At 56.6% G+C, this 57,671-nt stretch carries 52 protein-coding genes and 1 pseudogene (2 of these 53 cut by a window edge); 31 read left to right on the top strand and 22 right to left on the bottom strand.

Annotated features, from left to right (window positions below; genetic code table 11):
• The 3 genes in view from tssA to ABLU78_RS02765 are tightly spaced (at most 20 nt apart) and all read left to right on the top strand, a layout consistent with a single transcriptional unit that may run on beyond the window.
• On the top strand, window positions 1–1,161 hold the 3' portion of the coding sequence (gene tssA, locus ABLU78_RS02775) for a type VI secretion system protein TssA (protein WP_048228818.1). 426 nt of this gene lie to the left of the window's left edge; the window shows 1,161 of its 1,587 coding nt (coding positions 427–1,587); its start codon lies off the left edge, out of view; the stop codon is at window positions 1,159–1,161.
• A gap of 14 nt (window positions 1,162–1,175) precedes the next feature.
• Window positions 1,176–1,619 carry a type VI secretion system baseplate subunit TssE gene (gene tssE, locus ABLU78_RS02770; protein ID WP_020078623.1) on the top strand — a complete coding sequence of 148 codons (444 nt, stop codon included), beginning with the start codon at window positions 1,176–1,178 and terminating at the stop codon, window positions 1,617–1,619.
• 20 nt (window positions 1,620–1,639) lie between these two features.
• Window positions 1,640–2,980: a VasL domain-containing protein gene (locus tag ABLU78_RS02765; RefSeq protein ID WP_048228817.1), complete on the top strand. Its 1,341-nt coding sequence runs from the start codon at window positions 1,640–1,642 to the stop codon at window positions 2,978–2,980.
• A gap of 65 nt (window positions 2,981–3,045) precedes the next feature.
• Here the strand turns inward: ABLU78_RS02765 and ABLU78_RS02760 are convergent, their stop codons facing one another.
• From ABLU78_RS02760 to ABLU78_RS02730, 7 genes are all read right to left on the bottom strand, one after another.
• Entirely contained in the window at window positions 3,046–3,612 is a 567-nt protein-coding gene (locus ABLU78_RS02760; RefSeq protein ID WP_015366302.1) for a DJ-1/PfpI family protein, read from the bottom strand.
• 171 nt (window positions 3,613–3,783) lie between these two features.
• On the bottom strand, window positions 3,784–3,978 hold the full coding sequence (locus tag ABLU78_RS02755; protein WP_015366303.1) for a hypothetical protein: 195 nt from the start codon (window positions 3,976–3,978) through the stop codon (window positions 3,784–3,786).
• Between the two features lie 203 nt (window positions 3,979–4,181).
• Window positions 4,182–5,264 carry an oxidoreductase gene (locus ABLU78_RS02750; protein WP_048228816.1) on the bottom strand — a complete coding sequence of 361 codons (1,083 nt, stop codon included), beginning with the start codon at window positions 5,262–5,264 and terminating at the stop codon, window positions 4,182–4,184.
• 13 nt (window positions 5,265–5,277) lie between these two features.
• Window positions 5,278–6,024, bottom strand: a complete 747-nt coding sequence (locus ABLU78_RS02745; protein ID WP_045414189.1) for a DeoR/GlpR family DNA-binding transcription regulator — start codon at window positions 6,022–6,024, stop codon at window positions 5,278–5,280.
• A 186-nt stretch (window positions 6,025–6,210) separates the two neighbouring features.
• Complete coding sequence (locus ABLU78_RS02740; RefSeq protein WP_048228815.1) at window positions 6,211–8,028, bottom strand: ABC transporter ATP-binding protein; 1,818 nt, start codon at window positions 8,026–8,028, stop codon at window positions 6,211–6,213.
• Between the two features lie 3 nt (window positions 8,029–8,031).
• Window positions 8,032–9,483 (bottom strand): M81 family metallopeptidase, encoded by a 1,452-nt coding sequence (locus tag ABLU78_RS02735; RefSeq protein WP_042894564.1) that lies wholly within the window; start codon window positions 9,481–9,483, stop codon window positions 8,032–8,034.
• A gap of 13 nt (window positions 9,484–9,496) precedes the next feature.
• Entirely contained in the window at window positions 9,497–10,630 is a 1,134-nt protein-coding gene (locus tag ABLU78_RS02730) for an ROK family transcriptional regulator (protein ID WP_048228814.1), read from the bottom strand.
• A gap of 232 nt (window positions 10,631–10,862) precedes the next feature.
• Between ABLU78_RS02730 and ABLU78_RS02725 the strand changes: the two genes are divergently transcribed.
• From ABLU78_RS02725 to ABLU78_RS02710, 4 genes are read left to right on the top strand one after another with little or no spacing between them, the layout of a single operon-like run.
• Window positions 10,863–12,395: an ABC transporter substrate-binding protein gene (locus ABLU78_RS02725; RefSeq protein ID WP_015366309.1), complete on the top strand. Its 1,533-nt coding sequence runs from the start codon at window positions 10,863–10,865 to the stop codon at window positions 12,393–12,395.
• Between the two features lie 24 nt (window positions 12,396–12,419).
• Entirely contained in the window at window positions 12,420–13,340 is a 921-nt protein-coding gene (locus ABLU78_RS02720; protein WP_015366310.1) for an ABC transporter permease, read from the top strand.
• A 1-nt stretch (window position 13,341) separates the two neighbouring features.
• Window positions 13,342–14,202, top strand: a complete 861-nt coding sequence (locus ABLU78_RS02715; protein WP_015366311.1) for an ABC transporter permease — start codon at window positions 13,342–13,344, stop codon at window positions 14,200–14,202.
• Window positions 14,199–15,116 carry an ROK family protein gene (locus tag ABLU78_RS02710; protein WP_048228812.1) on the top strand — a complete coding sequence of 306 codons (918 nt, stop codon included), beginning with the start codon at window positions 14,199–14,201 and terminating at the stop codon, window positions 15,114–15,116. The genes ABLU78_RS02715 and ABLU78_RS02710 overlap by 4 nt, the downstream gene beginning before the upstream one ends.
• Window positions 15,117–15,519: 403 nt before the next feature.
• Here ABLU78_RS02710 and ABLU78_RS02705 read toward each other — a convergent pair whose 3' ends face one another.
• A complete protein-coding gene (locus ABLU78_RS02705; RefSeq protein ID WP_015705626.1) occupies window positions 15,520–15,963 on the bottom strand; it encodes a GNAT family N-acetyltransferase in 444 nt (147 codons plus the stop codon).
• Window positions 15,964–16,143: 180 nt separating this feature from the next.
• Here ABLU78_RS02705 and zntB point away from each other — a divergent pair, with 180 nt between their 5' ends.
• The 3 genes from zntB to dbpA all read left to right on the top strand — a co-directional run bounded on the left by zntB (window position 16,144) and on the right by dbpA (window position 18,985).
• Window positions 16,144–17,127: a zinc transporter ZntB gene (zntB, locus tag ABLU78_RS02700; protein ID WP_015366313.1), complete on the top strand. Its 984-nt coding sequence runs from the start codon at window positions 16,144–16,146 to the stop codon at window positions 17,125–17,127.
• A 287-nt stretch (window positions 17,128–17,414) separates the two neighbouring features.
• Window positions 17,415–17,597 (top strand): hypothetical protein, encoded by a 183-nt coding sequence (locus ABLU78_RS02695; protein ID WP_071596126.1) that lies wholly within the window; start codon window positions 17,415–17,417, stop codon window positions 17,595–17,597.
• Window positions 17,598–17,611: 14 nt separating this feature from the next.
• On the top strand, window positions 17,612–18,985 hold the full coding sequence (gene dbpA, locus ABLU78_RS02690; protein WP_048229293.1) for an ATP-dependent RNA helicase DbpA: 1,374 nt from the start codon (window positions 17,612–17,614) through the stop codon (window positions 18,983–18,985).
• A 47-nt stretch (window positions 18,986–19,032) separates the two neighbouring features.
• Here the strand turns inward: dbpA and ttcA are convergent, their stop codons facing one another.
• From ttcA to nifJ, 7 genes and pseudogenes are all read right to left on the bottom strand, one after another.
• Window positions 19,033–19,968 carry a tRNA 2-thiocytidine(32) synthetase TtcA gene (gene ttcA, locus ABLU78_RS02685; RefSeq protein WP_032711785.1) on the bottom strand — a complete coding sequence of 312 codons (936 nt, stop codon included), beginning with the start codon at window positions 19,966–19,968 and terminating at the stop codon, window positions 19,033–19,035.
• Window positions 19,969–20,015: 47 nt separating this feature from the next.
• Window positions 20,016–20,285, bottom strand: a pseudogene (locus tag ABLU78_RS02680) (tyrosine-type recombinase/integrase); the annotation flags it as partial.
• A gap of 34 nt (window positions 20,286–20,319) precedes the next feature.
• Window positions 20,320–20,655, bottom strand: a complete 336-nt coding sequence (locus ABLU78_RS02675; protein WP_032711784.1) for a HigA family addiction module antitoxin — start codon at window positions 20,653–20,655, stop codon at window positions 20,320–20,322.
• Between the two features lie 57 nt (window positions 20,656–20,712).
• Entirely contained in the window at window positions 20,713–21,009 is a 297-nt protein-coding gene (locus ABLU78_RS02670; protein ID WP_032711783.1) for a type II toxin-antitoxin system RelE/ParE family toxin, read from the bottom strand.
• Between the two features lie 236 nt (window positions 21,010–21,245).
• The gene (gene uspF, locus ABLU78_RS02665) at window positions 21,246–21,680 is read right to left on the bottom strand and encodes a universal stress protein UspF (RefSeq protein WP_015366316.1); all 435 of its coding nucleotides are present in this window, start codon (window positions 21,678–21,680) and stop codon (window positions 21,246–21,248) included.
• Between the two features lie 144 nt (window positions 21,681–21,824).
• Entirely contained in the window at window positions 21,825–22,967 is a 1,143-nt protein-coding gene (gene ompC, locus ABLU78_RS02660) for a porin OmpC (RefSeq protein ID WP_048228811.1), read from the bottom strand.
• Window positions 22,968–23,328: 361 nt separating this feature from the next.
• Entirely contained in the window at window positions 23,329–26,856 is a 3,528-nt protein-coding gene (gene nifJ / locus ABLU78_RS02655; RefSeq protein ID WP_047042482.1) for a pyruvate:ferredoxin (flavodoxin) oxidoreductase, read from the bottom strand.
• Window positions 26,857–27,510: 654 nt separating this feature from the next.
• Here nifJ and ABLU78_RS02650 point away from each other — a divergent pair.
• On the top strand, window positions 27,511–27,777 hold the full coding sequence (locus ABLU78_RS02650; protein ID WP_015705621.1) for a DUF333 domain-containing protein: 267 nt from the start codon (window positions 27,511–27,513) through the stop codon (window positions 27,775–27,777).
• Between the two features lie 16 nt (window positions 27,778–27,793).
• On the opposite strand, the gene hslJ is transcribed toward ABLU78_RS02650, so the two are convergent.
• The 3 genes from hslJ to ABLU78_RS02635 all read right to left on the bottom strand — a co-directional run bounded on the left by hslJ (window position 27,794) and on the right by ABLU78_RS02635 (window position 29,978).
• Window positions 27,794–28,216 carry a heat shock protein HslJ gene (gene hslJ, locus ABLU78_RS02645; RefSeq protein ID WP_015366322.1) on the bottom strand — a complete coding sequence of 141 codons (423 nt, stop codon included), beginning with the start codon at window positions 28,214–28,216 and terminating at the stop codon, window positions 27,794–27,796.
• A gap of 125 nt (window positions 28,217–28,341) precedes the next feature.
• Complete coding sequence (locus ABLU78_RS02640; protein WP_015366323.1) at window positions 28,342–29,331, bottom strand: 2-hydroxyacid dehydrogenase; 990 nt, start codon at window positions 29,329–29,331, stop codon at window positions 28,342–28,344.
• A gap of 146 nt (window positions 29,332–29,477) precedes the next feature.
• The gene (locus tag ABLU78_RS02635; RefSeq protein WP_032708230.1) at window positions 29,478–29,978 is read right to left on the bottom strand and encodes a DedA family protein; all 501 of its coding nucleotides are present in this window, start codon (window positions 29,976–29,978) and stop codon (window positions 29,478–29,480) included.
• A 186-nt stretch (window positions 29,979–30,164) separates the two neighbouring features.
• On the opposite strand from ABLU78_RS02635, the gene ABLU78_RS02630 reads away from it, so the two are divergent.
• Genes ABLU78_RS02630 through ABLU78_RS02620 form a run of 3 tightly spaced genes read left to right on the top strand, consistent with a single transcriptional unit; the run spans window position 30,165 to window position 33,311 of the window.
• A complete protein-coding gene (locus tag ABLU78_RS02630; protein ID WP_048228810.1) occupies window positions 30,165–32,798 on the top strand; it encodes a YdbH family protein in 2,634 nt (877 codons plus the stop codon).
• Window positions 32,795–32,980, top strand: a complete 186-nt coding sequence (locus ABLU78_RS02625; RefSeq protein ID WP_032714641.1) for a YnbE family lipoprotein — start codon at window positions 32,795–32,797, stop codon at window positions 32,978–32,980. The genes ABLU78_RS02630 and ABLU78_RS02625 overlap by 4 nt, the downstream gene beginning before the upstream one ends.
• Window positions 32,981–32,987: 7 nt before the next feature.
• A complete protein-coding gene (locus ABLU78_RS02620; protein WP_015366327.1) occupies window positions 32,988–33,311 on the top strand; it encodes a YdbL family protein in 324 nt (107 codons plus the stop codon).
• On the opposite strand, the gene feaR is transcribed toward ABLU78_RS02620, so the two are convergent.
• The gene (gene feaR / locus ABLU78_RS02615; RefSeq protein WP_015366328.1) at window positions 33,312–34,220 is read right to left on the bottom strand and encodes a transcriptional regulator FeaR; all 909 of its coding nucleotides are present in this window, start codon (window positions 34,218–34,220) and stop codon (window positions 33,312–33,314) included.
• 235 nt (window positions 34,221–34,455) lie between these two features.
• On the opposite strand from feaR, the gene ABLU78_RS02610 reads away from it, so the two are divergent.
• Both ABLU78_RS02610 and ABLU78_RS02605 read left to right on the top strand, forming a co-directional pair.
• The gene (locus tag ABLU78_RS02610) at window positions 34,456–35,955 is read left to right on the top strand and encodes an aldehyde dehydrogenase family protein (protein WP_015366329.1); all 1,500 of its coding nucleotides are present in this window, start codon (window positions 34,456–34,458) and stop codon (window positions 35,953–35,955) included.
• Between the two features lie 517 nt (window positions 35,956–36,472).
• Window positions 36,473–37,423: a zinc-dependent alcohol dehydrogenase family protein gene (locus ABLU78_RS02605; protein ID WP_048228809.1), complete on the top strand. Its 951-nt coding sequence runs from the start codon at window positions 36,473–36,475 to the stop codon at window positions 37,421–37,423.
• 2 nt (window positions 37,424–37,425) lie between these two features.
• Here ABLU78_RS02605 and tynA read toward each other — a convergent pair whose 3' ends face one another.
• Window positions 37,426–39,693 carry a primary-amine oxidase gene (gene tynA, locus ABLU78_RS02600; protein WP_048228808.1) on the bottom strand — a complete coding sequence of 756 codons (2,268 nt, stop codon included), beginning with the start codon at window positions 39,691–39,693 and terminating at the stop codon, window positions 37,426–37,428.
• A gap of 183 nt (window positions 39,694–39,876) precedes the next feature.
• Entirely contained in the window at window positions 39,877–41,922 is a 2,046-nt protein-coding gene (paaZ, locus tag ABLU78_RS02595; protein WP_048228807.1) for a phenylacetic acid degradation bifunctional protein PaaZ, read from the bottom strand.
• A gap of 286 nt (window positions 41,923–42,208) precedes the next feature.
• Here paaZ and paaA point away from each other — a divergent pair, with 286 nt between their 5' ends.
• The 14 genes from paaA to ABLU78_RS02525 all read left to right on the top strand — a co-directional run bounded on the left by paaA (window position 42,209) and on the right by ABLU78_RS02525 (window position 53,779).
• Window positions 42,209–43,138, top strand: a complete 930-nt coding sequence (gene paaA, locus ABLU78_RS02590; protein WP_015366333.1) for a 1,2-phenylacetyl-CoA epoxidase subunit PaaA — start codon at window positions 42,209–42,211, stop codon at window positions 43,136–43,138.
• Window positions 43,139–43,149: 11 nt separating this feature from the next.
• Window positions 43,150–43,437, top strand: a complete 288-nt coding sequence (gene paaB / locus ABLU78_RS02585; RefSeq protein WP_002902768.1) for a 1,2-phenylacetyl-CoA epoxidase subunit PaaB — start codon at window positions 43,150–43,152, stop codon at window positions 43,435–43,437.
• A 7-nt stretch (window positions 43,438–43,444) separates the two neighbouring features.
• The gene (gene paaC, locus ABLU78_RS02580; protein WP_015705612.1) at window positions 43,445–44,200 is read left to right on the top strand and encodes a 1,2-phenylacetyl-CoA epoxidase subunit PaaC; all 756 of its coding nucleotides are present in this window, start codon (window positions 43,445–43,447) and stop codon (window positions 44,198–44,200) included.
• Window positions 44,201–44,211: 11 nt separating this feature from the next.
• Window positions 44,212–44,709, top strand: coding sequence for a 1,2-phenylacetyl-CoA epoxidase subunit PaaD (gene paaD / locus ABLU78_RS02575; protein ID WP_004224495.1), 498 nt, complete (start codon window positions 44,212–44,214; stop codon window positions 44,707–44,709).
• A gap of 7 nt (window positions 44,710–44,716) precedes the next feature.
• Window positions 44,717–45,787, top strand: coding sequence for a 1,2-phenylacetyl-CoA epoxidase subunit PaaE (paaE, locus tag ABLU78_RS02570; RefSeq protein ID WP_015705611.1), 1,071 nt, complete (start codon window positions 44,717–44,719; stop codon window positions 45,785–45,787).
• Window positions 45,784–46,551 (top strand): 2,3-dehydroadipyl-CoA hydratase PaaF, encoded by a 768-nt coding sequence (gene paaF, locus ABLU78_RS02565; protein ID WP_045388199.1) that lies wholly within the window; start codon window positions 45,784–45,786, stop codon window positions 46,549–46,551. Before paaE ends, paaF begins: the two co-directional genes overlap by 4 nt.
• Before the next feature lie 2 nt (window positions 46,552–46,553).
• Window positions 46,554–47,342, top strand: a complete 789-nt coding sequence (gene paaG, locus ABLU78_RS02560; protein ID WP_038422446.1) for a 2-(1,2-epoxy-1,2-dihydrophenyl)acetyl-CoA isomerase PaaG — start codon at window positions 46,554–46,556, stop codon at window positions 47,340–47,342.
• A gap of 3 nt (window positions 47,343–47,345) precedes the next feature.
• Entirely contained in the window at window positions 47,346–48,767 is a 1,422-nt protein-coding gene (paaH, locus tag ABLU78_RS02555) for a 3-hydroxyacyl-CoA dehydrogenase PaaH (protein WP_047054837.1), read from the top strand.
• Window positions 48,757–49,179 carry a hydroxyphenylacetyl-CoA thioesterase PaaI gene (gene paaI / locus ABLU78_RS02550; RefSeq protein WP_015366341.1) on the top strand — a complete coding sequence of 141 codons (423 nt, stop codon included), beginning with the start codon at window positions 48,757–48,759 and terminating at the stop codon, window positions 49,177–49,179. The genes paaH and paaI overlap by 11 nt, the downstream gene beginning before the upstream one ends.
• Window positions 49,179–50,384, top strand: a complete 1,206-nt coding sequence (gene pcaF, locus ABLU78_RS02545) for a 3-oxoadipyl-CoA thiolase (RefSeq protein ID WP_048228806.1) — start codon at window positions 49,179–49,181, stop codon at window positions 50,382–50,384. The genes paaI and pcaF overlap by 1 nt, the downstream gene beginning before the upstream one ends.
• 26 nt (window positions 50,385–50,410) lie before the next feature.
• Entirely contained in the window at window positions 50,411–51,727 is a 1,317-nt protein-coding gene (gene paaK, locus ABLU78_RS02540) for a phenylacetate--CoA ligase PaaK (RefSeq protein ID WP_004224503.1), read from the top strand.
• A 99-nt stretch (window positions 51,728–51,826) separates the two neighbouring features.
• Window positions 51,827–52,753 (top strand): phenylacetic acid degradation operon negative regulatory protein PaaX, encoded by a 927-nt coding sequence (gene paaX / locus ABLU78_RS02535; RefSeq protein WP_348820056.1) that lies wholly within the window; start codon window positions 51,827–51,829, stop codon window positions 52,751–52,753.
• 9 nt (window positions 52,754–52,762) lie between these two features.
• Window positions 52,763–53,353: a phenylacetic acid degradation protein PaaY gene (paaY, locus tag ABLU78_RS02530; protein WP_020078643.1), complete on the top strand. Its 591-nt coding sequence runs from the start codon at window positions 52,763–52,765 to the stop codon at window positions 53,351–53,353.
• Between the two features lie 15 nt (window positions 53,354–53,368).
• On the top strand, window positions 53,369–53,779 hold the full coding sequence (locus ABLU78_RS02525) for a GFA family protein (protein ID WP_026612288.1): 411 nt from the start codon (window positions 53,369–53,371) through the stop codon (window positions 53,777–53,779).
• Between the two features lie 36 nt (window positions 53,780–53,815).
• On the opposite strand, the gene azoR is transcribed toward ABLU78_RS02525, so the two are convergent.
• A complete protein-coding gene (azoR, locus tag ABLU78_RS02520) occupies window positions 53,816–54,421 on the bottom strand; it encodes an FMN-dependent NADH-azoreductase (protein WP_015366346.1) in 606 nt (201 codons plus the stop codon).
• Window positions 54,422–54,622: 201 nt separating this feature from the next.
• Between azoR and hrpA the strand changes: the two genes are divergently transcribed.
• Window positions 54,623–57,671, top strand: partial view of an ATP-dependent RNA helicase HrpA gene (gene hrpA / locus ABLU78_RS02515; protein WP_048229291.1) — the 5' portion only. 854 nt of this gene lie beyond the right edge of the window; 3,049 of the gene's 3,903 nt are visible here — the first part of the coding sequence; it begins with the start codon at window positions 54,623–54,625; its stop codon lies off the right edge, out of view.

Here is a 57,671-nt window from a genome sequence, read left to right as displayed (position 1 = left end):
CTGGACAGCCTGTCACTCTATCCGGAAGTGACAAAAGAGGGGACTGGCCGTATTGCCGCGGCGTTATGGGGGATAGAAAAGCGCCTGGCAGACAGTGAAAGTAAAGAACGGGCCCAGCTTAATAGTCTCTATGCCGCACTGGAGTCGCGGGTTTTGAAATCTGGCGGTATGGATGCCCTGGTGCCACAGAGCATCGGTGAATCCTCAGGCCAAACGTCGGTATCGGGGGATGTACCCACACTGAAAGGTATTGCCTCGGGCCAGGAGCTTCTCGCTCAGGCACGCACCCTGGCGCAGTACCTGAGAAACCAATCAGATGGTTGGCTCGCCGCTCACCGAATGATAAAAAATCTTCGTCACGACACCCTGCACCAGCTACCGTTGTTGACGGTCGAGGGTAAGACCCGCATTGAACCACCTAAACCAGAACAGCGGGCGCAGCTAAAGCGGCTCTATCTGCAGCAGAGCTGGCGGGAGCTGCTGGAGGAGGCGGACAGCCTGTTGGCGCGCGGGTCAAATCATCTGTGGCTGGACGTGCAATGGTATCTGTATCAGGCGTTGATGAAATCCGGGCAGGAAGCCGAGGCGGCCATTATTCAGGACGATCTGAAAGGGCTGCTTTCACGGCTAAGAGGGTTGGAAACACTGGCCTTTAACGATGGTACGCCATTCGCTGATGAAGTGACGCTTAACTGGATACAACTGCAGGTCATGGATGAACCGGGCAACTGGCAGGACGAGCCTGCCACCACGGCGTCCGGTGAGAACGATATCCTGCAACTGGAGCCGGAGGCGCTCGCCCTGGCCGACCGTGAGGGGACCGAAGCAGCGCTTATGTGGCTGCAAAATCGTCCTGATGCTAACACTCCCCGCCATTGTTGGCTGCTGCGCTTGCTGATGGCGCGTATTGCAGAACAAAACGGTAAAAATGAGCTTGCGCTGCACCTGCTGGGGGAGCTGGACAGGAACGCTGCCTGCGTTACGCTCTCGCAATGGGAGCCGGATTTGCTGTTCGAGGTTAAAGCGCGGCGATTAAAACTATTACGCATGAAGGCCGGACGTAGTGAAGCAGAAAAAAAACGCCTGCAAGCGGAAATGGAACAACTGCTCGCGGGGCTTATTGCCATTGAGCCTGCGCGAGCGGTGGTGCTGTGCGATTAGTCAGGAGAAAAACAATGCCACGCCCCTCACTTTACGACACCCTGTTTGGTAATTTCTCCGGCGGTCTCGATCTGCATCAGATCGGTGAAGAAAATCAGGTCATTTTATCGGTGCTTGATAATATGCAGCGTATCCTCAACTGCCGGGCTGGCACGCTGGCGCATCTTCCGGATTACGGTCTGCCGGATATGACAAAAATTCTCCAGGGGATGCCGGGTAGCGCGCACCAGTTAATGACCACGCTGTCCGCGGTACTGCTCAAATACGAACCGCGGCTGAAGAGCCTCCGTGTGGAGATGCTCGAACAGACACAGCCGGGCGAACTGCGTTATGCCATCGACGCGGAACTGAAGGAAATTGGTCTGGTACGCTATGGCACGGAATTTATGCCTGAAGGCAGGGTTCTCCTTCGCCATCTGAAACAGCAACAGTATCTGAATGCCCGCACCGCTATTTAGCCCTCACTCTGGTTACTCCTATGACAACTTATCCTAAGCGTCACCTGACTACCGGCGGCGATCCGCGCACGCTGGCAGACTACGCAAAGCTGCGTGAAGAAATGCATAAACTCAGCCACCCGGCGCGCCCCGACGTTGACTGGCTGTACGCAGAACGGCTTTGTCTGTCGCTGTTTGACCGTAACGGCGTAGAGCTGCAGACTGCGGCCTGGTATACGCTTGCCCGTACGCAGTTAACCGGTTTATCCGGGCTGAATGAAGGCCTGGCTATCCTGGAAACGCTGATTACCCGTCAGTGGGGGAGCCTTTGGCCACAGCCGGTACACGCGCGCATGGAAATCCTCAGCGGTTTGGGTAAACGGCTACAGCAAGCGCTGCGTACGCTGACGCTGACCTATGCCGATCTTAGTTTGATTTATGAGGCGGAAGCGCATCTGAAAGCGCTGGATGCTGCGCTGCAGCGTCTGGAATTAAAGCATGCCAGTCAGTTTGATGCGTTGCTCAATTTGATGCATAACGCGGCGGTACGGCTGGAGAACAGCGATGGCGTAACTAGCGCTGATACCCTACCGCACGTAGTCGCGATGGAGAATGCTTCCACCCATTTGGATGAGCGGGTTGAGCGAACGAAGTGGATTTATATTGCGCCGCCGGAAACGCTGCCACACGTGCAAGCCGGCAATGAGCGTCAGAATTCTGAAAAACGATGGCGACCTTTTGTGGCCGGTATGCTGACGATGCTGGCGCTGGCCGCAGCGGCGGGATGGGGGTGGCAGGCGATGGCTAAACCAGAGCCGGAACAGCGGCAATTCGCTCTCAGTCTGGCGCCATTGCCGACGGTACTTTCGCCAGATCAGTTACGCTCCTTTTCTCAGCACGCACCGCCAGCAGACGATGGGATAAAGCAGACCCGGCAGCAGCTGTCAGATCTGACCCAACTCAAGCCGAATTGGGCCATCGACTATAGCGAGCAACTGGTACAACAGGCACAAGTGCTATGGCCGGAGCAGGCGAAAGCATTGTCCTCGCAGTGGCGGCAGCAGATCATAGCCGCCGCGCTGCCGGCGGAAAACCTCACCGGCTGGTATCAGGGAATGCTGCAACTGCAGCAATTAACTCAGCGTCTGGATGCCCTGGATGAACAGAAGGGGAAATACATGACGGTTAGTGAACTCAAATCTGCGGTGTTCGCCATTACTCAGTCTTTTAATCGAACCGTCCCGGCTGAAGAACAGTTACGTCAACTATCAGCGATGACAGAAGGACAAATCAGCCGCGCTGCGCAGCAACAACAGGCGGAACAACACCTGCAGCAGCTGATAGTCTCTTATGCGCTACTGAAAAGTAAAATGGCGGAATAGCTTCGCGCAAGGCGTAAGGGCTGGGGCATATCGTAGCGTAGCGACTCCAGCCCTGGAAAAGGCGTTTACCGCTGCAGCACCTCGGCAAATTTAGCAAGCCATTGCGGATGGGCGGGCCAGGCGGGGGCGGTGACCAGATTGCCGTCAACGTGCGCCTGGTCGATGCCAATATCCGCATAATGCCCGCCGCTGAGTCGCACTTCGGGAGCGCAAGCCGGGTAAGCGCTACAGGTACGGCCTTTAAGAATACCCGCGGCGGCCAGAAGCTGCGGGCCATGGCAAACGGCAGCAATCGGTTTATGCGCGGCGTCGAAAGCCTGGACCAGTTTAATCACCTGCTCATTCAGGCGCAGATATTCTGGCGCGCGGCCGCCGGGGATCAGCAGGGCGTCGTAGTCCTGTTCTCTGGCGCTGGCAAAATCGGCGTTCAGTACGAAGCGGTGACCGGGTTTTTCGCTGTAGGTCTGAGCACCGTCAAAATCATGAATCGCCGTCATAATATAGTCGCCTTTGCTCTTATCCGGACAGACGGCATCAACCTGATGGCCGATCATCTGTAATGCCTGAAACGGTACCATGGTCTCGTAATCTTCAGCGTAATCACCCACCAGCATTAAAATTTTCTTGCCCATATTCTTGTTCCTCCCACGATAAAGATGAATAAGATATAGACTGCCACAAGAGAGAAAGCGAACCGTGAGGGCGCTCAAAAATGGTTATTAATGACATTTGGCTGCCGGGATTTAACCCGAGGGGAATGCGTTGCCGCAGCTAACGGCCACGGCAACAAAAAGCGGTCAGAGTTAATCCACGTTAGTGAAGTAGTCGCGAGCAACCGCTTCTACACGCTTCGCTTCCAGGCCGGTCTTTTCGCTGATCCCGGCGATAAACGGCTTGAATTGCTCGGTCATCACGTGGCCGCCGTCCCAGTGGGCGACGTAGTAACGGCACTGATAGCGATAAAAGTGGAGGGTCTTTTCTCCTAACGTGTAATACATGACATTCTCCTGTCCAGTGTGTCGGGCTGCGTCCGCAGAAGCTAAGGGCGTACCACAATAATCAGGTATTTGATTATATCCTGCTCCCAAATGTGGCAAATTTCCAGCAGCCAATTGGCGATCGAGAGAGATTTTCCTTGGGAGGGTTTTCAGCAGAAGAGAATATGTAGCGGCTGAAGAGTACGACAGCCGCCAGGGAGAGCTTACTGAAGCCCGGCCAGTTCGTTGGTGGTTAACGCCAGCTTCTGCACGCTGCCGCTTTCTGACGAGGCAACGGCAGCTTCCAGCACCGCCATCACTGCCAGCGCCTGTAGCGGAGGCACCGGGTTGGCGATTTTGCCCAGCAAGGCATCGCGAACCTGAATATAGTACTGGCGCTGATCGCCTTTCGGCGTGGCGAGCGTGTGCGCCTGCAGGCTGGCGTCGAACAACGTCATGCTGTCGTCATCCTGGCCCCAGCTTTCACTCCCTGGGATGACGCCAGCCAGCAGCTGGCTCTCCTGCTGGTCTGCTTTCAGTTTCACGACGCTGCCGCTATCTCCGTGGACCGTGAAACGCGAGACGCCGCCGGCCACCAGCATGCTACAGTGCAAAATCACTTTGTGCTGTGGATAGTTCAGTACCACATGTGCCCAGTCGTTAATCTCCGCGCCCTGGCGCAGGGTGGCAATATCGCCCTGTACAGTTTGCGGCAGGCCGAAAAGTTGCAGCGTCTGGTCGATCAGGTGCGGGCCAATATCAAACCACAGGCCACTACCTGGTACGTTCTGCTCGCGCCAGCGGACGCGAACCTGCGGGCGGAAGCGGTCGATATGCGACTCGAAATGCTTAACCTTGCCGATCAGCCCCTGCTCGATGGCCTGCTTAATGCCGAGATAATCGCTATCCCAACGGCGGTTATGGAAGACAGAAAGCAACCGTTGCTTTTCTTCCGCCAGCGCGATCAGCTCGCGCGCTTCCTGCATATCGAGAGTAAAAGGTTTATCTACCACTACGTGCTTACCGGCATTGAGCGCCAGACGAGCCAGCGGGGCGTGGGTGGCGTTTGGCGAAGCGAGTACCACCAGATCGACGTCCGGATGCTGAATGGCCTCTTCCGGCGAAGCGATGACCGCGACATCCGGCAGATCCTGCTTCACTTTAGCTTCGTCGCGGGAGGCGACGACGGCAAGCTTTAACCCTTCGACCGAATTAATGAGCGGCGCGTGAAACGTTTTGCCGACAAATCCGTAGCCGATCAGCGCAATATTAATGTGCTTACCTGCGCCGTTGATAACTTTATGCATGACTTTCTCCACGTTATTCAGCGTCAGCAATGCTGACCTGCATTGAATTGTCTTCGCCAAGCGCGTGCCACGGCTTGTCGAGGAATAGACGATCGATGTGTTTCAGTTCGGCGACCAGGTAAGGCTCGCAGCGATTAAGTTTCAGATGATCAGCCACCAGCCAGTGCTCGACGCTGGCAGCCAGCATGGCGCGTTTCACTTCCGCATCCGCTTCCTGGCTGGCGCTAAGCCCTTGTTGCGAATGGATCGCGCAGGCGCCGAGAATGGCGATATCCGCGCGGTAACGAGAAAGCAGCGCCAGCGTGGCGCTACCGGCAAACAGCCGCTGCCGCATATCCCATTTCCCGCCAAGTAAAACCAACTCGATATCGGGCCGTTCGCTAAATAGTTGGGCAATATCCAGCGAAGGGGTGATGACCGTCAGCGGTCCTTTTAGATGCGCGGCGACGGCCAGTACCGTGCTGCCGGCGTCTAAAAATAGCGTTGCTCCCGGTGGGACCTCTCGGGCGACCAGCGCGCCAAGGCGTTGTTTAGTCTCCGGCAGCAGCGCGTTGCGCCCCTGGCGATTCATGGCCGGAAGATCGAGGGCGATAGCGCCGCCATGGTTTTTCTGCACCAGTCCGCGTTTTTCCAGGTCACTTAGATCGCGGCGAACGGTATCGGGTGAGACCTGCAATTTTTCAACCAGTTCGTTGATGCTAATTTGACCGTTTTCACTCAGTAGTTCGAGTAAAAACTGTTGTCGGGCGGTTTTATGCATAATCGCTGTTCCTGCAAAATACTGCAATAACCTGCATAATACAGCATGATGTGAGAATGTGAATCGCAAAAAACAGCAAAAAATGGGTTGCCAGTTAAAAGGGGAGATGAGCATCGCTTTTTGGGAAGGGGGACCGGCTCAGCGCAGCCTGTAGAGCGTTAAACCGGTCTATTCAAGGTAATCCGCTCAGCGTATTACCCAGTGCTGATTACCGACTTGTTCGTAGCGACGGGTCGGCGGCTGCCAGTCTTTATCGCGAAACGGCGACGGCAGTTCATCGTTATTGGCTTCACGCAACAGATGGCGACGAGACGGATCGGTCTTTGGGATCGCCGCAATCAGCTTTTGCGTATACGGGTGCTGCGGATTGGCGAAAATGGCCTGCCGCGGGCCAATTTCGACGATTTCACCGAGGTACATCACCGCTACCCGGTGGCTGATGCGTTCAATCACCGCCATATCATGCGAGATGAACAGAAAGGCGATTTTCATCGTTCGCTGCAGTTCGATAATCAGGTTGACCACCTGCGCCTTGACCGACACATCCAGCGCCGACACTGACTCGTCGGCGATAATCACCTTGGGATTCATCGCCAGCGCGCGGGCAATGCAGATGCGCTGGCGCTGACCACCGGAAAATTCATGCGGATAGCGGTTAAGTACCGCGACGCTGAGCCCTACTTTTTCAATTAATTCATGGGCGCGTGCCAGCGCCTGCTGGCGGGTGGCAAGGCCATTTTCCAGCAGCGGTTCAATCAGCGTTTCCTGGATTTTGAGCCGCGGATTCAGACTGGCGAACGGATCCTGAAATATCATCTGGATATCCTGACGCATCCGCTTTTGCTGCTGGCGCCCGGCTTGCAGGACGTCATAACCATGGAGACGAACATGACCAGATTGTGCCTGGACCAGGCGAATAAGACTGCGACCGGTGGTCGATTTACCGCAGCCTGATTCGCCCACCAGCGATAACGTTTCGCCGGGCCATAAATCAAAGCTGACGTTTTCTACGGCGTGAATATATCCTGCTAACTGATTAAAAAAGCCTTTTTTGACGGGAAAGCGGGTTACCAGGTTTTTGACCGACAGCACAGGTTCGTTGCTGGTCAGACTGAGATCCGCTTCTGGCGGATAACGATGAATTTCTCCGGTTTGCAGGTTCACCGATGGAAATTTACAAGGGGTCGAGCTTACATCCATTTCACCTGCCGCAGGTACCGAGGCCAGCAGCGCGCGGGTATAGGGCTGTTGAGGTGCGGCGAATAGCGTCGTTGTGCGCTCGCATTCGATGGCGTCGCCGCGGAACATCACCAGCGTATCGTCGGCGGTTTCCGCGACTACGCCCATATCATGGGTAATAAACAGCACCGCGGTATTGTTTTCTGCCTGCAGAGTTTTAATCAGATCGAGGATTTGCCCCTGGATAGTGACGTCCAGCGCGGTAGTAGGTTCATCGGCGATCAGCAGTTTAGGCTTCAGGGCCAGCGCCATCGCGATCATCGCGCGCTGGCGCATACCGCCGGAAAACTGATGCGGATATTCATCGAAACGCTGTGCGGCATGCGGAATGCGGACTTTTTCCAGCAGGGCGATGGCCTCCTGCTTCGCCTGGCGCGCCGATAACCTCTGATGGCGGATAAAAACTTCCGCTATCTGATTGCCGATGGTAAATGCCGGATTAAGACTGGTCATCGGCTCCTGAAAAATCATCGCTACCTCGGCGCCGCGTACACGACGCATCTCCTCTTCAGGAAGCTCGAGCAGGGATTGGCCGCCGAGCAACACCTGTCCCTCGGTACGGCTATGGCGGGCAGAAAGCAGGCGCATGATGGCCATCGCCGTCACGCTTTTGCCTGAGCCCGATTCGCCGACAATCGCCAGCGTCTTACCTGGATAAAGGCTAAAACTGATATTACGCACCACTTTCTGCCAGCTATCGCCGTGGCGGAATGAGATGCTCAGATTGTTGACGGCCAGCACTGGCGCAGGCGTTTCCCGGTTCATGACTCAGGACTCCCTGGCAAAGGGCGCGCGGGCGGAAACCCGCACCTGTGGGGTGAATTCGAGGTCACGCGTAAACGGCCAGGTCGGGGTCAGCATTCGCCGGCGGGCCACCCGTTCAATATCCTGATCGACGACCCCTTCCGAGAGCGCCATCAGGTTCGGATTGGCCAGCGGCGCCAGTTCCGGCGATAAATAGCCGGATTTGACCACCAGAATTTTCACCTGCCGCGGGTCGAGTCCTAGCGCGCTAAAGTCAGCAATGTCGTGATACGGACGACGACGGTCGGCCACCACCACGGTAATACCGCCGGTCTGCAAAATCGCCTGATTGGCCGGGCGCTGCGGGCCTGCCGCCAGCAAACCTGTCACGGTAAAACGCGCGCTCGCGCTGACGCCCGCCGGATCGAGGTTAGCGCCGAGTGTTAGCTGTAGTTCAGCGCCAATACCGGCTTCAAAGGCCGCACGCGTTGCCGGCGCGTCGGTAATGCCGGCAACCAGAGTATTTTGCGCCTGTTGGCGTAGCAGTTCGGCGAGCACATCGCCGCGATCGCCGACGCCGCCGCCGGTTGGATTATCGCCAGAATCCGCCAGGATCACCGGGCCCGTGGCGCTGGCGATAGCTTGAGCGACGCATTCGGCTACGCTGCCCGTCCGGCAGCCGAAAACAAAATCTTCCCGCGCGTCCCAATAGGCCTGAGCCAGTTTTGCGGCCTGTTGCTCCAGTACCGCGCGATCGGTGCCGGTAAAAATGGCCGCGGCGGTGGCGCGCGGTTCATCGGCCCACACGTAGCCGACCATTAATGAGCTATCGAGTACGCCATCAATCTGGTCGCTGTGCGGCAGCATGGCGTAGAGGCTTTTCGCCGGTTCATCTTCTGTACTGGTTCGCTCGCCAGGGAGTAATACCGGGATGGGGGCCCACACTATGCCCGGGCGCACGCCGCTTTGCAGACTATTCACCAGCATACTGACCGAACGGCGCATGGTCTCTTCGATATCGATATGCGGCGCGGTGCGATAGGTTGAGTAGATGTCGATGGCGTCGATGATGCGCTGGGTCACGTTACCGTGTAGATCGTAGCTGACGGCAATCGGGCAGTCATCGCCAACGCAGGCGCGGGCGGCGGCGATCCAGTCTCCTTCGGCATCTTCCATACCTTCAACGAACATTGCGCCGTGCATCGCCAGGTACAGGCCGTCGATCGGCAGTTGCGCCTGTAGACGGCTTAAGAATTCGGCTTTGAATTGTTCATAGGTCTCTCGCGCCACCGGGCCGCCGGGAATCGCCCTGGTGTGCAGCGTCGGCAGAAACGTCGCCGGATAATCACGTAAAAACTGAAAGTGGGGCGCCTCCAGCAGGGCATCGCCCTTGACGGTGCGAAACTCTGCTTCATGAGTCAGTACCGGGTTAAACGTGCTGCATTCAATATGTATTCCACCAACGGCAATGCGCATAGGGACCTCGAAATTAGGCTGGGAAGAGAACGTGAGTCAGCGCGACGCTCGCCGCGGCGAGCGCCCAACTGTCCTGCGTCAGCGGGCGATAGATAAGCGGTGTGTTTCCCGCCATCCCCGGCAGCAGGTTGGTTTCTATAGCTTGTTGCATAACGGTATTCAGTAAACCGTTAAAGCTTTCCGGCTGATGGGCAAGCATGATCGCCGCCGGATCGTGGGTCTGGATCTGATGTGAAATAGCCAACCCTAAGGCGTCACCTGCCCGATGCAAGATCTGGATGGCGGCAGTGTGGCCCTTGCGCGCCATGGCCTCCAGTTCATCCAGTTGGTCGGTGTTGATACCGGCCATGCGCGCCTGTTCAAAGATAGCGGTGAGAGACGCAATGGTGTCGAGACAGCCGCGCTTCCCGCAGCGACAAGGCGTGCCTGCAGGCACAATGGTGCAATGGGCTATTTCGCCTGCGCCGCCGTGGGCGCCGCGCCAGATTCGGTCATAGATGACCGCCGCGCTGCCGATGCCGCTGCCGTGGGAAATCACCACTGCGCTCTCCAGCTTGCGCAGATGACCAAACGTTTTCTCCCAGTTCGCCAGTGCCCGGGTGTCGTTTTCAATAAATACCGGGATCCCGCCGGTCGCGCGGCTTAACAATTCAGCTAGCGGCACCTGATGCCAGCCCAGCAGCGCCGACTGTACGCAGACCGCTTGCGCAGCGTCCACAAAGGCAGACAGGGCAAAACCGATGCCGACGAGCCGTTGGCGCTCGATGAGCGTATCGTTTAATAAACTGCGGATTTCACCCGCCAGTTGCTGGATTACGTCGGGGATTTCAAGCTGTGGCGTGAGCAGGCGCTCGGCGATTTTCTCACCGCTGGCATTCATCAGCACCAACACAAGCTGATTATCAATCAGCGAGATGCCGATGGCGTAAGCAGCGTCCGGCGCCAGTGACAGGGTGACGGAGGGGCGTCCCTGACCGCCGGAAGCGGCCATATCGCTCTCCTGTAGCAGACCATCAGCTAGCATCTCTTTTACCAGTGCGCCAATGGCCGCTTTACTCATACCCGTCAGGCGGGCGAGGTCCGCGCGGCTGGCGCCTTCCTCGCTACAGACCAAATGAATCAATTGTTGGTGGAGTTTGTTCAGCATAGTTACTCAGCCATAACGCTTTTTTCTGAACATAATCGCGGGATGGCGATTTAGCAACCAGTTTATTTTAAAAAACAACTAAATCATCACATATAAGTTAAATTTATTACCTAATTAAGCGTTATTCATGGCTAACATCACATTTATGGGACACTGTTTTGGGTAAAAAGAAAACCTAATCGCAACATAACAGCCACAACTGGCGACATAACAGACAGGTAGGGGTAAACGGATGAAGGCAATTATGAATAAATATCGACTTGCCATTCTGGCAGGCTTACTGGCGGCTGGTGGGGCGACGGCGCTGCAGGCGGCGACGCTGAACGTGATGCAAAACGAACCTCCGCGTAGCATGGACCCGGGCGATCAAACCGCGACCTTTACCGATACTGTATTAAAACCAATGTATGAAGGACTGGTAGACTTATCGCCGGATTTCAAGATAGCGCCCGCGCTGGCCACTGCCTGGAAGGTTAGCGATGACGGTAAAGTCTGGACGTTTACCCTGCGTAAAAACGTGACTTTCCATGACGGCTCGCCGTTCAATGCCGATGCGGTGGTGGCCAATATCGAACGACATATCGACCCGAAAGGCGGTCTGGCCGCGAGTTCGCGGATGCGCAACGTTATCGCTTCCGTGAAGAAGCTCGATGATAACAACGTCGAGATTACGCTGAAAAAGGTCTATCCCTCTTTCCTCAATCTGTTGACCGGCGGCTCGGCGAAGATGGTGAGCCCGGCGGCAGCGAAAGCCGGCACCATTGGCCGTAAAGCGGACGGTACCGGCCCGTACATGCTGCAGGAGTATAAAACCGGTGAATATGTGCTGGAGAAGAAAAACCCGAAATACTGGGGCGAGAATCACGGCCCGGATGAGATTAAGTGGACCTGGAGCGCGGAGCCGTCGGTAATGAACATGGCGCTGCTTTCCGGCCAGGTCGATGTGATTAACCCGGTACCGCCGCAGTTTGGTCGGCAGTTGAAAAGCAACCCGCAGGTGAAACTGGAGCAGGGGCAGGGGGCGTCGGTATTCTGGGTGGCGCTCAACGTTGAGCAAAAACCGCTGAACGATGTCCGCGTGCGTCAGGCCCTGAACCTGGCGACCGACAAAGAAGCGCTGCTGAAGGCGGTGATGTTTGGTTTCGCTTCTGCCGCCAACTCGCCGCTGGCACCGGTGAACGAAGGATATGATAAAACCCTCAACGACTATCCGTGGGATCTCGATAAAGCGAAAGCGCTATTAAAAGAGGCCGGTTATCCGCAGGGCTTTGAGATGAACATCGCCGTACAGGGACCGGATGCGCGTACCGCGCAAATCCTGCAGGCGATGTGGGGCAAAGTCGGCGTGAAGCTCAATATCCAGCAGATGGAGAGCGGCGTCTGGAGCAAAGCGGCGTTTGCGCCGGCGGCGGAAAAGTTGGCCAACCGTACCGATGCGGTGCTGGCCTCCTGGTCCTCCGGCCTTAATGGGTCTGATTTGCAACTGCGCCCGCTGTACTACTCACAGAGCGCCGCGCCGGCCGGGGCTAACCTTGGCTTCTACCGCAACCCACAGGTAGATGAGCTGTTAGATAAGGCCGCTACCACCATGGATGACAACGCGCGTATTGCCGAATATGTGGCGGCGCAAAAGGCCATTATGCACGACGCACCGCATGTGATGCTCTACTTCCAGGACGATCTGTACGCCACCCGCGCCACCATTAAAGGCGTGCGGATGGAGCCGGGCGGCGAAATTATCGTTACCGAAGCGCAAAAGCCATAACGTCGAGGTCAGGGTGGAGTTGTTATGAAAGCTTATGTGATTAAAAAACTGCTTTCTTTGCCGCTGATCCTGCTGGGGGCATCGCTGATTGTCTTTCTGGCGATCAGAATGCTCCCCGGTGACCCGGCCCGCCTGATGGCCGGGCCGCAGGCCACCCAGGATGATGTCAGCCGTATGCATACGCGCCTCGGTCTGGACGATCCGCTGGCGGTGCAGTATGGCCATTTCGTTAGCGGAATGCTGAAGGGGGATTTTGGCACTTCGCTGAAGTCCGGTCAGCCGGTCTCCGCCGAAATGAGCGAACGGGTTCCTTATACTTTAGGCCTGGCGCTGCTGGCGTGGATGATGGCGGTGATCCTCGGTATTCCCATGGGGATGTGCGCGGCGATTTACCGCAACCATGTAGCCGACCATGTGCTGATGCTGGTAGCGATTGCCGGCGCGTCGATAGCCAATTTCTGGCTGGCGCTGATCGCCATGGATACCTTTTCGGTGAAGCTGGGCTGGCTGCCGCTACTGGGCGCCGAAGGCTGGAAAAGCTATATCCTGCCGTCGGTCTGTCTGGGGATTTTCCCGATGGCGGTGATGTCGCGGATGACCCGCTCCAGTATGGTTGATGTGTTAGGCGAGGATTACATCCGCACCGCGAGGGCCAAAGGGCTGGCACCGTTTCAGGTCTATTTCAAGCATGCGCTGCGCAATGCGCTGATCCCCATCGTGACGATTATCGCACTGAACTTCGGCAGCCTGATCGGCGGCGCGGTGGTGACCGAGTCGGTGTTTAACTGGCCTGGGATAGGCCGCTATCTGGTGGATTCGGTACGCTATCGCGATTATCCCGTCATTCAGGGAGTGACGATGATTACGGTGGCAAGCGTGGTGGTGATGAACCTGGTTGGCGAGATGATTATCGCCAGAATCAACCCGAAAATAAGGTTTGACTGATATGTCGGAAATTTCACTCGCCAAATCGCGCAGCGGTGTGCTCAGCGGCCTGCGCTGGGGGATGGAGCATCCCTCTCTGACCCTCGGCGGCATCATCGTCGCCTTAATCGTGGTATGTGCCCTCTTCGCGCCGTGGTTAAGCCACTACGATCCCTATGCGCAGGACCTGCTGAATATTCTCTCCGCACCGTCGGCCGACCACTGGCTGGGCACCGATGACTATGGCCGCGATATCTTTTCCCGCACCATTTACGGCGCCAGGATCTCGCTGATTGAAGTGGTGGTCAGCGTGGCGCTGTCGCTACTGATGGGGCTACCTCTGGGTATTATCGCCGCCCTGTGCGGTAAAAGTGTCGACCACCTGATTATGTGGGTGATGGATGTCATTTTCGCTTTTCCCGGCATCGTGCTGGCGATCCTGCTGGTCAGCGTCCTCGGCGCAGGGTTGATGAATATGCTGTTGGCGATCGCCATCTTCTCGGTGCCGGTTTACGCGCGCCTCAGCCGTAACCTGACGTTGGGCATCAAGAATATGGAGTACATGGAAGCGGCACGGGCGCTGGGAATTGGCTATCGCCGACAGATAATTCACTACATTCTGCGTAATACGCTGGGGCCGATTACCGTGCAGGCGACATTGACCGGCGGCTCGGTGATCCTCGCCGCGGCTTCGCTCTCCTTCCTCGGCATGGGCGTGCAACCGCCGATGCCGGAGTGGGGGACAATGATGAGCGACGGGCGTAACTTCCTTGGCATCAGCCTGGGGATTTCGCTGTGGCCGGGGCTGGCTATTGTCTTTTCGGTATTAGGCTTCAACCTGCTGGGCGATGGCCTGCGTGATTTAATGGATTCGCGCCTATGAGTAACAGCGTGCTGTGTCTGGATATTGGCGGCTCCTTTATTAAAAGCGCGGTTTCTCCAGCGCCGGGGCAACTTGTTATGCCGCGCCAGCGGGCGATGCCGCTAAGCTCCTGGCCCGCCTTCGTTTACGCCGTGGAGGAGATTATCGCGCAATATGGCGATGCGATTAGCGAACAGAGTCCACTGGCGCTCTCCTGCGCCGGAGTGGTGGATGTTGCCAACGATCGTATTCTGTCGAGCAACATTCCGCCGTTCGCCGGTATTGATATTACCCGTTCGCTGCAGGCTGAGCTCGGGCGCCCGGTGGCGATGGCTAATGATGCTGACTGTTTTACCTTAGCCGAGGCGCGTTTCGGCGCGGCAAAAGATCTGCCGGTGGTGTTGGGCGTGATCCTCGGCAGCGGGATCGGCGGGGGGATTGCCATCAACGGCAACATTCTCTACGGCAATCAGGGGATCGGCGCCGAGTGGGGGCACGGACCCATTACGCGCACTCAGCTGCGGGGAATTGAGTTGCCGCGGCTGGCCTGTGGCTGCGGACAGCAGGGCTGCCTCGATACGCTCGGCGGTGCAAAAGGGATGCAGCGGCTGCATCAACTGCTCAGCGGTCAGGCGCTAAGCAGTGTCGAGATCGTGAAGCAGGGTATAGCCGGAGAAGAGACAGCGGCGTTCACCCTTGAAGTATGGCTTGAGCTGGTGAGCGAACCATTGGCCCATACGGTGAACATTCTCGGGCCGCATAAAATCGTCGCCGGCGGCGGGCTGGCGGGTGAAACGGCGCTGCTGGCGCGCCTTGATACAGCATTGCGGGCAAAGATTCTGCTGAAGAGCGCTGAGCCACTACTGGTCGCCGGGCAATTTAGTCGCGAAGGGGGATTACTGGGGGCATCGGTGCTGGGCTGGGAAAAATTTTAGCCAGAAATGTGGCGAATTTGACGGAAGCTTCTAGGATTAGAGCCTATCCCAGTAGGCGTAATTGGCGCAGCCAGTTTGAACACGGACAGCGCGCAGAAACCGGAGCGTACACGTAGTACGTGGGGATTTCGAGCACTGCCCTGGTTCAAAATGGCAAGTAAAATAGCCCTAATGGGATAGGCTCTTAGTCTGCTTATAAAAATGGAGTAATAACCATGTGCACTAATTTACACGATAACGCCCGCCGCTATGCGGAAGAGAAAAAATGAACGCTTGCTGCTAATCCCGTCCTGTGCCCGCCCAGACGATGGCAAGGGTTACTACTGTGGATTAGCCGACGACTGAAACGAACTAATAAGAACCCGCCAATGGCGGGTTCTCCCTTTCTGACGGCCTGAACAACTTACTTGAGCATTTTGTTATAGACGTAAAAATCCGTATCACGTACGAAGCCGCTACGCTCGTATAACGCCTGCGCTTTAGTATTATCGGTTGCCGTGCTGAGCATAATAAATGCGGAATCACTCTCTTTTGCCAGCTGTTCGGCACGGGCAATCAGCTGCTGTGCCACGCCGTGCTGGCGGGCAGACTCATCAACGTACAGATCGTAAAGCAACCAGATGCGCTTCATTTCCAGCGAGCAGAACAGGGGATAGAGCTGGGTAAAGCCCACCGCTTTGCCGTCCACTTCTGCGAAGAAAATGACCGACTCATTCAGTTGCAGGCGCTTAAGGATGAACTCCCGCGCCTGGCCGAGATTTTCTTCGACCTGATAGAAACGTCGATAGGCGAGATACAGCGGCAGGATGGTATCGACATCCTGGGGCTGGGCTTGATAAATATTCATACTAAAACCTCATTAAAATTACGGATGTAATTGTAATACAAATATGATCAACTGTCGCCAAACGCACTATGCTGCGTATTTGTTAGGCGATTGCGACGATTGCGGGAGGCGAAATTCAGCCGAATAGCGTACCTTATGGATTATTCGCGCTTTTTACAGGCATGCATTAATGGAGGTTCAGTGGACGCGATTAAGGGCTCGGAGCTGAAAGTGCCGGACGCCATCTTTGCATGGGTGCTCGACGGGCAGGGCGGCGTAAAGCCGCTGGCTGATGACGATATTATCGATAAGAGCAGTCCCTGCTGGCTACATCTTAATTATACCCATACCGACAGCGCCGACTGGTTAGCCGCCACGCCGTTGTTACCGAATAATGTTCGCGACGCGCTGGCCGGTGAAAGCACGCGCCCGCGCGTGACGCGCATCGGCGATGGCGCGCTGATTACCTTGCGTTGTATCAACGGCAGCACCGATGAACGCCCCGATCAACTGGTGGCGATGCGACTGTATATGGACGAGCGGCTAATCGTTTCCACTCGTCAGCGTAAGGTGCTGGCGCTGGATGATGTACTGGGGGATCTGCAGGAAGGCAACGGGCCGACGGATTGCGGCAGCTGGCTGGTGGAAATTTGCGATGCGTTGACCGATCACGCCAGCGAGTTTATTGAACAGCTGCACGACCGGATTATCGACCTTGAAGATGACCTGCTTGATCAACAGGTGCCGCCGCGCGGTTTTCTGGCGCTACTACGAAAGCAGCTTATCGTCATGCGCCGCTATATGGCTCCGCAGCGCGATGTCTACGCCCGCCTTGCCAGTGAGCGTCTGCCGTGGATGAGTGACGATCACCGTCGGCGGATGCAGGATATTGCCGACCGCCTGGGACGCGGTCTTGACGAGATTGACAGCTGCATCGCCCGCACGGCAATCATGAGCGATGAAATCGCGCAGATCATGCAGGAGTCGCTGTCGCGGCGGACTTACACGATGTCATTGATGGCGATGGTTTTTTTGCCCAGCACCTTCCTGACCGGTCTGTTTGGCGTCAACCTTGGCGGTATACCTGGCAACAGCTGGCATCTTGGCTTTTCGATATTTTGCGTAATGTTAGTCGTTCTAATCGGTGGTGTTACCTGGTGGTTACATCGTAGTAAATGGTTGTAAGAAATTGTCTTTTCAGGTGATTTTGCCGCTGAAACTCCGGCAATATTTGAGCGAAATCAATAAACCATCTACCCATTCAGGGCAATATCTCTCTCGCAGGTGAATGCAACGTCAAGCGATGGGCGTTGCGCTCCATATTGTCTTACTTCCTTTTTTGAATTACTGCATAGCACAATTGATTCGTACGACGCCGACTTCATTGAGTCGGCTTTTTTTTTGCCCTCTGCCAGCTAACTTCTACGCTTAAAGAATAGTCCTGTAAAGAGAGGGGATAAAATATGCGTAACATGGCGCTATCATTGCAGTCGATACCCATCGGCCCTGAGCCCAATGACCCGGTGCCGGTGCCCGATCCGCGGCCTCGCCCGCACCCGCTTCCCGACCCGCCGCCGGACGATGACCCGATTAAATTGTCGCATCAAGAGCGGAGATCTGCGAGGATACGCGCCTGCAGATTGTCCGCCCTTTAATGCGAGAAAACATTGTGACCGCTTTTTCAACACTGAACCTTTTGCCCGAAGCTCAACTGAACAACCTTAACGAACTGGGATATCACGCAATGACGCCAGTGCAGGCTGCCGCATTGCCTGCGATCCTGGGCGGAAAGGATGTGCGCGTACAGGCGAAAACCGGCAGCGGTAAAACGGCGGCCTTTGGTCTGGGATTGCTACAGCACGTTGATGCCGGTCTGTTCCAGACCCAATCACTGGTGCTGTGCCCGACCCGCGAACTGGCGGATCAAGTCGCTGGCGAACTGCGTCGCCTGGCGCGTTTTTTGCCAAATATTAAAGTATTAACGCTCTGCGGCGGCCAGCCTTTCGGCGCCCAGCGCGATTCTTTACAGCATGCGCCGCATATTATTGTCGCCACGCCTGGCCGCCTGCTTGACCACCTGCAAAAGGGGACCGTATCGCTGGATGCGCTGCAGACGCTGGTTATGGATGAAGCCGATCGCATGCTCGATATGGGCTTCAGCGATGCTATCGATGAAGTGATTCGTTATGCGCCAGCTTCGCGCCAGACCTTACTGTTCTCCGCGACCTGGCCGGAAGCTATCGCCGCAATCAGCGGCCGGGTGCAGCGGGATCCGCAGACGATTGAAATCGATAGCGTTGATGCGCTGCCGTCTATTGAACAGCAGTTCTTCGACGTTTCGCAAACCGGTAAAATCAAGCTGCTGCAAAAATTGCTCAGCCAGCATCAGCCCGCTTCCTGCGTGGTATTTTGTAACACTAAACGCGATTGTCAGGCGGTATGCGATGCATTGAATGCTGCCGGCCAGAGCGCGCTGTCGCTGCATGGCGACCTGGAGCAGCGCGATCGCGATCAGACGCTGGTGCGTTTTGCCAACGGTAGCGCGCGCGTGCTGGTCGCCACCGACGTGGCGGCGCGCGGCCTGGATATCAAATCGCTGGAGCTGGTGGTTAACTTTGAACTGGCGTGGGATCCTGAAGTTCACGTTCACCGTATCGGGCGTACCGCGCGCGCAGGCGAAAGCGGCCTGGCGATTAGTTTCTGCGCGCCGGAAGAGGCGCAGCGCGCTAACATTCTTGCCGAAATGCTGCAGATCAAACTCAACTGGGTTAACGCGCCGGCGGGTAATCATATTGCGCCGCTGCAGGCGGAAATGGCGACCCTGTGTATTGATGGCGGCAAAAAGGCGAAAATGCGTCCGGGCGATGTGCTGGGGGCGTTAACTGGCGATATGGGGTTTGATGGCGCGGATATCGGTAAGATCAATGTTCATCCCGCGCATGTTTATGTCGCTATCCGTCAGGGCGTGGCGCAGAAGGCGTATAAGCAGCTGCAAAACGGCAAGATCAAAGGCAAGTCCTGCCGCGTACGTTTGCTGAAGTAAGGGCGGCAAGTGACGGTCTCCGGCGCTTGCCGGAGACGTGTTGCCTGTTATTTTACTTCAACCACATTCAGACGCAGTTCATCTAACTGAGCGTCTTCTTCTTCCGGTTGCCAGCCCGCAGGCTGCAGCGGGATCTCTTCGCGGTCAAAGGCCAGATCGCCGCCGTCAACCACCGCAGAACCGTGTGTGATGGATTTAAAATCAAACAGATTGACGTCGCTCAGGTGCGACGGCACCACGTTCTGCATTGCGCTAAACATGGTTTCGATACGGCCAGGATAGCGTTTATCCCAATCGCGCAGCATATCGGCGATCACCTGACGCTGCAGGTTAGGCTGGGAGCCGCACAGGTTACAAGGAATAATCGGGAAGCCTTTGGCCTGCGAGAAGCGTTCGATATCTTTTTCGCGGCAGTAGGCGAGCGGGCGGATAACGATATGTTTGCCGTCATCGCTCATCAGCTTCGGCGGCATACCTTTCATTTTGCCGCCGTAGAACATATTGAGGAATAGCGTCTGCAGGATATCGTCGCGGTGATGGCCGAGCGCGATTTTGGTCGCGCCCAGTTCGGTCGCCGTACGGTAGAGAATGCCGCGACGCAGACGAGAACACAGTGAGCAAGTGGTTTTGCCTTCCGGGATTTTCTCTTTAACGATGCCGTAAGTGTTCTCTTCGACAATCTTATACTCAACGCCCAGCTGTTCCAGATACGCCGGCAGAATGTGCTCCGGGAAGCCCGGCTGTTTCTGATCGAGGTTAACGGCCACCAGCGAGAAAGAAATAGGCGCGCTTTTTTGCAGGCTGCGCAGAATTTCCAGCATGGTATAGCTGTCTTTACCGCCGGAAAGACAGACCATAATACGGTCGCCATCTTCAATCATGTTGAAGTCGGCGATCGCCTCACCGACATTGCGACGCAGTCGTTTCTGCAGTTTGTCGATATTGTATTTTTCTTTCTTTGTAACTTGCTGATTATCTTGCATTATTAACGTTCTCTGAAACTAAAGGGGCATATAGGGGGCAAAATGATTTAAAGCCCAAGCCGGGAATTCAGCATTGAAAGCTGGTCGCCGTTCATCTCTTCAATCCATGTACTGTAAACTTCGTACACCATCTGTGCGTTTTCATGCCCCATCTGAATGGCTATAAAAGACGGGTTTACGCCAGCCGACAGCAGCCAGCAAGCGAAAGTATGCCGCGTATGGTACGGATTCTTGCGCCGAATGCCAGCGCGTTTTACTGCTGCCTCCCAACGGCTTCCTCTGCGGCTGTGTGAGTAGTACGGTTTTTGCTCGCCATTTGAAAAGCCCGCAGTTAAGCGGGCTCGCGGGGAATCAGGCGACTTTCTTATCAGCTTTGCTGGCGATAAATTTCGAGGCAGGAACAATGCGGCTAAACTCTTCCTGCGCGCGGGTGTCATTCTCCACCTCCCACAAATCTACAGCAGCCTGAAGGTTAAGCCAGAAATCAACGGTGGTATTGAAGGCTTTAGACAGGCGAAATGCCATGTCAGTAGTTAGTTTGCGGTTGTTGTTAACTAATGCACTTACACTATTACGATGCACATGTATCATTTCCGCAAGTTCGTTGATTTTTAAATCTAGCGGCTCCAGGTATTCAAACTGCAGGATGTCACCTACGGTAGTTGGTTTTCTGGTTGCCTGTTTCATAGTATTCCTTGAGGTTTTTGAGTTTCAAAAGGCGCCAGCTGCAACAGGCACCCTTATTTAGTACTTGTGCGGATCCAGGTAAAGGTCTTCCGCTTTTCCATCCACCCACTTAAATATTAAGCGGTACTGCTGGTTAATTCTAATTGACGAATAACCTTCCAATTTGCCGTTTAGCTCTTCATATCTATTACCAGGTGGCGAGCGTAAATCCAGATAGGTAACGGCGGCATTGATGATATCGAGTTTGCGAGCTAGCGTGGTATGTATGTCTGGAGGAATTTTTTCATGTGGTGCCGAGTGCAAAAAAAACTCTTCCAACCATACATCACGAAAGCTACCTATGTGATTCTGCATTCCATTTAAACCTCCCTGATCCTTTATGTGGTCATTTTACTGCACTCATGCACAGTGCGCAAGTGCAGTAAAATCTTGTTCAGATTACAGGTTGAAAAGTAGATCTCTTATTGTGAGGGAGCGTTTGCTGGTGGGGTTGTAGGTATTCCTGCAAAAAAACCATGCACCTCCGACATACTGAATATGTCCCTTGAGAAGGTCGAGTGCGTAAAGCCCGCCGGGCGGCGGGCTTGGGATTACCTGACGACCAGCACCGAGCACTCGGCATGGCGCACCACCGCCGCGGCGTTAGAGCCGAGCAGATAGGTAGTAATGTCCGGGCGATGCGAGGCGATAATGACCAGGTCGGCGGGCAGCGATTTAGCCAGCGCCAGAATCTTATCTTTTGGCGAGCCCTCGGCAACGTGGAAATGCATTCTGTCTTCCGGAATGGCGAAGCCTTTGGCTAATTCGCGCAGTTGCGCTTCCGATTCAGCGCGTAGTTCATCCATAGCCGGCAGTTCAGCGGTATAGGCCATGCCCAGGGAGGCGTAGTAGGGTAGCGAAGGGATAACGGTCAGGAAATGCACCTGCGCGTCATCGACGCGAGCTTCGGATTCAACGTGGCGGATCACACGTTGCGTAAATTCTTTATCAGAAATATCGATGGGTACCAGAATCATTCTACTCATAAAACCTCCTGTTTTAATAACCACCAAAACAGTATGCCATCAGGATTGAGGTTCTACTACAGCGTGAATCACAAATTGCTACGGGAACCGGCATTTTATTGGCGGTTGAAGTGAAATGCCCGCCGCGAGCGGCGGGCGCAAGCATTAGAACTGATATACCAGACCCAGCGCTACGATATTGTCGGTAGAAATACCGTTGTCTTTATAGAAGTCGTCATTGCCGTCGAGCAGGTTGATTTTGTAATCAACGTAGGTGGACATATTACGGTTGAAGTAATAGGTCGCGCCGACATCCATATATTTAACCAGATCTTTATCGGAGTACTGGCCGCCGTAGACCAGATCTTTACCTTTGGACTGCAGGTAGGAAATTGCCGGACGCAGACCGAAATCGAACTGATACTGTGCAGTAACTTCAAAGTTCTGGGTTTTGTTGGCGATGGTGCCATTCTGATTGCCGTACGGCGTCATGTTACGGGTTTCAGAATACATGGTCGCCAGGTAGATGTTGTTCGCATCGTATTTAACACCTGCGGTCCAGGCATCGGCTTTATCACCGCCCGCGGTAGACTGATGGGTCTGCTCGTTGGTACGGTCAGAAGAGCTGTAGGCCGCGCCTACGCTGACGCCCATACCTAAATCATAGGTAGAGGAGATACCGAAGCCATCGCCGTTGGCGTTTTTAACATCGCGGCCGTCGCCATTGGCGGTACCTTCCTGGCTGGCGGAAGGGTTATATTCGTGGCTGGACTGATCTTCATTTTTACCCTGATACTGCAAGGCGAAGTTCAGGCCGTTAACCAGGCCGAAGAAATCGCTGTTACGATAGGTTGCGACGCCGTTGGCGCGGCCGGTCATAAAGTTGTCAGCGTAGGTGTAAGAGTCGCCGCCGAACTCCGGCAGCATATCGGTCCAGGCTTCGACGTCGTACAGGACGCCGTAGTTACGGCCATAGTCGAATGAACCGTAGTCGCCTGCTTTGATCCCGGCGAACGCCAGACGGGTCCATGCCTGATCGCTTGAGCTTTCAGTATTGTTAGCCTGAACGTTGTATTCCCACTGACCGTAGCCGGTCAGCGTATCGTTAATTTGCGTTTCACCTTTAAAGCCGAAGCGCAGGTAGGTCTGGTCGCCGTCTTTACTGGAGTCGCTGGAGAAATAATGTAAACCGTCTACCTTGCCGTAGAGATCTAATTTGTTGCCATCTTTATTATAAATTTCTGCCGCGTGAGCAGCGCCGGCAGCCAATAATGCCGGGATAACCAATGCCAGTGCTTTTCTTTTCATTTGGATATTCCTTTAACTATTTTTGTTTTAACTTCCTGGGTGGAAGTACGGCCATGCTAAAGGAGCGCATTCTGATATGATAAGTATCAATTGTTACAATATAAGTAAATTCTAAAGCAAATAAATATACAGTAATGATAATTTTCCGCATGAATATATTGTGAGGATGCATATAAAATAAAAATTATACATCATCGTTTGAATATCGTATTCTGCCTGGGTTATATGCCTTTATTGTCATTTAAAATTTATATTGTTGCCGTCGCATTCATATCGAATGATTAATTCGTCGGAAAATGACAAGCCCGAATAGTTTTACTATTCGGGCTTTTTTTATTGCGCCAGATATCCGTCTGCCGGGTTAACTTTCGGTGGTCGGTTTCTCCGCTTTACCTGCCAGTTGGGCCAGGAAGTCATAGCGTTTTTGCAGGTCGGCGGCCGCGTCCTTCCACAACTGCTCGGCGACTTCCGGCTGCTGGGCGTTCAGACGACGGAAGCGTTGCTCGTTGAGCAGCGTTTCCGCCAGCGCATCCGACGGCGGGCGCGAGTCCAGCGCCAGCGGCAGCTTGCCTTCATCGGCGCGACGCGGGTCGAAGCGGTACAGCGGCCAGAAGCCGGTTGCCGTCAACTGGCGCATCTGGTCGTGGCTCAACGCCAGGTCATAGCCGTGCTCCTCGCATGGGCTATAGGCGATAATCAACGATGGACCCGGATAGGCTTCCGCCTCCTGAATCGCCTTCACCGTCTGGTTAAGTTGTGCGCCGAGCGAAATCTGCGCCACATAGACATGACCGTACATCATCATGCTTACGCCGAGATCTTTGCGCGCCTTACGTTTGCCATGTTCGCCAAACTTGGTGACTGCGCCGAGCGGCGTCGCCTTTGATGCCTGACCACCGGTATTGGAGTAACATTGCGTATCGAGCACCAGGATATTGACGTTTTCGGTCAGGCTCAGCACATGGTCAAGACCGCCAAAGCCAATATCATAGGCCCAGCCATCACCGCCGATAAGCCAGACTGATTTCTCGACTAACGCATCCGCATCGGTGAGTAGCTCTTCGGCCCCTTCGACCCCCGTCAGCGCCTGACGCAGCTCGGCGACCTGTTGGCGGCGCGCTTCCGGCGACGCTTCCGTATGCAGCGCGGCGTTCAATTCGGCTGGAAGTTTATCGGCAAATTCGCTCAACAACCGCATCACACGCTGGCGGTGTTGGTCGACGGTTAAGCGGAAGCCAAGGCCGAATTCGGCGTTATCTTCAAACAACGAGTTGGCCCACGCCGGACCACGTCCGTTAGCGTCAGTGGTATAAGGCGTTGAGGGGAGGTTGCCGCCGTAAATGGACGAACAACCGGTGGCGTTGGCAATCAACATCCGATCGCCATACAGCTGGGTCAACAGTTTGATATACGGCGTTTCGCCGCAGCCCGAGCAGGCGCCAGAGTATTCAAACAGCGGGCTAATTAACTGCGAGGTGCGAATATCAATGCGCTCAAGTTTGGTGCGATCGATTTCCGGCAGGTTGAGGAAGTAGTCGTAATTGACTTTCTCTTCTTCAACGTGCTCAAGGCGCGACATCATATTGATGGCCTTGATGTCCGGATTCTGGCGATCTTTCGCCGGGCACACTTCGACGCAAAGGTTGCAGCCGGTGCAATCTTCCGGCGCGACCTGCAGAACGTATTTCTGCCCGCGCATATCGCGGGATTTCACATCCAGCGAGTGCAGGCTGGCTGGTGCGTTTTCCATCTCTTGTGGAGCGACCACTTTGGCGCGGATCGCCGAATGCGGACAGGCGGCGACGCAGTGGTTGCACTGGGTACACAGCTCTTCCTTCCAGATCGGGATCTCTTCGGCAATGTTGCGTTTCTCCCAACGGGTGGTGCCCATGGGCCAGGTACCATCTGGCGGCAGCGCGGAGACCGGCAGCGCATCGCCAAGGCCGGCAAGCATCGCCGCGGTGACGGTTTTGACAAAGTCCGGCGCGGCATCGGAGACCACTGGCGGACGGTTGGGGCTGCTGGCGTTAACCGGCTGCAGCGGCACTTCCGCCAGCGATTCGCGGGCCAGCGCCAGCGCCTGCCAGTTGCGTTCCACCAGCTCCTGGCCTTTGCTGCTGTAGCTTTTGGCAATCGCACCCTGTAGTTCGGCCAGCGCGCTGTCGCCCGGCAGGATTTGGGTTAAATGGAAAAAGGCCATCTGCATAACGGTGTTGATGCGCGCGCCAAGGCTGCACTCACGGGCGATTTTCGCCGCGTTAACGACATAAAAGCGCGCCTGCTTTTGATTCAGCGCGGCCTGTACTTCCTGGGGCAGACGGGACCATACCTCATCAGCGCTATAGGGGGTATTGAGCAGGAAAATGCCGCCGGGCTTCAACCGCTCTACCATCTGATATTTATCGATAAACTGCAGTTGGTGGCAGCCGACGAAATCGGCCTGCGAGATCAGATACGACGAGCGGATCGGTTTTTCGCTGACGCGTAGGTGCGAGACGGTCAGGCCGCCGGCCTTCTTCGAATCATAGACAAAATAGCCCTGTGAGAACCACGGCGTGGAGTTGCCAATAATCTTGATATTGTTCTTGGTCGCCGAGACGCTACCGTCGCTACCGAGGCCGTAAAACAGCGCTTCCAGCTTCGCTTCCGCCGGTAGCGTATTTTCCGCCAGCGGCAGCGAAAGGTTAGTCACATCATCATAAATGCCAACGGTAAAGCGGGGTTTTGGCTGTGCGGCCTGTAACTCATTAAAGATAGCCAGCACGCATTCCGGGCCAAACTCTTTGGACGAGAGACCATAACGGCCGCCGATAGTACGCGGTAGCGTTTCGCGCTCGCCGCGGTTGAAGGCTTCCGCCAGCGCGGTCATCACGTCGAGATACAACGGTTCGGCAAGCGCGCCGGGTTCTTTGGTGCGATCCAGTACGGCAACCGCGCGGGCGCTCTCCGGTAATGCCTGCAGCAGATGCGTGGCGGAGAACGGGCGATAGAGGCGAACTTTCAGCACGCCGACCTTTTCCCCACGGCTCAGCAGTTCATCAACGACCTCTTCACAGGTGCCGATAGCGGACCCCATGATGACAATAACCCGTTCCGCCTGCGGGTGACCGTAAAATTCGAACGGTTTGTACTGGCGACCGGTTGCGGCGGCGAAATCATTCATCGCCGTCTCAACGTGCTCGTATACGGCGTCGTACCACGGGTTGGTCGCTTCACGGGACTGGAAATAAGTGTCCGGGTTGGCGGAGGTGCCGCGAATGACCGGATGCTCCGGGTTAAGGGCGCGTTGGCGATGCTCGGCGATTTTATCCTGCGGCAGCAGGGAACGAATGGTGTCATCCGCCAGCGGCGCGATTTTGTTGATTTCGTGCGAGGTGCGGAAACCATCAAAGAAATGGATAAACGGCACCCGGCTTTGCAGCGTGGCGATATGGGAGATCAGCGCGAAGTCTTGCGCTTCCTGGACGCTGCTGGCGCACAGCATCGCGCAGCCGGTCTGGCGCACGGCCATCACGTCGGAATGATCGCCGAAAATTGACAGGGCGTGGGTAGCCACGGTGCGGGCGGCGACGTGCAGGACAAATGGCATCAACTGGCCGGCCAATTTATACAGCGTCGGGATCATCAGCAGCAGGCCCTGCGATGACGTAAAGGAAGTGGAAAGGGCGCCGGTCTGCAGCGCGCCGTGCACGGCGCCGATAGCCCCGGCTTCCGACTGCATCTCGACCACGCGGGGGACATCGCCCCAGACGTTTTTCAGCCCATCGCCAGACCAGGCGTCAGCCTGCTCCGCCATCGTTGAACTGGGCGTAATCGGGTAGATGGCGATAACTTCACTCGTGCGAAACGCGACTGAAGCGACCGCGCCATTACCGTCAATCGTAATCATAAGAAGACACCCTTACATTGCGCAAAAAGAAGGGACCCGTGAAACGGCGACGAGTCCTGTAATTATGCTTTCATTTTAGCAAACGCCCGCCGCGGCCATTTTCGCATTTGTGTCCTTGGGAATGTCCTTATCTATGTTTGGATCAATTTTTTGGCGGAAAAACAAAAATGTGGCTGGTAAAGGGTCGAAGAAGGTGTTGACGGATACCTACGCTGCACTGCTTAAACAAAGCAAAATCTATTTTTAAATTTAATAGCTTTTAGCCAACCTGTAATCGCGTGCTATTTATTTGCTGCGGTGAATTCCCCTCTGCGGCGGAGCGTTCAGTTCAGTCTCCTGTTGGCGAAAATTAGCACGCGAATTAGTTCGAACTGGCTAATTCACCGGGAGGCACCCGGCACCGCAATCACCATTCGCAAACTATGAAACCCGATCGCTGCAAGCGTGATTTTTTCGTCGGGAAAATATTTAGCGCTGGAATGAAAGCCGCGCTGCTGCGGCGCTTTGCCTGACGAGATCAAGCTTTAAGCGGAAAATTTGCTAGAAAATGTTAATGAGGCGCATAAATACGTATTTCGCCTCTCGACGGCAGGCGCTGCGCTGCCTATTATTCTTGAGTTTGTTTATTCTAAGATGTTTCTGAAGGGGGAGAGGATGCGAGCTGCGTTTTTAGTGGGATGTGCGGCGTTATTACTGTCGGCTTGTAGTAACGAGCCGGTGCAACAAGCCACCGCGGCACACGTTCCGCCCGGCATGCGCGCGGCGATGAGCGACAGCGGCCAGGCGAATTGCGCGATGGTTGGCGGTTCATTATCGGTTGCCCGCCAGCTTGATGGCACCGCTATTGGCATGTGCGCGCTACCGAACGGTAAACGCTGCAGTGAGCAGGCCTTAGCGGGCGGAAGCTGCGGAAACTACTAATACGCAAGGCGTGTGGTTACATTAAATCGGCGAGTTTATATACCAGCGATTGGTCGGCGGTCGCCAGCGTGAGCTGATTCTCCGTCAGATCGACCTGCGCGCCATCGCGCAGCATTTTGCTGAGGGTATTATCCAGCGCGTTCCGTTGTGGATCCGCGCACAGCTTACGCGTCATCGCCAGCTGTTCAACTTTTAGCTCGCCGTCTGACAGCTTGCCCTCGCCGCTGAAGCCGTTGCACATCGTGCCTGACACATACATTTTTTCGCCGAAGCTAATTTCCGGCGGCGGCGTCTGGCTTGCCGGTAGCGCCTGGCCGTTAACGCTGGTCAGCACAAAACGGTGATGTTGTAGTTGTTCGGCGTTGGTAGAAACTTTGCTGTTGTATACGCAGCCCGATAGCAGCATGCCCGCCGCCAGCAGTGCAGCAAACTTATTCATTCGTACTCCAAAACATTTGTCATATCAATAAAACGAAAAACAGTGTAACTGTAATGCAGGCAGGATCTGTGGGGATTGTCTGAATGTGCCCCCCGTTAGCGGGGAGCACAAAAGGGGAAAGAAGCTTAGACCAGCGCGTTCGGGCAGGTTTCGCCCTTAGCTACCTGCTGCAGATTGCCAAGCGTTGTCTCGGAAATACCGATCAGCGCCTCAGCCGTCAGGAATGCCTGGTGCCCGGTAAACAGGACGTTGTGGCAGGCGGAGAGCCGGCGGAACACGTCATCCTGGATGACATCATTCGATTTATCTTCAAAGAACAGATCGCGTTCATTTTCATACACGTCCATTCCCAGTGCGCCGATTTTCTGATGCTTCAGCGCGTCGATAGCCGCTTGTGAATCTATTAGCGCGCCGCGGCTGGTATTAATGACCATCACGCCGTCTTTCATCTGATCGAATGCCGCCTGGTTGAGCAGGTGATAGTTTTCGTTGGTAAGCGGGCAGTGCAGGGAGATGACGTCGGACTGCGCGTACAGCGTCGGCAGGTCGACATATTCAACGCCGAGATCCAGCGCCGCCGCGCTCGGGTAGGGATCAAACGCCAGCAGGCGCATACCGAAACCTTTGAGGATCCGCAGCGTCGCGACGCCGATTTTACCGGTGCCGATCACCCCTGCGGTTTTGCCGTACATCGTGAAGCCGGTCAGCCCTTCCAGCGAGAAGTTGGCATCGCGGGTACGCTGATAGGCGCGGTGAATGCGACGGTTCAACGACATCATCATACCGATGGCGTGTTCAGCAACGGCTTCCGGCGAGTAGGCCGGGACGCGCACGACGCGCAGGCCCAGCTCTTTAGCCGCATCAAGATCGACGTTGTTAAAGCCGGCGCAGCGTAGTGCGATGTATTTCACGCCGTGGGCTTTTAGCTCTTCCAGCACCGGGCGGCTGCCGTCGTCGTTAACGAAGATACATACCGCTTCACAGCCGTTGGCCGTTTTCGCGGTCTTTTCGGTCAGCAGGAAGTCGAAAAATTCCAGTTCAAAGCCGTATGCGTCGTTAACATGCTGCAGATACTTTTTATCGTACTGCTTGGTACTATAAACAGCGATTTTCATAAGGCTTTCCTCTAGTGATAATACCGTCACGGTAGCATAATTAAAATAATCTTACAGATATTAAAAATTAGTTTAATCATCAGGTTATGATATTAATTCTAGAGCATATCGCAGTCTTAAGAAATCTCTTTAAAAGACAATACGTTTCACCAAAAACTGAGGCTGAATGCCCCCGGCGCCAGCAGGATAAATGGCCAGAGTAACCCTGATGCCACATTGGCAACCTGGAAACGCCATAGCGGTGTACCGCTGGCGCCGGTGACCAGCGGTAACGTTGCGCGCAGCGGCGACAGAAAACGGCCGAAGAACACCGCCCAACCGCCGTGACGGCGCAGGAATAGCTGGCTACGCAGCACGCGTTCGGCGCTGAGCCAGCGTAGGCGTTGCAGATGATGCTGATAGCGCCGGCCAATTTGCCATGAGAGCCAGAATCCGCCGATTGCGCCCAGGCTGGCGCTTAGCCACATTAACAGGAAATGACCGATGCTGGTTGAGGCAAGGGCTCCGAGCACCAGCAAACCCGAGGTACCGGGGATCACAAAAGAGATGAGGGCGCAGGATTTACTGAAGGTCAGCAGAAAAACAATCAGTAATACCAATGAATAATGGCTCTGGGCGCGTTCGATCAGCGAGATAATGAGCTCCACGGAATAACGGCTCCTTATTACCTGTTTTTCCAAGTGTCGCAGGCACAATTTAAACGAAGTCTAAATAGTTATTCAGCAGAAATGAGTGCGACTATCCTTAATCAGGACGTTAACTTTCACTCGCGGGTCGAACGTGCCACAATAGGCGCCTATCGGCTTTTACTTAGAATCAGGATTTGACTGCCCATGAAGGGTAAATATAAAGCCGCTCTTGCGCTGTTATTAGCTCTAATTTTGCTGCCGTTGGCCCTGCTGGCCACATTAACGCATTGGGTTCCGACGCTGGCGGGTATCTGGCTGCCGGTCGGCACGCGGATCTCGCTTGGCGAAAGTCCGCGCCTGACGCGCTCCTCGTTGGTTATCCCCGATTTACGCTACCTGGTGGGCGATTGTGAAATTGCTCGCGTCAGCAACGCGCGTCTTACCCGTCCCAGCCGCTGGCGGCTACACCTGAGTGAACTGGATATCAATAGCGCCTGCCTGGCTAAGATCCCCGCCAGCGAACCGCTCTCCGGCGCGCCGCGAACCCTCGCCGAGTGGCAATCAATGCTGCCTTATAGTTGGTTAACTATCGACAATCTGCGCCTGTCGCCGTGGGAAAAATGGCAGGGAAAACTGGTGATGTCGTTGACGCCTGGGCAGCAGGATATCGGTTATTCAGGCAAAGAGGTCACGCTACAGGCGAAACTGCGCGGCCAGACCTTAACGGTCAGCAATTTCAGCGCGCGGCTGGTGGAAGATCAGGCGCCGGTTAAGCTGGTCGGTGAATTCGAAATGCCGCTGGTGCCGGATGGTCTACCGGTCGATGGCCATCTGGTCAGCACCTTCGAGTTCCCACAAACGCCGGGTCTGGTGGATGCGGAACTGGAATGGCAGAAAAACCGCGGCCAGCTGCTGGTCACGCCGCGCGGTGAGGTCGAGCCGATGCTCGACCTGCCGTGGGAGATCACCCCTGAACGTATCACCATCAGCGATGGGCGCTGGAACACGGTGTATGCCGGCTATCCGCTTAGTGGGCGGGTGGCGCTTTCGTTTGGTGACTGGCAGAAAGGCACCGAGGAGATGGAAATCAGCGGCCGGCTCAACGTGTTAACGCACGGCGAAGCGGGTAAAGGCAACGCCGTGCTGAATATTGGCCCAGGTAAGCTAAGCATGGACCACAGCGACATGCCGCTCAGCCTGACCGGCGAAGCCAAGCTCGACGATATGATTTTTTATGCCGTGCTGCCCGCAAAACTCAGCGGCCCGCTGATGACGCCAGAGCTGGCTTTCCATCCCGGCGCGCTGCTGCGTTCACGCGGGCGGGTGATTGACTCGCTGAACATCGATGAGATCCGTCTGCCGTTGGCGGGGGTGAAAGTGACGCAGCAGGGGGTGGATGGCCGCCTGCAGGCGATACTGCGCGCCCATGAACAGGAAATGGGCGATTTTACCCTGCATCTGGATGGGCAGGCCGACAATTTTATGCCCGACCGCGGTCGCTGGTCGTGGCGTTATTGGGGCGATGGTCACTTTTCGCCGATGCAGGCGCGCTGGGATGTGAAAGGCGCCGGTGAGTGGCGGGATAGCGCCATTATTCTTAACAGCCTGTCGACCGGGTTCGATAAGCTACAGTACGGCACCATGCTGGTCAGCACGCCGCGCCTGACCCTCGATAAACCCATTCACTGGCTGCGCAATGAACAGCATCCAAAATTCAGCGGCACGTTGTCGCTGGATGCCGGTAAAACCACCTTCAGCGGCGGCAGCGTTCTGCCGCCGTCAACGCTCAAATTCAATATTGATGGCCGCGATCCGACCTGGTTCCTGTTTAACGGCTCATTGCACGCGGAGAAAATCGGCCCGATTCGTCTGACCGGCCGTTGGGACGGCGAACGCTTGCGTGGCCAGGCATGGTGGCCGAAACAGGCGCTAAGCGTATTCCAGCCGCTGATTCCGCCGGACTGGAAAATGACCCTGCGTGAAGGTGATATGTATGCGCAGGTGGCGTTCTCCGCGGCAGCCGGGCAGGGCTTTGAGGCCGGGGGCCATGGCGTCTTAAAAGGCGGTAGCGCCTGGATGCCGGACAACCAGATCAACGGCGTCGACTTTGTTCTGCCATTCCGTTTCAGCGGCGGGAGCTGGCAGCTCGGTACCCGCCGTCCGGTTTCACTGCGTATTGGCGAAATCGTCAACCAGTTCACCGCCAAAAACCTGAGTGCCGATCTCCAGGGAACATGGCCCTGGAGCGAGCAGGATCCGCTGGAATTGAGCAACGTTAATGTTGATATCCTTGGCGGCAAGCTGTCCATGCAGCAGCTAAGGATGCCGCAGCATCAACCGGCGCTGCTGCGTCTGCAGAATATCTCCAGCAGTGAGTTGATAAGCGCCATCAAAGTAAAACAATTTGCGGTCTCTGGCGCGTTTAACGGCGCGTTACCGTTATGGCTGAACAACGATAAATGGATCATTAAAGACGGCTGGTTTAGCAACCCCGGCCCGATGACCCTGCGGCTGGATAAAGACACCGCCGATGCGTTGGTGGCCGATAACGTCTCCGCCGGCGCGGCAATTAACTGGCTACGCTACATGGAAGTCTCGAAATCATGGACGCGCATCAACCTTGATAATCTCGGCAAGCTGACGATGAGCGCGGCGATTAGCGGCACCAGCCGGGTGGACGGAAAAAGCAGCACCGTGCATTTAAACTATACCCATGAAGAGAATATTTTCGATCTGTGGCGCAGCTTGCGCTTCGGCGACAATTTGCAGGCATGGCTTGAGCAGAATGCGAAACTGCCCGCCCCGCGCTGTACGGATACATGTAAGGAACCAAAATGATAAAACTGTTCGCCGCGGCGCTGGCGACCCTGCTGATGGCAGGCTGTACGCCGCGTATTGAAATCGCCGCGTCCAAGGAGCCGATCACCATCAATATGAATGTCAAAATTGAGCATGAGATTCATATTAAGGTGGATAAGGATGTCGAAAATTTGCTGAAGTCACGTAGCGATCTGTTCTGAGGCGATAATGAGAAAACGACTGCTGACTGCCACCCTGGCGTTAATGCTGTTGAGTAGCCCGGCGCTGGCGCTGACCTTGAATGAGGCGCGGGCGCAGGGTCGAGTGGGGGAGACGCTGAACGGCTATCTGGCGCCGCTGAAACAGGATGCGCAGACGTTGGCGTTAGTTAAACAGATTAATGCCGCGCGCAGCGAAAGCTACCAGCAACTGGCGGACGACAATAATCTGCCGGTGGATGAGGTGGCGAAAATGGCCGGACAGAAACTGGTCGCCCGCGCGCAGCCGGGAGAATATGTGCAGGGGATTAACGGTAAATGGTTGCGCAAATAGTTAACGATAGCGCTTGCGGTATTCGCCAGGCGACACACCGAAGCGCTGCTTAAACGCCGTTGAAAAATGGCTATGGTCGCTAAAGCCCCAACTGTAGCCAATTCCCGCCAGTTTCTCTTCATCGTGCGCGTTTTGTAACGCCCGGGCGCACAGGTCAAGACGCCGGTTTTTAATATACTGCGCGACCACCAGACCCTTATCGGCAAACAGGCGGTACAGGCTGCGTACCGACATGCCGGTTTCCCCGGCCAGCCACTCCGGACGCAGCTGTTCCGACTGTATCGACTCATCTATCAACGCCATGATCTTTTGAAATTGCTTGTCGCGGCGCGTCGGCGGTGCGTCCTGTTGCAGCAGCATTGGGCGTAACAGGCAGATGATAGCCTCCAGTGCCGCTTCGCCTTCGCTTTCTGAGAGCGCCGGGCTGCGTAAACTTTCTTGCAGCAACCGCTGGCTGAGCTGGACCATCGGCAGCGTTTTATTCAGCCGGGTGGCGATACTGATGTCGCCGCCGTGCAGCTGGCTTTCCACGAGCTGGCGGGGCAGCAGCAGCGAAGCCTGTTTTGACGTGTGTTGCCAGAAGATAGAACAGGGGCGCGAGGCATCAATGAGCGTGATATCGCCGGCTTCGAGCGCCACCTGGCGCTCGTCCTGCTCGATAGCCGCCTGGCCTTCGAGCTGAAAAACGGTATAGAACCAGGCGTCGTTGTCGCGTTTGATTTCGTTACGGGTGCGGTAAAGATTGACGCCGCGTGCGGTGACGGTACTGACTTTGAGACTACCGGTATAGCTTGCATCAATCTCGCCATGGAATTCGTCGCCCAGCGGACGGGCGGCAAAATGGCCGCATACCTGATTAATCTTCGCTAACCAACGCTGATAGTCCTGCCCGCTTTCTACCGTCGCCATTGTCTGCACCTTGTAATAATAATGTTTCTGCATTGTTGCATTTATGCCGTGAGTGGCAAGAGCGCAGCGTGGAGTATATGAAAGAACTATTACCTGCGGCACATTTCACCGCCTTTCTGGGCGCTTAATTGCGGGACCTGTCACAGCGGCAACAACGATTGTCACAGAGAAAAAAGCGCAAATGGCTGACCCGTCCTAGACTGTGTTCACTATCCGCGAACAATAAGGAAGTCGCATGTCCACATCACAGGTCGCGCTGCTCGCCAGCGTACAGCAGTTTCTCGACAGACAGCATGGCTTATATATTGATGGCAACCAGCAGGCGGCGCAGAGTGAAAAACGCTTAACCGTCTGGGACCCGGCCACCGGCCAGGCGATTGCCACTACGGCAGATGCTAATGCCGCCGACGTTGACCGCGCGGTGATGTCCGCCTGGCGCGCTTTTGTCGCCCGTAGCTGGGCCGGGCGCACGCCTGCCGACCGCGAGCGGATCCTGCTGCGTTTCGCCGATCTGGTGGAGCAGCATGGTGAAGAGCTGGCGCAGCTCGAAACCCTTGAACAGGGGAAGTCGATCAATATTTCGCGCGCGTTTGAAGTCGGTTGCACCCTCAACTGGATGCGCTACACCGCCGGGCTGACCACCAAAATCAGCGGCCGTACGCTGGACGTTTCCATTCCGTTCCCGGAAGGCGCGCGCTATCAGGCGTGGACCCGTAAAGAGCCGGTTGGGGTAGTGGCGGGGATTGTTCCGTGGAACTTCCCGCTGATGATCGGCATGTGGAAAGTGATGCCGGCGCTGGCTTCCGGCTGTTCAATTGTGATTAAACCCTCCGAGACGACGCCGTTAACGTTGCTACGGGTAGCGGAGCTGGCAACGGAAGCCGGGATCCCGGATGGCGTCTTTAACGTCGTCACCGGCAGCGGCGGCGAGTGCGGCGCCGCCTTAACCACCCATCCGCAGGTGGCGAAAGTGAGCTTCACCGGTTCGACCGCCACCGGCAAGCATATTGCCCGCGCGGCAGCTGACCGTCTGACCCGCGTAACCCTTGAACTCGGCGGCAAAAACCCGGCCATTGTGCTGAAAGATGCCGATCCGCAGTGGGTGATTGAAGGGTTGATGACCGGAAGTTTCCTCAATCAGGGGCAGGTATGCGCCGCCAGTTCGCGGATCTATATAGAAGCGCCGCTGTTTGATAACCTGGTCGCTGGCTTTGAGCAGGCGGTGAAATCGCTGCAGGTGGGGCCGGGAATGGTTGAAACGACGCAGATTAACCCGGTGGTGTCGCAGGCGCACTGCGCCAAAGTGGCCGCTTATCTGGATGAAGCGCGTCAACAAAACGCCGAGCTGATTAGCGGTAACGTTGGGCCAAATGGCAACGGTTTTTATATTGCGCCGACGCTGGTGATTAATCCGGATGCCGGGCTGCGCCTGAATCGCGAAGAGGTGTTCGGCCCGGTGGTAAACCTGGTGCGCGTCGCCGATGGCGAAGAGGCGCTACGTTTAGCCAACGACAGTGATTTTGGCCTCACCGCCAGTGTCTGGACCCGCGACCTGACCCAGGCGCTGAACTATACCGATCGCCTGCAGGCCGGTACGGTATGGGTTAACAGCCATACGCTGATTGATGCCAACCTGCCGTTCGGCGGAATGAAGCAGTCCGGTACCGGGCGCGATTTTGGTCCGGACTGGCTGGACGACTGGTGCGAAACCAAATCGGTGTGCGTGCGCTACTGATTTTTTGTCGGATGGCGCTACGCTTATCCGACCTACGGTTCGTGCGGCCTGCCTTTAATTTATTCACCATGCTGACTGAAACTGCCGGTGTTGGTGGCCTCAAAATCGCTGAGACGTTCCCGGAAGGCCGGGGCAGCCCGCATGGATGCGGGCTGAGGGCCGTGTTTTGCACGGACGCTGCCTCGGCCCGACCCGAAGCCTGCAGGGATAAGTCGAAGGCACCACGAAGTGGCGATTTTGGCGGCCAGAGCCCGGGAGTACAGAGGGCGGCGGCGACTGGCCGCCCTTTGTGCGCTCCCTGCGCCATGATAGACATAACGCAGAAGACATTTCGGGAGCGCAATGTGCTCTGAAATAATAAAAAACAACTGTTTTTCCCGGACCAAAACAGTTGCAAATCGATAACAGTATCTACAGCGCTGTGCGATTTGGTAGCCCGGAGAAGGCGCACATACCTCTTCCCCCTGAGCGCTGATTTGCTATGATCGGCGCTCTTTTTTTCTGATGTTGCCCCACTATGTGGAATGATGCGCTTTGCTATCAGCAGTACGGCGCGCCGGAAACGGTGCTCGCGCTGCATCACCTGCCGTTGCCGCCGCTGGCACCCGGACTTGTTCGGGTACAAATGCGCTATGCGCCGGTCAACCCTTCCGATCTGATTCCCATTACCGGCGCTTACCGCCATCGTACGACGCTGCCATCGGTGGCGGGCTATGAAGGTGTTGGGGTGGTAGTTGAAGACTCGACAAACGGTCGCCCACTTCTGGGGCAACGGGTTCTGCCGCTACGCGGCGCCGGAACCTGGCAGCGTTATCTCGATATTGACCCGCGCTGGCTGGTGCCGGTCGCTGAAGATATTGATGACATCCTGGCCGCGCGCGGCTATATCAATCCGCTGACCGCGATGCTGATGCTCACGCGCTGGCCGGTAGCGGGGAAACAGGTGCTTTTGACCGCCGCTTCATCGTCCTGCGCCAGCCTGCTGGGACAGTGGGCGCTAGCCATGGGCGCGCGTTCGGTCAGCGGTATTATTCGTTCGCCGCAGCACATCGCGCGCTTACAGCAATATGGCGTCTACCCGCTACTTGAAGGCGATAGAGCGCTGGTTGAACAAGTAAGCCAGTACAGCGATCTGGTGTTTGATGCGGTGGGCGGTGAGCTGGCGAATTTTCTGCTGGTGGTACTGCCGCAGACGTCAACGCTGGTCTCTTACGGGTTATTATCCGGTAAACCGCTCACCCAGACGCGAGGCTGCGCAGCGGTACGCAAATTTCATCTGCGGGAGGCCTTACCGACACTCAGCGTTGATGCGTGGCAGGCGGCGTTTGCCGGGATCTGGCGACAACTGCCGACCACGGCGCAGCCCGCCGCGCAGGTGATAAAGCTGTGCGACTGGCGTGAGGCGATTGTCGCCGCAGGCCAGCCAGGAAGAGGCGGTAAAATCCTGCTCGATTTCACCGCGGGCTAAGATTACTTTTTCTTCTCGCCAAGCGTTGGGGTTTCGTCAAAGAAGTTCCACGGCTTGAGTAGCGCATGCGCCCATTCGGTCGGCATGATCGGCCACTCTTCGGCGCGAGCGACGTGAGTGGTGCCGGTGGTAATCCACACGACGTCGTCGTGGTTAGTCAGCGACTCATCATCCTTCGCGTACTGGCCTAAGCCGGTATCCTGGGCGGAACGGTTAGGGTATTTCCCTTCCGGATAACGCTCTGTCGGGTGGTAACGCGTCACCCACAGCTGTTTATCCATAAAGCTCAGACGATGATATATCCACTCGTCCGGGGCGAACTTCGCGCCGGTCGCCGCCGGATGCGTGCCGCCGGCATAAGGGATAATCTGGTAAGAGACCGGGTTACCCATGCGGTTCTCTTTGCTGGTGTTGCTCAGCAGGCGGATAGTGCCAGGGTCGAATTTCTGCGCCGCTTTCTGCTCGCTATCGATTGTGTACTGATTCACCTGCATGGTGCTGGTGCGCGGGCCGCCGGCGGTGTTTGGCTTCACTTCAGGATCCATCGCCACCAGGGTGTTGTTTTCGCCGTCCACGTCGAGATCGAGGCGGAAATTATAAATATGCTGGTGGGTGGTGCCGACAATATTATGGTCGATCAGCGTCCCGTAGCGGGTATCCTCTTTAGCGCTGGGGTCGTGCATGGTCTTCGCCTTCACGCCTTTCACCGCTTCAATGCCGGTGGCGCCGGCATCGATACCGATGGTGCCATTGTCGTGGAACACCCAGTCAAAGATATAATCATAGTTCCCAACGGTACTGATCCAGCGTACCACCAGTTCCCGGCGTTCGGTGCTGACGTTGGGTTTGCCCATTTCCAGGTGCTTATACTCAGGCCCGGCATAGCGTTCGAATATGGCCACCGCCCCTGGAATAGTGGTGGGTTTGCCGGTGTAATCGGCGATAGTTTCGTCCAGCAGTACTGCATTTGACGGCGCATCTTTACCGCGAACAATAGGCGATGTTAGGGTGCCCATGCCGTAATCGCCGGAGTCCAGATAGGCTTTGAAATACCAGCCGACGTCAGGGTCGCCGTAGGGGACGATCATCCCGCCGAGGGAACCTTCATACATTACCTGGCGTTTTGTGCCGTTATCGTTGTAAGTCACCGTCGAGAGAATGGGCCCGACGCGCGAGTTCAGGCGCAGATGAAAATCCCAGTTCCGCCAGTGAATGGTATCGCCGGTGATCGTGTAGTTTTTGCCTTCCGGTTCGGTTATCTCCAGCGGTTTCACCGCCGGGGCGTTGCGGTCGCGACCATCGTAAGAACGGGGCTCCATCGGTACCGGGATCACCGGGCCTTCTTCGATTTTGATGATTTTCTTCGCTTCAAGGTCGACCACCGCCACCAGGTTTTCAATCGGGTGCGCCCAGTAGTTGCCGTCGCCGGTATCCAGATAACTGACGACTTTCAGCAGACGCGCATCCTGCTGCAGGCCATCTTTGCCATCAAAGTAGCCGACGGTGAGCGGGGTGGTGACCACCTTACTGGGATCGGTAATACCGTGCTTTTTCAGCACCTCAGCGAACTCGCTGCTGGCATTGATAATGTTCTGCACGCTGACGAAGTCATCGAGCAGTACCATACCGTGGGCGCCTTTAATCGGCGTCCAGGAGAGGATTTTTTTGTTTTGCAGATCGACGACGGCTTCAATGACGTGTTTGCCATCGAGCATCACCACATCGGCGGTGCGCGGGGCATCAACGGGCGTTCCCTGCAGGGCAAAGGCCCATACCGCCGCTTTATCCGGCTCGTGCAGCGAAATCTCAGTGAAGCGGGTATTCGGCTGGAACTCCGGAGCGGCTTTAACAATGGTCACTGCTTCACCGATTTCCGCCGCCGAGAGCGAATTTAACGGGTGAGGGCGTTTTTCTACCTGGAAGGTCTGATCGAGACCGGACTGGAATACATCGTTGATAAAGGTATCGGAGACCCAGGCTTTACCTTCCTTCATTACTACCGGCACCTGTAGATCAAGGGGTTTACCGTTGACGATCGCCGTTTTGGCGCCGGGTTTTACTTTGACGTAAGCGCCGTCTTTTATCAGGGTGAACATTTGCGCGTAGTCATCCCACTGCACATCGGCGCCGAACGCCTGCAGCGTTTTATCCAACGGCACCATGTGCGCTTCGCTACCGTGAGCGAAGACCGGTGATTGCCAGGCGCAAACCACCGCGACAGCCAGCGCCAGCGCGGTTTTACGAGGGGAAAACATCAAGCCGTTTGCCATTGTGACCTCATCTTATTGTTGTGTTGTTGTTGCCGCTGCGAATGTCGGCTTTGTTACGCTTACCCTAGCAGTCTGCCGCCCGGGAACGTTTGTTTGCTTTTGCCAGCTTGTTTGTCAGTTTTGCCAGACGGACGTAAAAAATGCCTCCGTAGAGGCATTAAGCGCGTGGGTGGTGCGTGTTGACTACGCCGGGAAGTCTCCCTGATGGCGCGCCACCAGGGTTAGAATGGAATACAGCGCCACCGCCTGCTGGTGCTGGTTGAAAATCTCGACAGCCCATTCCACCACGCCGGTGGCTTTCTCATCGGCGCTGCGCTGACGTTTGACCGTTTTCCGCTTACAGGTCAGGCGAACCTGAATGGTGTCTCCCGGTTTGACCGGCTCAATAAAGCGCAGGTTTTCCATGCCGTAGTTGGCGATAACCGGCCCGACGCCGGCATCGACGAACAGCCCGGCCGCAGCGGAGATCAGGAAATAACCGTGGACCACCCGCTCGCCGAAAATCGACTCAGCGGCGGCGATTTTGTCCATGTGCGCGTAGAAATGATCGCCGCTCAGGCAGGCGAAATTAACGATATCCGCTTCGGTCAGCGTTCGGCGCGGGGTTAATAAGCTATCGCCAGGCTGGATCTCTTCGAAGTATTTACGGAACGGGTGAATGCGGTCTTCATTCACCTGAGCGCCGCGCACCCACTGCTGGCTTATGGTTGCCAGCATCGTTGGGCTGCCCTGAATCGCGGTACGCTGCATATAGTGTTTCACCGAACGCAGTCCGCCGAGCTCTTCTCCGCCGCCAGCACGGCCGGGGCCGCCGTGTACCAGCTGGGGCAGCGGCGAACCGTGGCCGGTTGATTCTACGGAGGATGCTTCATTCAGTATCTGAATACGGCCATGCGCGCGCGCGGCGCCAAGGATAAACTCGCGCGCCAGCTCGCCGCTGGCGGTGACCAGCGTACCAGCCAGGCTACCGCCGCCGGCGCGTGCCAGCGTGAGCGCATGCTGGCGGTCGCGATACGGCATCAGCGTCGCTACCGGGCCAAAGGCTTCAATGGCGTGAACCTCTGGCGTTTCATCCGGCTGCGGGCAGTACAGCAGGGTCGGCGGGAAGAACGCGCCATCAGCATTAAGATCTGCCTGTCCGCCGAGCAGCACTTTACAGCCGGCGGCAATCAGTTTATTGACGTTATCCTGCACATCCTGACGCTGTTCGCGATTAACCAGGGCCCCCATCTTAATGCCCTCCTGCGCAGGGTCACCGACGGTTACTTTATGCAGGCGGGAGATCAGTGCATCGCTAACCGCATTAATCTGAGCCAGTGGCACGATGATTCTGCGGATAGCGGTACATTTTTGCCCGGCTTTCGCCGTCATCTCGCGGACCACTTCCCGAATAAACAGCGCGAATTCCGGTTGCTCCGGCGTGACGTCTTCACCTAATACGCAGCAGTTGAGCGAATCTGCTTCCATGGTAAAGGGAATAGATTTGGCCACCAGGTTAGGGTGCGTCCGTAGCTGTTGGCCGGTGGCGGCTGAGCCGGTAAAGGTCACCACATCCTGGCTATCGAGATGGTCGAGAAGATCGCTCGCGCCGCCGCAAATCAGGCTGATGGCGCCTTCCGGCACCAGGCCGCTGTCGACAATCGCTTTCACCATTGCCTGGGTGAGCTGGGCGGTAGCGGTTGCCGGTTTAATGATCGCCGGCATGCCGGCAAGCCAGGTCGGCGCCAGTTTTTCCAGCATTCCCCAGCAGGGGAAGTTGAAGGCGTTGATATGGATGGCGACGCCTGATTTTGATGTCAGCACATGACGCGCGGCAAAACCGCCCTGTTTGGAGAGCGGGATCAGCTCGTCTTCCGGCCACAGAATATCGTCCGGCAGTTCGCGGCTACCGAGCCCGGCATAAGTGAACAAAGTACCGATACCGCCTTCAATATCCACCCAACTGTCGGCGCGAGTGGCGCCGGTTTGCGCGGAGATGGCGTAGAACTCGTCTTTCTGCTCCAGCAACCGTTTTGCTACCGCTTTCAGCATCGCGCTGCGTTCAATAAAGGTCATCGCCTGCAGGGCTTTGCCACCGCGTTCAATCGCGAAACGACGCGCCTGCGCCATATCCAGGCCTTCACTGGTAACCTCCCAAAGCGCCGCGCCGGTGATGGCGTGATGGATAGTACGGGCGCGGCCCCGGCCGGTCTGCCAGGCGCCGGATAAGTAACTGGCTAACTGCTGCATCGCAAATCTCCAAATGTGTTACGCATGATTACTGTAAATAGTTCTTTTATGAATCATAAAATGCAAGTCTATATTTAATATTTTATTAACATTGTGATCGGTGGTTAATTGGGGTTTTTACTTATGTGACTGTTATGAATGCTATTTACAAAAGGTTTTGCGGTTATCATCACAAAAAGAACAAACAAAATTTGTGGTTTTATTTAACCAATATGTAACCTTCAATAAACAAAGTGATTCACATAAATGTTTTTGTTGTGAATATCGGAATCATAAAGGTGATGACGTGACAGAAGAACAACGCTTTGACCAGCGCATCGCGCAGGAAACGGCCATCGAACCGCGGGACTGGATGCCGGATGCCTACCGTAAGACCTTGATTCGTCAGATAGGTCAGCACGCGCACTCGGAAATTGTCGGCATGCTGCCGGAAGGCAACTGGATCACCCGCGCGCCGACGCTGCGCCGTAAAGCGATTCTGTTGGCTAAGGTACAGGATGAGGCCGGACACGGGCTGTATCTCTATAGCGCCGCGGAAACGCTGGGCTGCGCCCGGGAAGACCTGTATCAGAAAATGCTCGACGGGCAGATGAAGTACTCCTCCATTTTTAACTACCCGACCCTGAGCTGGGCCGATATCGGCGTGATCGGCTGGCTGGTCGATGGCGCGGCCATCGTCAACCAGGTGGCGCTGTGCCGGACCTCTTACGGCCCCTATGCCCGGGCGATGGTCAAAATCTGCAAAGAAGAGAGTTTTCACCAGCGCCAGGGATTTGAAGCCTGCATGGCGCTGGCGCAGGGCAATGACGCGCAGCGGCAGATGCTGCAGGACGCTATTAACCGCTTCTGGTGGCCGGCGCTGATGATGTTTGGCCCCAACGATGACAACTCGCCGAACAGCGCCCGCAGCATGGCGTGGAAAATCAAACTGCACTCCAACGACGAGCTACGTCAGCGCTTCGTCGATAACACCGTGCCGCAGGTAGAGATCCTCGGTATGACCGTACCGGACCCGGATTTGCAGTTTGATGAAGCCAGCGGCCACTACCGCTTCGGCGAAATCGACTGGCAGGAATTTAACGAGGTGATTAGCGGCCGTGGCATTTGCAATCACGAGCGGCTGGCCGCCAAGCGTAAGGCCTGGGAAGAGGGCGAATGGGTGCGCGAAGCCGCGCTGGCCCATGCGCAAAAACAGCAGGCCCGCAGCGCGGCATGAGGAGAGACAACATGAGCAAAGTTTACTGGCCGTTATATGAAGTGTTCGTTCGCAGCAAACAGGGGTTATCCCATCGTCACGTCGGCAGTCTGCACGCTGCCGATGATCAAATGGCGCTGGAGAATGCCCGCGATGCCTACACCCGCCGCAGCGAAGGCTGCTCAATTTGGGTGGTGAAGGCCAGCGAAATCGTTGCTTCGCAGCCGGAAGATCGCGGCGAATTCTTCGACCCGGCGGAAAGCAAAGTCTACCGTCATCCGACTTTCTATACCGTGCCGGACGGCATGGAACATATGTGAGGCGGTGATGAATAACCCTAACCCCGTAGCCACCTACGCCCTGCGTCTTGGCGACAATGGTCTGGTTCTGGCCCAGCGTTTAGGCGCCTGGTGCGGCCATGCTCCCGAACTCGAGATCGATCTTGCGCTGGCCAACATCGGCCTCGACCTGCTCGGCCAGGCGCGCAATTTTTTAAGCTATGCCGCCGAGCTTAACGGCTGCGGCGACGAAGATACGCTGGCCTTTGGCCGCGATGAGCGCCAGTTCAGCAACCTGCTGCTGGTGGAGCAGCCAAACGGCAATTTTGCCGACACTATCGCCCGCCAGTTCTTTATCGACGTCTGGCACGTCGCTCTGTTCAGCCGCCTGGTGAACAGCCGCGACACGCAGCTGGCGGCCATTGCCGCTAAAGGGCTGAAAGAGGTGCGTTACCACCAGCGCTTTAGCCGCGGCTGGCTGGAGCGTCTGGGTAACGGCACCGAGTTATCAAATCGCAAAATGCAGCAGGCGGTCGACAATCTGTGGCGCTTCACCGGCGAACTGTTCCTTGCCGATGAAGTGGATCTCAGCCTGGTTGAGCAGGGCATTGCGGTTGATCCGCGTGAGCTTCAGGCCGAATGGCAAAGCGCGGTACACACGGCGCTGCTCGACTCCGGCTTACAAATCCCGCAGGAAGCGGCCTTCCGCAGCGGCGGCAAACAGGGGCTGCACAGTGAACATCTCGGCCCGCTGCTGGCGGAGATGCAATATCTGCAGCGTTCGCATCCCGGACTGCAGTGGTAAGTGAGGTGACTATGCAACGTCTTGCCGATATCGCTCCTGCAGAGGTTCGCACCATCTGGGGATTATTAAGCGCGATCCCGGATCCGGAAGTGCCGGTACTCACTATCACCGACCTCGGTATGGTACGCAGCGTCGCGCGCCATGGCGACGGCTGGGTGATTGGCTTTACCCCGACCTATTCGGGCTGTCCGGCGACGGAGCATCTGCTGGGCGAGATCCGTACGGTCATGAGCGAGCATGGCTTTCTGCCGGTGCATATCGTCCTGCAGCTGGATCCGCCGTGGACCACCGACTGGATGAGTCAGGATGCTCGCGAGCGCCTGCGCCAGTACGGCATCAGCCCGCCCCAGGGGCACGCCTGCCATGCGGACATGCCCGCTGAGGTGAGCTGTCCGCGCTGCGGCAGCACCCATACTTCGCTGATTAGCGAATTCGGTTCCACGGCCTGCAAAGCGCTCTATCGCTGCGACAGCTGCCGGGAACCTTTTGATTACTTTAAATGTATTTGAGGTTGCCATGACGACGTTCCATTCGCTTAAGGTGGCGAGAGTCGAGCCGGAAACCCGCGATGCGGTGACCATCACTTTTGCGATTCCGCAAGCCCTGCAGGCGGAATACTGTTTTCGCCCGGGCCAGCATCTGACGCTAAAAGCCCGTCTGGGCGGCGAAGAACTGCGCCGCTGTTACTCCATTTGTCGCAGCCGCACGCCCGGCGAAATTAGCGTCGCGGTCAAAGCCATCGACGGCGGGCGCTTCTCGCGCTACGCCCAGCACGATATCCAGCAGGGTATGGAGCTGGAGGTGATGGTGCCGCAGGGGCATTTCGGTTATCAACCGCAGGCCGAACGGCAGGGTGAGTATCTGGCGATTGCCGCCGGTTCCGGGATCACGCCGATGATGGCGATCATTAGCGCGACGCTGGCGACCGAGCCGCAAAGCCGCTTTACGCTGATCTACGGCAACCGCAGCAGCCATAGCATGATGTTCCGCCAGGCGCTGGCCGATTTAAAAGACCGCTATCCGCAGCGCCTGCAGGTGATACACCTGTTTAGCCAGGAGTCGATGGACAGCGATCTGCTACAGGGGCGCATTGACGGCGACAAACTGCGCCAGCTCGCTGACCATCTGCTGGATTTCAGCCGTTTCGACGAGGCCTTTATCTGCGGGCCGGCGGTGATGATGGACGAGGCGGAAGCGACGTTACGTGAACTTGGCGTAGCGGAGAAATCGATTCATCTCGAACGCTTTAATACCCCAGGCGGCAATGTGAAGCGGGCCGCTGGAGTGCAGGCGGAAGGGCGCACGGTGACCATCCGTCAGGACGGGCGCGATCGGCTTATCGCCCTCAGCGCCGAAGACGACAGCATCCTGGATGCCGCATTGCGTCAGGGCGCCGATCTGCCGTTCGCCTGTAAGGGGGGGGTATGCGCCACCTGTAAATGCAAAGTGCTACGCGGTGAAGTGGCGATGGCCGCCAATTACAGCCTGGAAGCGGATGAGCTGGCGGCGGGCTACGTGCTGAGCTGCCAGTCGTTGCCGACCAGCGGCGATGTGGTGGTCGACTTTGACGCGCGGGGGATGGCATGAGTGACCTGCTGCTCCACCGTCATGGCCGGGCGCTTCAGTTGACGCTGAACCGCCCGCAAGCCCGCAACGCGCTGAACAATGCCTTATTAACCCAGATTGCCGAGGTGCTGGAGGCCGCGGCAGTTGATGACAGCGTCGGCGTCTGCGTTATCAGCGGTAACGCGCGTTTTTTCGCCGCCGGGGCTGACCTCAATGAAATGGCGGAAAAAGATCTGCCTGCCACCCTTGATGATATTCGCCCACGGTTATGGGCGCGAATCGATGCCTTCACTAAACCGCTCATCGCTTCGGTCAACGGCTACGCGCTTGGTGCCGGCTGCGAGCTGGCTCTGCTGTGCGACTTGATTGTCGCCGGCGACAACGCCCGCTTTGGCCTGCCGGAAATTACCCTCGGCATTATGCCGGGCGCTGGCGGCACCCAGCGGCTGATCCGCAGCGTTGGCAAGGCGCTCGCCAGCCGGATGGTGCTGAGCGGCGAGAGTATTGACGCCCGCCAGGCGAAGCAGGCCGGGCTGGTCAGCGATATCCATCCGGCGGCTTTAACCGATGAGTATGCCCTGAAACTGGCAACCACCATTGCCCGCCATTCGCCGCTGGCGCTACGGGCGGCAAAACAGTCGCTGCGCCTGTCGCAGGAAGTCAGCCTGCAGGCTGGTCTGCAACAGGAGCGCCAGCTGTTTAGCTTGCTGAGCGCCACCGAGGACCGCCGCGAAGGCATCGACGCCTTCTTACAAAAACGTACACCGGAATTTAAAGGACGCTAATCGTGGAAGCTTTCATTCTCAGCGCAGTGGAACAGGGCGTCATGACCATTACCCTCAATCGCCCGGACCGCCTCAACAGTTTTAACGATCTGATGCATCAACAGCTGGCGGAATGTCTGAAGCAGGCCGAGCGTGATGACGGCGTACGTTGCTTGCTGATCACCGGCGCCGGTCGCGGCTTTTGCGCCGGCCAGGATTTGAACGATCGTAATGTCGACCCCAGCGGCCCACCGCCGGATCTCGGCCTGTCGGTAGAACGCTTTTACAACCCGTTAGTGCGCCGTCTGGCGGCGCTGCCGAAGCCGGTTATCTGCGCGGTCAACGGCGTGGCCGCCGGCGCTGGCGCCACCCTGGCGCTGGGCTGCGATATCGTGCTGGCCGCGCGTTCGGCGAAATTTGTGATGGCGTTCAGCAAGCTCGGCCTGGTGCCGGACTGCGGCGGTAGCTGGTTCTTGCCGCGGGTGGCCGGCCGCGCTCGCGCGATGGGGCTGGCACTGCTGGGCGATAGCCTCAGCGCGGAACAGGCCGCGCAGTGGGGGATTATCTGGCAACTGGTGGACGATTCAGAACTGGCGGATACCAGTCTGCAACTGGCGCGCCATCTGGCGGCGCAACCGACGTTTGGTCTTGGGCTGATTAAAAAGGCGCTGCTGGCTTCTGAAACCAACAGTCTCGACGAGCAGCTGGACCTTGAGCGTGATTATCAGCGCCTGGCCGGGCGCAGCGATGATTACCGCGAAGGGGTCAGCGCGTTTCTGGCCAAGCGGCCACCACAGTTCAGCGGGAAATAGGCCATGACAACATCCTTTGCCACCGTGGCAGTGATCGGCAGCGGCACCATGGGAGCTGGTATTGCTGAAGTTGCCGCTGCCGCCGGACATCCGGTGCGTATTTTTGATATTAATCAAACCGCGATTGCCCAGGCGATCGACGGCATTGCTATGCGTCTCGCCTCACGGGTAGAGCGCGGCAAACTGGCGTCAGAGCAGGCCGACGCGCTGCTGGCGCGCCTGCATCCGGCTCACGATTTAGCCGCGCTTGCCGACGCGGATTTAGTAATTGAAGCGGCCTCTGAACGCTTGGAGGTCAAAACGGCGCTGTTCGCGCAGCTGGCGGAGATCTGCGCGCCGTCAACGTTGTTGACCAGTAACACTTCGTCTATTTCGATTACCGCCATCGCCGCCGGGGTCAAAAACCCGGAGCGGGTGGCCGGGCTGCACTTTTTTAATCCGGCGCCAGTGATGAAGCTGGTCGAGGTGGTGAGTGGCCTGGAGACCTCTGCTGAGGTGGTAGAGCAGCTGTGCCAGTGCGTAAGCGGCTGGGGGAAACAGCCGGTACGCTGCCGCTCAACGCCGGGATTTATCGTTAACCGCGTAGCGCGTCCGTTCTACGCTGAGGCCTGGCGCGCGCTGGAAGAACAGGTTGCCGCTCCTGAGGTTATCGATGCCGCTTTGCGTGACGGCGGCGGTTTTCCGATGGGACCGCTGGCGTTGACTGACCTGATTGGCCAGGACGTCAACTTCGCTGTGACCTGTTCGGTGTTTAACGCCTTCTGGCAGGACCGCCGCTACCTACCATCGCTACTCCAGCAAGAGCTGGCGCTGGCCGGGCGGCTGGGTAAAAAGAGCGGCCACGGCGTCTATCGCTGGCCCGCGGAGACGCAGCCGGACGCGGCGCTGCCGCCGGTATCTATTGGCGCTCAATCCATTACAGCTATAAGTGACAGTGTCACAGAACTCGATGAGCTCTTGTTGCTGGAGACCGAAGGCGAAACCGCGCTAGCGTTAAGCGTTAAGCATCACCGCCCGGTGGTGGTGTATGACCTGTGCGCCAGCGAAACGGTGGTGCTGGCCGCAGCGGCGACCAACGCGCCTGCGGCCACTGAAAAGGCCGTGCATTACTTCCAACAGCAGGGCAAGAAAGTTCTGCGTATTGCCGATTATCCCGGCCTGCTGGTGTGGCGCACGGTGGCGATGCTGATTAACGAAGCGCTGGATGCGGTGCAAAAAGGGATCGCCAGCCCGCATGATATTGATACCGCGATGCGCCTTGGCGTCAATTATCCGCACGGCCCACTGGCGTGGGGAGAACGCCTTGGCTGGCGGCGGGTTCTGCAACTGCTGGAGAACCTGCAACACCATTATGGCGAGGAGCGCTATCGCCCCAGTTCCCTGTTGCGCCAGAAGGCGCTGATGGAGAAGCACCATGAGCAATGATCCGTGGCGCAACGCGCGCGTGATGTACGAAAAAGATACCTGCGCCAGAAAGATGGGGATTGAACTTATCGAAATGGACGATGGTTTTGCGCAGATGAGCATGACCGTCTCGGCGGACATGCTTAACGGCCATCAAACCTGTCACGGCGGTCAGCTATTTACGCTCGCCGATACCGCTTTCGCTTACGCCTGTAACAGCCAGGGGCTGGCGGCGGTGGCTTCGGCGGCAAATATTGATTTTCTTCGTCCGGCGTTTGCCGGCGACAGGCTGGTCGCCACCGCAAGAGTCAAACAGCAGGGCAAGCTGACCGGCGTCTACGACATCGAAATTGTTAATCAACAGCAAAAGATTGTGGCCCTGTTTCGCGGCAAATCGCACCGTATCGGCGGCACAATCACGGGAGAAGTGTAATGCGCGACGCCTTTATTTGTGACGGGATCCGCACGCCGATTGGCCGCTACGGCGGAGCGCTGGCCGGCGTCCGTGCCGACGATCTGGCGGCGATCCCGCTACGTGAGTTGCTGAGCCGTAACCCCGGGCTCGACCTGGCAGCGATTGATGATGTGATTTTCGGCTGTGCGAACCAGGCCGGTGAGGATAACCGCAACGTGGCGCACATGGCGACGCTGTTGGCAGGTTACCCGCATACCGTGCCGGGCACCACGATTAACCGCTTGTGCGGATCGGGTCTGGATGCGATCGGTTTTGCCGCTAGGGCGATCAAAGCCGGCGATGCCGATCTGCTGATTGCTGGCGGCGTGGAATCGATGTCGCGCGCGCCGTTCGTGATGGGAAAAGCCAGCACGCCGTATCAGCGTCAGGCGGAACTCTTTGATACCACGATTGGCTGGCGTTTTGTGAACCCGCTCATGGCGCAACAATTCGGAACTGACAGCATGCCGGAAACGGCAGAGAATGTAGCTGAATTGTTAAATATCAGTCGGGCCGATCAGGACGCTTTCGCCTGGCGCAGCCAGCAGCGCACGGCGCAGGCCCAGCGCGACGGCATTCTGGCGCAGGAAATCGTGCCGGTGCAGATCATCGGCAAGAAAGGGGCGGTCAGCGCGGTACGCGATGATGAGCATCCCCGCCCGGAAACCACGCTTGAGCAACTCGCACTATTAAAAGCGCCGTTCCGTAAAGGTGGAGTCATTACGGCTGGAAATGCTTCTGGCGTTAACGATGGCGCAGCGGCGCTGATTATCGCCAGTGAACAGCAGGCCAGCGTACAGGGGCTCACGCCGCGCGCGCGTATCGTGGCGATGGCGACGGCGGGTGTTGAACCGCGCCTGATGGGGCTGGGGCCGGTACCGGCAGTGCGTAAAGTGCTGGAGCGAGCCGGACTCAATATTAACGATATGGATCTGATAGAGCTGAATGAGGCCTTCGCCGCGCAGGCGCTGGGGGTGCTCAGACAACTCGGCGTGCCGGATGATGCGGCGCACGTGAATCCCAACGGCGGCGCCATCGCGTTAGGTCATCCGCTGGGCATGAGCGGCGCGCGACTGGCGCTGAGCGCCAGCCTTGAGCTGCAACGTCGGGGCGGGCGTTATGCGCTGTGTACGATGTGTATTGGCGTGGGTCAGGGCATTGCCATGATCCTCGAGCGAGTGTGAGCTAATTTACCTGCGAGTACCCTACAATGATAACTACTACAAAATTAGATCCGATTGAAACCGCATCGCGAGATGAACTGCAGGCTCTGCAAACCCAGCGCCTGAAATGGACGCTGAAGCATGCGTATGAAAATGTGCCGATGTATCGCCGCAAATTCGACGCCGCCGGCGTACACCCTGACGACTTTCGGGAATTAAACGATCTGAAAAAATTCCCCTGTACCACTAAACAAGATCTGCGCGACAACTATCCCTTCGATACCTTTGCGGTGCCGATGGAGCAGGTAGTGCGCATTCACGCCTCTTCCGGCACCACCGGCAAACCGACGGTGGTGGGGTATACGCAAAACGATATTGATAACTGGGCCAATATTGTCGCCCGTTCGCTGCGTGCGGCCGGTGGTTCAGCAAAAGATAAAATTCACGTCGCCTACGGCTACGGCCTGTTTACCGGCGGCCTTGGCGCGCACTACGGCGCGGAGCGTTTAGGGGCGACGGTGATCCCGATGTCCGGCGGACAGACCGAAAAACAGGCGCAGCTGATCCGCGACTTCCAGCCGGATATGATCATGGTGACGCCGTCTTATTGTCTGAATCTGATTGAAGAGCTGGAGCGCCAGATGGGCGGCGATGCCCGCGGCTGTTCATTGCGGGTCGGCGTCTTTGGCGCTGAGCCGTGGACGCTGGCGATGCGCGCGGAAATCGAGCGCCGCCTGGGTATCACCGCACTGGATATTTATGGTCTGTCAGAGGTGATGGGGCCTGGGGTGGCAATGGAGTGCCTGGAAACCGTTGACGGCCCGACCATCTGGGAAGACCACTTCTTCCCGGAAATCGTCAACCCGGACGACGGTACGCCGCTGGAAGATGGCGAGCATGGCGAACTGCTGTTTACCACGTTGACCAAAGAGGCGCTGCCGGTGATCCGCTATCGTACCCGCGATCTGACTCGCTTGCTGCCGGGAACTGCGCGGACCATGCGCCGCATGGATCGCATCAGTGGACGCAGCGACGATATGCTAATTATCCGCGGGGTTAACGTCTTCCCATCGCAGTTGGAAGAGGAGATCCTCAAGTTTGAACACCTGGCGCCGCACTATCAGTTAGAGGTCAATCGCCGCGGTCATCTTGATTCGCTGGCGGTACGCGTTGAGCTGAAAGAGAGCGGGCTGGCATTAAGTCATGAACAACGCTGCCAGATTTGCCATCAGTTGCGTCACCGCATTAAGTCGATGGTCGGGATCTCCACCGATATTACTATCGTCAACTGCGGCAGCATTCCTCGCTCTGAAGGGAAAGCCTGTCGGGTATTCGACCTGCGTAAAGCGGTGGTCAGCGGTTAATTCTCTCCCCGATAACCCGGCTGAGGCCTTTACGCCGTAAGCCGGGAATTTCCTGTGCTATGATTCATAAAGGAAAAATATAACAACAGAATGAATCAGATGAGTAAACTCGACGCCTTTATTCAACAAGCGGTGACGGCGATGCCGATCAGCGGTACGTCATTGATTGCCTCGCTGTATGGCGACGCTTTATTACAACGCGGTGGGGAAGTGTGGCTGGGTAGCGTCGCGGCGCTGCTGGAAGGATTAGGATTTGGCGAGCGCTTTGTCCGCACTGCGCTATTCCGTCTCAATAAAGAAGAGTGGCTCGATGTCGTGCGTATCGGCCGGCGCAGCTTCTATCGCCTGAGCGATAAAGGGCTACGTCTGACCCGGCGCGCGGAACATAAAATTTATCGGGCGAATGCCCCGGAATGGGACGGAACCTGGCTGCTGCTATTGTCGGAAGGGTTAGAAAAAACGGTTCTGGCGGAAGTCAAAAAGCAACTGTTATGGCAGGGATTTGGCGCGCTGGCGCCGAGCCTGCTGGCCTCGCCGTCGCAAAAACTGGCCGATGTCCAATCGCTGCTACATGAAGCGGGCGTTGCCGAAAACGTCATCTGTTTTGAAGCCCATTCGCCGCTGGCGCTCTCAAGGGCGGCGCTGCGCGACCGCGTAGAGGAGTGCTGGCACCTCACCGAACAAAATGAGATGTACGAGGCGTTTATCGCATTGTTCCGACCATTACTGCCGCTGCTACGCGACAGCGAGCCGTCAGAGTTGACGCCGGAGCGCTGTTTCCAGATCCAACTGCTCCTTATCCATTTCTATCGCCGGGTGGTATTAAAAGACCCGCTGCTGCCGGAAGAACTCCTGCCGGCGCATTGGGCCGGGCAAACCGCGCGGCAGCTATGCATCAATATTTATCAACGCGTGACGCCAGGCGCGCTGGCCTTTGTCGGCGAAAAAGGCGAAAGCTCAGTTGGCGAGCTTCCCGCCCCGGGTCCGCTTTATTTTCAACGCTTTGGCGGTTTGCCGGGCATCTAAGGAGGTTGCATGCCGATTTATCAGATTGATGGGCTGACGCCAGTGGTGCCGGATGAGAGCTATGTTCATCCGACGGCGGTACTCATTGGCGACGTGATCCTGGGAAAAGGGGTCTATGTTGGGCCTAATGCCAGCCTGCGCGGCGACTTCGGCCGTATTGTAGTAAAAGACGGAGCCAATATTCAGGATAACTGCGTCATGCACGGCTTCCCCGGCCAGGATACCGTGGTGGAAGAGGACGGCCACATCGGCCACGGCGCAATTCTGCACGGCTGTGTGATTGGCCGCAACGCGCTGGTGGGAATGAGCGCGGTGATTATCGACGGGGCGGTAATTGGCGAAAATAGTATTGTCGGCGCTTCCGCCTTCGTAAAAGCGAAAGCGGAAATGCCTGCTAACCATTTGATCATCGGCAGCCCGGCAAAAGCGATTCGTACGCTGAGCGAACAGGAGCTGGAGTGGAAAAAACACGGTACCCGTGAATACCAGGTGCTGGTCGAACGTTGTAAGCAGACGCTGCATCAGGTGGAGCCATTAAAAGAGATGGAGGCCGGGCGCAAGCGTCTGGAATTTGACGAAAACCTGCGGCCAAAATCCTAAACCTGAGGGGTAACTATAATGGCAGAGAAATTATCCGCTCACTGTCACTGCGGTGCGGTGGCATTTACCGTTGAGCTCAGCGATGGCTTCAACACCGTTCGTCGCTGTAACTGTTCATATTGTCGAATGCGTGGAGCAGTCGCGGTCTCTTCGCCGCGTTCAGGAATAGAGGTGGTACGCGGAAGGGATAAGCTCACAGAGTATCGCTTTAATACGGGGGAAGCCGTGCACTTTTTCTGCTCGGTATGCGGGATCTACACCTTTCATCAACGGCGATCAAACCCGCAGCAGTATGGGGTAAATGTGGCCTGCATTGATGGCGTTTCGCCTTTCGATTTTGCTTGCGTGGAGGTCAACGACGGCGTGAATCATCCAAAAGATGGCGGCGGAGGCGTGGTGGGGTATTTGCGCTACGAGAAAAAGTAAAACTCTCCTCCCGCAGGCAGCGAGAGGAGTCAAATATTAGGCTGCAACTACGCTGTCGATAGCCGCTTTGGCATCGGACTGCGCTTTGGCCGCAACTTCTGGACCATAAGCAATACCCTCTGCAAACACGAAGTTCACGTCGGTGATGCCGATAAAGCCAAGGAAGGTGGTCAGATACGGCGTAACCAGATCGGTCGGCGTATCTTTATGAATACCACCGCGGCTGGTAAGTACTACCGCACGTTTACCGGTGACCAGGCCTTCCGGACCTTTCTCGGTGTAACGGAAGGTGACGCCTGCGCGGGCAACCAGGTCGAAATAGTTTTTCAGCTGAGTCGGGATGTTGAAGTTATACATCGGCGCGGCGATAACAATCACATCGTTAGCTTTCAGTTCAGCTATCAGTTCATCGGACAGTGCCAGCGCTTCCTGTTGACGTGCGGTCAACTGTGCATCACTCGGACGCAGCGCGCCAACCAGTTCACCATCCAGAACCGGAATCGGGTTTGCCGCCAGATCGCGCACGGTGATAACGTCGCCTGCGTGTTTTTCACGCCATTGTTCAACAAAATAGTCGGACAGTTGGCCGGATTGCGAGTACCCTGCAAGAATACTGGACTTCAGAACTAATACTTTGCTCATGGGTGTTTCCTTTTAATGTGATTGACGGGTCAATGCCCTGGTGCTTGTTGACACTGTATTCACAATCATGCCGCAGAGATAGCGCAATATATCGAATCCTATGTTCAATTTTTTTGAACAAGGCATGAGTTCTACAGATGTGGTAATCTACAGCAATATTTCATGAGAGATTTTTCCGGCAGAGCGCTGCCCGATAACGTTATGACAGAACAACAAAAAATCACTTTCTCGCAGCTCTATGAACGGCTCGATGGTCTGATGCTGCGCGATAAATCGCGCTATAGCCGCCGCCTGCATGGCGCAAAGAAGGTTAAAAATCCTGATGCCCAGCAGGCCATTCTGCACGAGATGGCGCGGGAGATAGAGCAGGCAGCAGGGAAAGTCCTGCTACGCGAAGCCGCGCGTCCGGCAATCACCTATCCGGAAAACCTGCCGGTTAGCCAGAAAAAACAAGAGATTCTCGAAGCGGTGCGCGATCACCAGGTGGTGATCGTCGCCGGTGAGACCGGTTCTGGTAAAACCACTCAGCTACCCAAAATCTGCATGGAGCTGGGGCGCGGCCTGAAAGGCCTGATTGGCCACACCCAGCCGCGTCGACTGGCGGCGCGCACCGTCGCTAACCGTATTGCTGAAGAGCTGCAGAGCGAGCCGGGCGGCTGTATTGGTTATAAAGTGCGCTTCAGTGACCACGTCAGCGAAAACACCATGGTTAAGCTGATGACCGACGGTATCCTGCTGGCGGAAATCCAGCAGGATCGCCTGCTGATGCAGTATGACACCATCATTATTGATGAGGCGCACGAGCGCAGTCTGAACATTGATTTTCTGCTGGGCTATCTGAAAGAGCTCCTGCCGCGCCGCCCGGACCTGAAAATTATCATTACCTCGGCGACCATCGACCCGGAACGTTTCTCAAAGCATTTCAATAATGCGCCGATTATCGAAGTCTCCGGGCGGACTTACCCGGTGGAAGTGCGCTATCGGCCGATAGTGGAAGAGGCAGACGATACCGAGCGCGATCAGCTACAGGCGATTTTTGATGCCGTCGATGAACTGGGGCGCGAAGGGCCCGGCGATATCCTGCTCTTTATGAGCGGCGAGCGGGAAATTCGCGATACCGCCGATGCGCTGAATAAGCTGGATCTGCGCCATACCGAAGTGCTGCCGCTGTACGCCCGCCTGTCCAACAGCGAGCAGAACCGGGTCTTCCAGTCCCATAGCGGGCGGCGTATTGTCCTGGCAACCAACGTTGCCGAAACCTCGTTGACGGTTCCGGGCATCAAATACGTTATCGATCCGGGTACCGCTCGCATCAGTCGCTACAGCTACCGTACAAAAGTGCAGCGCCTGCCTATCGAGCCAGTATCACAGGCCTCCGCTAATCAGCGTAAAGGCCGTTGCGGACGTGTGTCTGAAGGCATCTGTATTCGTCTTTACTCGGAAGACGATTTCCTGTCGCGGCCGGAATTTACCGACCCGGAAATTCTGCGTACCAACCTGGCCTCGGTCATTCTGCAAATGACCGCTCTGGGGCTGGGCGATATCGCTGCGTTTCCGTTTGTCGAAGCGCCGGATAAGCGCAACATCCAGGATGGCGTTCGTCTGCTGGAAGAGCTCGGCGCCATCACCACCGATGAGCAGGCAACGGCCTATAAGCTGACCCCGCTGGGCCGCCAGCTCAGCCAGCTACCGGTGGATCCGCGTCTGGCGCGGATGGTGCTGGAAGCGCAGAAACATGGCTGCGTGCGTGAAGCGATGATCATCACTTCCGCGCTGTCGATTCAGGATCCGCGCGAGCGCCCCATGGACAAGCAGCAGGCATCCGATGAAAAGCATCGTCGCTTCCACGATAAAGAGTCTGATTTCCTTGCTTTTGTCAATTTGTGGAACTATCTCGGCGAACAACAAAAGGCGCTCTCCTCGAATCAGTTCCGCCGCCAGTGCCGGGTGGATTTCCTCAACTATTTACGCGTGCGTGAATGGCAGGATATTTACACCCAACTGCGCCAGGTCGTGAAAGAACTCGGTCTGCCGATCAACAGCGAGCCAGCGGAGTACCGTGAGATTCATACCGCGCTGCTGACCGGTTTATTGTCGCATATCGGGATGAAGGACTCCGATAAACAGGAGTATACCGGCGCCCGTAATGCCCGGTTCTCTATCTTCCCCGGCTCCGGTCTATTCAAGAAGCCGCCGAAGTGGACGATGGTTGCGGAGCTGGTGGAGACCAGCCGCCTGTGGGGGCGCATTGCCGCCCGCATTGAGCCGGAGTGGGTCGAGCCGGTGGCCCAGCATCTGATTAAACGTTCATATAGTGAACCGCACTGGGAGCGGTCGCAGGGCGCGGTAATGGCGACAGAAAAGGTCACCGTCTACGGTCTGCCAATCGTCGCCGCGCGTAAGGTCAACTATAGCCAGATTGACCCGGCGCTGTGTCGTGAGCTGTTCATCCGCCACGCGCTGGTAGAGGGCGACTGGCAGACGCGGCATGCTTTCTTCCGCGATAACCTGAAGCTGCGCGCTGAAATCGAAGAGCTGGAGCATAAGTCGCGCCGTCGCGACATCCTGGTGGATGACGAGACGATGTTCGAGTTTTACGACCAGCGCATTAGCCACGATGTCATCTCCGCTCGCCACTTTGATAAGTGGTGGAAGCAGGCCAGCCGCGAAACGCCAGACTTGCTCAATTTTGAAAAGAGCATGCTGATTAAAGAGGGGGCGGAGCAGGTCAGTAAACTGGACTACCCGAATTTCTGGCATCAGGGCAATCTTAAACTGCGTCTTAGCTATCAGTTTGAACCCGGTGCGGATGCCGATGGCGTAACGGTTCATATTCCGCTGCCGCTGCTCAACCAGGTAGAGGAAGCCGGGTTTGAATGGCAGATCCCTGGCCTGCGTCGCGAGCTGGTCATCGCATTAATCAAATCGTTGCCGAAACCCGTTCGGCGTAATTTCGTCCCGGCGCCTAATTACGCCGAGGCATTTTTAGGCCGCGCGACGCCGCTGGCGTTGCCGCTACTGGATTCGCTGGAGCGTGAGCTGCGTAAAATGACCGGCGTGACCATCGACCGCGAATCCTGGCAGTGGGATCAGGTGCCCGATCACCTGAAAATCACTTTCCGGGTGGTGGATGACAAAAATAAGAAACTGCAGGAAGGACGCTCTCTGCAGGTCTTAAAAGACGCGCTCAAAGGTAAAGTTCAGGAGACGTTATCGGCGGTGGCCGACGATGGTATTGAACAGAGCGGGC

This window comes from Klebsiella sp. JN_Kp122, assembly GCF_040062085.1.
Classification (GTDB): domain Bacteria; phylum Pseudomonadota; class Gammaproteobacteria; order Enterobacterales; family Enterobacteriaceae; genus Klebsiella; species Klebsiella aerogenes.
The sequence above is the reverse complement of the archived record's forward strand: the minus strand, read 5'-3'. Positions and strand labels throughout refer to the sequence as shown.

Bases quoted from the DNA above. Each gene is read 5' to 3' on its own strand.
- paaX (WP_348820056.1), top strand. From the start codon at position 51,827: ATGAGTAAACTCGACGCCTTTATTCAACAAGCGGTGACGGCGATGCCG.
- tynA (WP_048228808.1), bottom strand. From the start codon at position 39,693: ATGGCAAACGGCTTGATGTTTTCCCCTCGTAAAACCGCGCTGGCGCTG.
- ABLU78_RS02620 (WP_015366327.1), top strand. From the start codon at position 32,988: ATGAGAAAACGACTGCTGACTGCCACCCTGGCGTTAATGCTGTTGAGT.
- paaC (WP_015705612.1), top strand. From the start codon at position 43,445: ATGAATAACCCTAACCCCGTAGCCACCTACGCCCTGCGTCTTGGCGAC.
- ompC (WP_048228811.1), bottom strand. From the start codon at position 22,967: ATGAAAAGAAAAGCACTGGCATTGGTTATCCCGGCATTATTGGCTGCC.
- ABLU78_RS02760 (WP_015366302.1), bottom strand. From the start codon at position 3,612: ATGGGCAAGAAAATTTTAATGCTGGTGGGTGATTACGCTGAAGATTAC.
- ABLU78_RS02605 (WP_048228809.1), top strand. From the start codon at position 36,473: ATGTGGAATGATGCGCTTTGCTATCAGCAGTACGGCGCGCCGGAAACG.
- paaE (WP_015705611.1), top strand. From the start codon at position 44,717: ATGACGACGTTCCATTCGCTTAAGGTGGCGAGAGTCGAGCCGGAAACC.
- ABLU78_RS02705 (WP_015705626.1), bottom strand. From the start codon at position 15,963: ATGAATATTTATCAAGCCCAGCCCCAGGATGTCGATACCATCCTGCCG.
- nifJ (WP_047042482.1), bottom strand. From the start codon at position 26,856: ATGATTACGATTGACGGTAATGGCGCGGTCGCTTCAGTCGCGTTTCGC.
- ttcA (WP_032711785.1), bottom strand. From the start codon at position 19,968: ATGCAAGATAATCAGCAAGTTACAAAGAAAGAAAAATACAATATCGAC.
- ABLU78_RS02755 (WP_015366303.1), bottom strand. From the start codon at position 3,978: ATGTATTACACGTTAGGAGAAAAGACCCTCCACTTTTATCGCTATCAG.
- ABLU78_RS02725 (WP_015366309.1), top strand. From the start codon at position 10,863: ATGAAGGCAATTATGAATAAATATCGACTTGCCATTCTGGCAGGCTTA.
- paaB (WP_002902768.1), top strand. From the start codon at position 43,150: ATGAGCAAAGTTTACTGGCCGTTATATGAAGTGTTCGTTCGCAGCAAA.
- paaH (WP_047054837.1), top strand. From the start codon at position 47,346: ATGACAACATCCTTTGCCACCGTGGCAGTGATCGGCAGCGGCACCATG.
- paaK (WP_004224503.1), top strand. From the start codon at position 50,411: ATGATAACTACTACAAAATTAGATCCGATTGAAACCGCATCGCGAGAT.
- ABLU78_RS02675 (WP_032711784.1), bottom strand. From the start codon at position 20,655: ATGAAACAGGCAACCAGAAAACCAACTACCGTAGGTGACATCCTGCAG.
- paaZ (WP_048228807.1), bottom strand. From the start codon at position 41,922: ATGCAGCAGTTAGCCAGTTACTTATCCGGCGCCTGGCAGACCGGCCGG.
- ABLU78_RS02720 (WP_015366310.1), top strand. From the start codon at position 12,420: ATGAAAGCTTATGTGATTAAAAAACTGCTTTCTTTGCCGCTGATCCTG.
- ABLU78_RS02610 (WP_015366329.1), top strand. From the start codon at position 34,456: ATGTCCACATCACAGGTCGCGCTGCTCGCCAGCGTACAGCAGTTTCTC.
- ABLU78_RS02650 (WP_015705621.1), top strand. From the start codon at position 27,511: ATGCGAGCTGCGTTTTTAGTGGGATGTGCGGCGTTATTACTGTCGGCT.
- ABLU78_RS02625 (WP_032714641.1), top strand. From the start codon at position 32,795: ATGATAAAACTGTTCGCCGCGGCGCTGGCGACCCTGCTGATGGCAGGC.
- hslJ (WP_015366322.1), bottom strand. From the start codon at position 28,216: ATGAATAAGTTTGCTGCACTGCTGGCGGCGGGCATGCTGCTATCGGGC.
- uspF (WP_015366316.1), bottom strand. From the start codon at position 21,680: ATGAGTAGAATGATTCTGGTACCCATCGATATTTCTGATAAAGAATTT.
- paaD (WP_004224495.1), top strand. From the start codon at position 44,212: ATGCAACGTCTTGCCGATATCGCTCCTGCAGAGGTTCGCACCATCTGG.
- feaR (WP_015366328.1), bottom strand. From the start codon at position 34,220: ATGGCGACGGTAGAAAGCGGGCAGGACTATCAGCGTTGGTTAGCGAAG.
- azoR (WP_015366346.1), bottom strand. From the start codon at position 54,421: ATGAGCAAAGTATTAGTTCTGAAGTCCAGTATTCTTGCAGGGTACTCG.
- ABLU78_RS02740 (WP_048228815.1), bottom strand. From the start codon at position 8,028: ATGAACCGGGAAACGCCTGCGCCAGTGCTGGCCGTCAACAATCTGAGC.
- ABLU78_RS02765 (WP_048228817.1), top strand. From the start codon at position 1,640: ATGACAACTTATCCTAAGCGTCACCTGACTACCGGCGGCGATCCGCGC.
- ABLU78_RS02695 (WP_071596126.1), top strand. From the start codon at position 17,415: ATGGCGCTATCATTGCAGTCGATACCCATCGGCCCTGAGCCCAATGAC.
- ABLU78_RS02715 (WP_015366311.1), top strand. From the start codon at position 13,342: ATGTCGGAAATTTCACTCGCCAAATCGCGCAGCGGTGTGCTCAGCGGC.
- ABLU78_RS02745 (WP_045414189.1), bottom strand. From the start codon at position 6,024: ATGCATAAAACCGCCCGACAACAGTTTTTACTCGAACTACTGAGTGAA.
- pcaF (WP_048228806.1), top strand. From the start codon at position 49,179: ATGCGCGACGCCTTTATTTGTGACGGGATCCGCACGCCGATTGGCCGC.
- ABLU78_RS02670 (WP_032711783.1), bottom strand. From the start codon at position 21,009: ATGCAGAATCACATAGGTAGCTTTCGTGATGTATGGTTGGAAGAGTTT.
- ABLU78_RS02640 (WP_015366323.1), bottom strand. From the start codon at position 29,331: ATGAAAATCGCTGTTTATAGTACCAAGCAGTACGATAAAAAGTATCTG.
- ABLU78_RS02630 (WP_048228810.1), top strand. From the start codon at position 30,165: ATGAAGGGTAAATATAAAGCCGCTCTTGCGCTGTTATTAGCTCTAATT.
- paaY (WP_020078643.1), top strand. From the start codon at position 52,763: ATGCCGATTTATCAGATTGATGGGCTGACGCCAGTGGTGCCGGATGAG.
- ABLU78_RS02750 (WP_048228816.1), bottom strand. From the start codon at position 5,264: ATGCATAAAGTTATCAACGGCGCAGGTAAGCACATTAATATTGCGCTG.
- tssE (WP_020078623.1), top strand. From the start codon at position 1,176: ATGCCACGCCCCTCACTTTACGACACCCTGTTTGGTAATTTCTCCGGC.
- ABLU78_RS02710 (WP_048228812.1), top strand. From the start codon at position 14,199: ATGAGTAACAGCGTGCTGTGTCTGGATATTGGCGGCTCCTTTATTAAA.
- paaI (WP_015366341.1), top strand. From the start codon at position 48,757: ATGAGCAATGATCCGTGGCGCAACGCGCGCGTGATGTACGAAAAAGAT.
- paaF (WP_045388199.1), top strand. From the start codon at position 45,784: ATGAGTGACCTGCTGCTCCACCGTCATGGCCGGGCGCTTCAGTTGACG.
- ABLU78_RS02735 (WP_042894564.1), bottom strand. From the start codon at position 9,483: ATGCGCATTGCCGTTGGTGGAATACATATTGAATGCAGCACGTTTAAC.
- ABLU78_RS02730 (WP_048228814.1), bottom strand. From the start codon at position 10,630: ATGCTGAACAAACTCCACCAACAATTGATTCATTTGGTCTGTAGCGAG.